The organism is Candidatus Spyradosoma sp. SGI.093 (assembly GCF_050314555.1).
Classification (GTDB): domain Bacteria; phylum Verrucomicrobiota; class Verrucomicrobiia; order Opitutales; family UBA953; genus Spyradosoma.
Genome location: NZ_JBNPNH010000001.1, coordinates 113,029 through 170,699 on the forward strand (window position 1 = coordinate 113,029; position 57,671 = coordinate 170,699).

The 57,671-nt window shown below is 65.1% G+C and carries 34 protein-coding genes, 2 tRNA genes and 1 pseudogene (2 of these 37 only partly in view); 18 read left to right on the forward strand and 19 right to left on the reverse strand.

Going from position 1 to position 57,671, the window contains the following annotated elements; genetic code table 11:
- The 4 genes from ACQREB_RS00500 to ACQREB_RS00515 all read left to right on the forward strand — a co-directional run.
- On the forward strand, positions 1 to 692 hold the end of the coding sequence (locus ACQREB_RS00500) for a sigma-54-dependent transcriptional regulator (protein ID WP_427763998.1). The gene continues 874 nt to the left of window position 1, outside the view; 692 of the gene's 1,566 nt are visible here — the last part of the coding sequence; its start codon lies beyond the left edge, outside the window; the stop codon is at positions 690 to 692.
- Positions 693 to 699: 7 nt separating this feature from the next.
- Entirely contained in the window at positions 700 to 1,620 is a 921-nt protein-coding gene (locus tag ACQREB_RS00505; protein WP_427764001.1) for a PstS family phosphate ABC transporter substrate-binding protein, read from the forward strand.
- Positions 1,621 to 1,664: 44 nt separating this feature from the next.
- A tRNA-Gly gene (locus ACQREB_RS00510) sits at positions 1,665 to 1,740 on the forward strand.
- A 74-nt stretch (positions 1,741 to 1,814) separates the two neighbouring features.
- Positions 1,815 to 2,672: an FAD:protein FMN transferase gene (locus ACQREB_RS00515; RefSeq protein WP_427764004.1), complete on the forward strand. Its 858-nt coding sequence runs from the start codon at positions 1,815 to 1,817 to the stop codon at positions 2,670 to 2,672.
- Between the two features lie 55 nt (positions 2,673 to 2,727).
- Here the strand turns inward: ACQREB_RS00515 and ACQREB_RS00520 are convergent, their stop codons facing one another.
- The 4 genes from ACQREB_RS00520 to argC form a co-directional block, all read right to left on the reverse strand.
- Positions 2,728 to 5,352 (reverse strand): ATP-dependent RNA helicase, encoded by a 2,625-nt coding sequence (locus ACQREB_RS00520; RefSeq protein WP_427764007.1) that lies wholly within the window; start codon positions 5,350 to 5,352, stop codon positions 2,728 to 2,730.
- A 16-nt stretch (positions 5,353 to 5,368) separates the two neighbouring features.
- Positions 5,369 to 5,746, reverse strand: coding sequence for a fluoride efflux transporter CrcB (gene crcB / locus ACQREB_RS00525; protein WP_427764010.1), 378 nt, complete (start codon positions 5,744 to 5,746; stop codon positions 5,369 to 5,371).
- A gap of 28 nt (positions 5,747 to 5,774) precedes the next feature.
- Positions 5,775 to 6,518: a 3-deoxy-manno-octulosonate cytidylyltransferase gene (gene kdsB / locus ACQREB_RS00530; protein ID WP_427764013.1), complete on the reverse strand. Its 744-nt coding sequence runs from the start codon at positions 6,516 to 6,518 to the stop codon at positions 5,775 to 5,777.
- Positions 6,519 to 6,621: 103 nt separating this feature from the next.
- Positions 6,622 to 7,665 (reverse strand): N-acetyl-gamma-glutamyl-phosphate reductase, encoded by a 1,044-nt coding sequence (gene argC, locus ACQREB_RS00535; RefSeq protein WP_427764016.1) that lies wholly within the window; start codon positions 7,663 to 7,665, stop codon positions 6,622 to 6,624.
- A gap of 1 nt (position 7,666) precedes the next feature.
- Between argC and ACQREB_RS00540 the strand changes: the two genes are divergently transcribed.
- Positions 7,667 to 8,200, forward strand: coding sequence for a hypothetical protein (locus ACQREB_RS00540; protein ID WP_427764019.1), 534 nt, complete (start codon positions 7,667 to 7,669; stop codon positions 8,198 to 8,200).
- A gap of 35 nt (positions 8,201 to 8,235) precedes the next feature.
- On the opposite strand, the gene ACQREB_RS00545 is transcribed toward ACQREB_RS00540, so the two are convergent.
- The 3 genes from ACQREB_RS00545 to ACQREB_RS00555 form a co-directional block, all read right to left on the reverse strand.
- Entirely contained in the window at positions 8,236 to 9,399 is a 1,164-nt protein-coding gene (locus ACQREB_RS00545; RefSeq protein ID WP_427764022.1) for a hypothetical protein, read from the reverse strand.
- Positions 9,400 to 9,849: 450 nt separating this feature from the next.
- Positions 9,850 to 10,632 (reverse strand): hypothetical protein, encoded by a 783-nt coding sequence (locus tag ACQREB_RS00550; RefSeq protein ID WP_427764025.1) that lies wholly within the window; start codon positions 10,630 to 10,632, stop codon positions 9,850 to 9,852.
- Between the two features lie 116 nt (positions 10,633 to 10,748).
- Positions 10,749 to 22,556 (reverse strand): hypothetical protein, encoded by an 11,808-nt coding sequence (locus tag ACQREB_RS00555; protein ID WP_427764028.1) that lies wholly within the window; start codon positions 22,554 to 22,556, stop codon positions 10,749 to 10,751.
- A gap of 284 nt (positions 22,557 to 22,840) precedes the next feature.
- Here ACQREB_RS00555 and ACQREB_RS00560 point away from each other — a divergent pair, with 284 nt between their 5' ends.
- Complete coding sequence (locus ACQREB_RS00560; protein WP_427764030.1) at positions 22,841 to 23,884, forward strand: tyrosine-type recombinase/integrase; 1,044 nt, start codon at positions 22,841 to 22,843, stop codon at positions 23,882 to 23,884.
- A gap of 105 nt (positions 23,885 to 23,989) precedes the next feature.
- Here the strand turns inward: ACQREB_RS00560 and ACQREB_RS00565 are convergent, their stop codons facing one another.
- The 4 genes from ACQREB_RS00565 to ACQREB_RS00580 form a co-directional block, all read right to left on the reverse strand.
- Positions 23,990 to 26,530 (reverse strand): DEAD/DEAH box helicase, encoded by a 2,541-nt coding sequence (locus tag ACQREB_RS00565; RefSeq protein ID WP_427764033.1) that lies wholly within the window; start codon positions 26,528 to 26,530, stop codon positions 23,990 to 23,992.
- Between the two features lie 5 nt (positions 26,531 to 26,535).
- A complete protein-coding gene (gene ligA, locus ACQREB_RS00570) occupies positions 26,536 to 28,710 on the reverse strand; it encodes an NAD-dependent DNA ligase LigA (protein WP_427764036.1) in 2,175 nt (724 codons plus the stop codon).
- A gap of 159 nt (positions 28,711 to 28,869) precedes the next feature.
- Positions 28,870 to 29,523, reverse strand: a complete 654-nt coding sequence (locus tag ACQREB_RS00575) for an MBL fold metallo-hydrolase (RefSeq protein ID WP_427764038.1) — start codon at positions 29,521 to 29,523, stop codon at positions 28,870 to 28,872.
- A 115-nt stretch (positions 29,524 to 29,638) separates the two neighbouring features.
- Positions 29,639 to 31,267 (reverse strand): MFS transporter, encoded by a 1,629-nt coding sequence (locus ACQREB_RS00580; RefSeq protein ID WP_427764040.1) that lies wholly within the window; start codon positions 31,265 to 31,267, stop codon positions 29,639 to 29,641.
- Positions 31,268 to 31,396: 129 nt separating this feature from the next.
- On the opposite strand from ACQREB_RS00580, the gene ACQREB_RS00585 reads away from it, so the two are divergent.
- From ACQREB_RS00585 to ACQREB_RS00620, 8 genes are all read left to right on the forward strand, one after another.
- Positions 31,397 to 31,473 (forward strand) — tRNA-Val (locus ACQREB_RS00585).
- A 112-nt stretch (positions 31,474 to 31,585) separates the two neighbouring features.
- Entirely contained in the window at positions 31,586 to 33,061 is a 1,476-nt protein-coding gene (locus ACQREB_RS00590) for a PP2C family protein-serine/threonine phosphatase (protein ID WP_427764043.1), read from the forward strand.
- Between the two features lie 40 nt (positions 33,062 to 33,101).
- A complete protein-coding gene (locus ACQREB_RS00595; protein WP_427764044.1) occupies positions 33,102 to 34,682 on the forward strand; it encodes an NAD(P)H-hydrate dehydratase in 1,581 nt (526 codons plus the stop codon).
- A gap of 122 nt (positions 34,683 to 34,804) precedes the next feature.
- Positions 34,805 to 36,049, forward strand: a complete 1,245-nt coding sequence (gene pgk / locus ACQREB_RS00600) for a phosphoglycerate kinase (RefSeq protein ID WP_427764046.1) — start codon at positions 34,805 to 34,807, stop codon at positions 36,047 to 36,049.
- Between the two features lie 36 nt (positions 36,050 to 36,085).
- The gene (gene tpiA / locus ACQREB_RS00605; RefSeq protein ID WP_427764049.1) at positions 36,086 to 36,853 is read left to right on the forward strand and encodes a triose-phosphate isomerase; all 768 of its coding nucleotides are present in this window, start codon (positions 36,086 to 36,088) and stop codon (positions 36,851 to 36,853) included.
- Between the two features lie 194 nt (positions 36,854 to 37,047).
- Entirely contained in the window at positions 37,048 to 38,148 is a 1,101-nt protein-coding gene (locus tag ACQREB_RS00610; protein WP_427764052.1) for a phosphotransferase enzyme family protein, read from the forward strand.
- 15 nt (positions 38,149 to 38,163) lie between these two features.
- Positions 38,164 to 39,039 carry a hypothetical protein gene (locus ACQREB_RS00615; protein ID WP_427764055.1) on the forward strand — a complete coding sequence of 292 codons (876 nt, stop codon included), beginning with the start codon at positions 38,164 to 38,166 and terminating at the stop codon, positions 39,037 to 39,039.
- Between the two features lie 115 nt (positions 39,040 to 39,154).
- Positions 39,155 to 39,814 carry an RNA polymerase sigma factor gene (locus ACQREB_RS00620; RefSeq protein ID WP_427764056.1) on the forward strand — a complete coding sequence of 220 codons (660 nt, stop codon included), beginning with the start codon at positions 39,155 to 39,157 and terminating at the stop codon, positions 39,812 to 39,814.
- Positions 39,815 to 39,862: 48 nt separating this feature from the next.
- On the opposite strand, the gene ACQREB_RS00625 is transcribed toward ACQREB_RS00620, so the two are convergent.
- Both ACQREB_RS00625 and recJ read right to left on the reverse strand, forming a co-directional pair.
- Positions 39,863 to 40,792, reverse strand: coding sequence for a DMT family transporter (locus ACQREB_RS00625; RefSeq protein ID WP_427764058.1), 930 nt, complete (start codon positions 40,790 to 40,792; stop codon positions 39,863 to 39,865).
- A gap of 16 nt (positions 40,793 to 40,808) precedes the next feature.
- Positions 40,809 to 42,533: a single-stranded-DNA-specific exonuclease RecJ gene (recJ, locus tag ACQREB_RS00630; protein ID WP_427764060.1), complete on the reverse strand. Its 1,725-nt coding sequence runs from the start codon at positions 42,531 to 42,533 to the stop codon at positions 40,809 to 40,811.
- Between the two features lie 202 nt (positions 42,534 to 42,735).
- Between recJ and ACQREB_RS00635 the strand changes: the two genes are divergently transcribed.
- Positions 42,736 to 43,410, forward strand: coding sequence for an ABC transporter ATP-binding protein (locus ACQREB_RS00635; RefSeq protein ID WP_427764706.1), 675 nt, complete (start codon positions 42,736 to 42,738; stop codon positions 43,408 to 43,410).
- Positions 43,407 to 44,678 (forward strand): ABC transporter permease, encoded by a 1,272-nt coding sequence (locus ACQREB_RS00640; RefSeq protein ID WP_427764063.1) that lies wholly within the window; start codon positions 43,407 to 43,409, stop codon positions 44,676 to 44,678. Before ACQREB_RS00635 ends, ACQREB_RS00640 begins: the two co-directional genes overlap by 4 nt.
- 98 nt (positions 44,679 to 44,776) lie before the next feature.
- On the opposite strand, the gene ACQREB_RS00645 is transcribed toward ACQREB_RS00640, so the two are convergent.
- The 6 genes and pseudogenes from ACQREB_RS00645 to ACQREB_RS00670 form a co-directional block, all read right to left on the reverse strand.
- Positions 44,777 to 45,871 carry a hypothetical protein gene (locus ACQREB_RS00645; RefSeq protein WP_427764066.1) on the reverse strand — a complete coding sequence of 365 codons (1,095 nt, stop codon included), beginning with the start codon at positions 45,869 to 45,871 and terminating at the stop codon, positions 44,777 to 44,779.
- Positions 45,872 to 46,380: 509 nt separating this feature from the next.
- Positions 46,381 to 48,552, reverse strand: a complete 2,172-nt coding sequence (gene scpA / locus ACQREB_RS00650; RefSeq protein ID WP_427764069.1) for a methylmalonyl-CoA mutase — start codon at positions 48,550 to 48,552, stop codon at positions 46,381 to 46,383.
- Between the two features lie 32 nt (positions 48,553 to 48,584).
- Positions 48,585 to 50,480 carry a methylmalonyl-CoA mutase family protein gene (locus ACQREB_RS00655; protein ID WP_427764071.1) on the reverse strand — a complete coding sequence of 632 codons (1,896 nt, stop codon included), beginning with the start codon at positions 50,478 to 50,480 and terminating at the stop codon, positions 48,585 to 48,587.
- Between the two features lie 93 nt (positions 50,481 to 50,573).
- Positions 50,574 to 50,978, reverse strand: a complete 405-nt coding sequence (gene mce / locus ACQREB_RS00660; protein WP_427764074.1) for a methylmalonyl-CoA epimerase — start codon at positions 50,976 to 50,978, stop codon at positions 50,574 to 50,576.
- Between the two features lie 95 nt (positions 50,979 to 51,073).
- Entirely contained in the window at positions 51,074 to 52,081 is a 1,008-nt protein-coding gene (gene meaB / locus ACQREB_RS00665; protein ID WP_427764076.1) for a methylmalonyl Co-A mutase-associated GTPase MeaB, read from the reverse strand.
- A 206-nt stretch (positions 52,082 to 52,287) separates the two neighbouring features.
- Positions 52,288 to 53,937 (reverse strand): annotated as a pseudogene (locus tag ACQREB_RS00670) (AMP-binding protein); the annotation flags it as partial.
- Positions 53,938 to 54,148: 211 nt separating this feature from the next.
- On the opposite strand from ACQREB_RS00670, the gene fabV reads away from it, so the two are divergent.
- Complete coding sequence (fabV, locus tag ACQREB_RS00675; protein WP_427764079.1) at positions 54,149 to 55,342, forward strand: enoyl-ACP reductase FabV; 1,194 nt, start codon at positions 54,149 to 54,151, stop codon at positions 55,340 to 55,342.
- A gap of 30 nt (positions 55,343 to 55,372) precedes the next feature.
- Positions 55,373 to 57,671 carry the 5' portion of an ATP cone domain-containing protein gene (locus ACQREB_RS00680; RefSeq protein ID WP_427764081.1) on the forward strand. Its footprint extends 98 nt past the window's final position, so the window shows 2,299 of its 2,397 coding nt (coding positions 1-2,299); it begins with the start codon at positions 55,373 to 55,375; its stop codon lies off the right edge, out of view.

Here is a 57,671-nt window from a genome sequence, read left to right on the forward strand (position 1 = left end):
CGGGAACGTTCCGCGAAGATCTTTACTACCGCCTCTCCGTCGTCGCGCTGATGCTCCCGCCGCTGCGGGAACGCCGGACGGACATCCCGATTCTCATCGACCACTACGTGACCTATTTCGCGCAGGAGAACGGGCTGCCGAAAGTGCGCATCTCGGCTTCGGCGATGGAGGCGCTCCAGGCCTACAGCTGGCCGGGCAACATCCGCGAGCTGCGCAATTTCTGCGAAAACCTCGTCGTCATGCACGAAGGCGTCGGCGAAGTCACGGAATACGACCTCGATCCGCGCTTCACGCTGAAGCTGCCGCTCGCGCCGCGCAGGCGCGAGGAGATCATGCCCGAGACCGTCGTTCCCGTCGCCGCGGACGCGGAGGCGGAGACGCCCGAAGGCGCGCCCCCGGAGGCGGACGAGCCCGAGGACGACCTGCCGCAGCGCTTCGCCGAGGCGCTCGAAGAAAAACGCAGGACCGTCGATTCGCTCAACAAGGCGCGCAAGAAGGCGCTTTCCAAAAAAGACAACGAAAAGCGGCTGCTGCGCCAGGCGCTGATTCAGGCGAACGGGAACCGCTCCGCCGCGGCGGATTTTCTGGGCATTTCCCGCCGCACGTTTCACCGCAAGCTCCTCGAAGATCCTTCGATCGGCGCCGGGCTCGAAGCCAAGCGCGGACGCCGCTCCCAGAACAACGCAATCTGAAGACGCCATGAAAAAACGTATCCGTCAGACGACTACGCTCGCTCTCGCGCTCGCGGGAACGCTCTTCGCGGGAGCACTCCGCGCCGAAACGCTCCGCTACGCCGGTTCCGATTTCCTCGCCGGAAAAACGGAGGCCGAACTCGCGGCGGAAGTGCGGAAGAACGCCCCGGGAACAGAGCTCCGCGGCGAGCTCATCGGCAGCATGACCGCGCTCGACGAGCTCCGCGCGGGCAAGATCGACTTCGCCCTGCTCCTGCTGAAGAATCCGGCCGAAATTCCCGAAATCAAATCCGGAAAATGGCGCGCGCGGACCGTCGCCTATCACGTTTCCTACATCGTCGCGCCGCAGTCCAATCCCGTCGAGGAGCTCTCGCTCTTTCAGCTCCGCGGCATCTTCGCGGACTTCGCGGAAAAGCCGCTCGCCTCCTGGAGCGAAGTGCCCGGAGCCGGCGCGTTCTCCGCGAAGATCGACCGCGTCGTCAGCACGCAGAACGACAATTTCGCGCTCGCGACGTTCCAGAGCCTCGTCTTCCCGCGCACGCGCTTCAACGCCGCGCTGCGCAAGACGAAGACCGACGAGGACGCCCTGCGCGCCGTCTCCAATTCCGGAGGCGCGATCGCGCTCGTCTCCGCGCCGCCGACGGGCCGCCCCGACCTGAAGACGCTCGCCGTCTCCCCCGCGGACGCCGCGGGAAAATCCGCCACGGCCTACCGTCCCATTCCGTCGAACATCTACAACCGGGACTATCCGCTCTCAATCCAGTTCTTCGTCGTCTATCCGGCGGAAAACGCCGAGAAAGTCGCTCCCGTGCTGGAAACGGCGTTCTCCGACGCCTTCGCCGAAAGCCTCGAAAAATCGAGCCTGATGCCCGTTCCAAAAAATATTCGAAAAATGTTCAAAAAAAATGTTGACGGAAACGAGAAATAAGTATTTCATCTGTGTTCATAATTTAAATCATTTGATTTGAATTTGCGGGCGTAGCTCAATTGGTAGAGTACCACCTTGCCAAGGTGGATGTTGGCAGTTCGAACCTGCTCGCCCGCTCCACTTTCAAAAAACCTCTTCCTCGCGAAGAGGTTTTTTCTTGCCCTCGTTTTCCGCCTCGCCGAAGCTTGCGCGCGATGTCCGAGATTTTCCGATTTTCCGGTGTCGCGATGGCGACACGCTGGCAGATACGCCTTTGCGGCGACGACGAGGCGGAAGCCGCGCGCGCGGCGGACGAAGCCTTCGCGCGCCTCGCCGAGCTCGAAAATCTCCTCAGCCGCTTCGTCGCCTCGAGCGACGTCTCCCGCGTCAACGCGCTGCGCCGCGGCGAAAAATGCCGCCTCCGCGCGGAGACGCGCGACTGCCTCGCCGTCGCGCAGCGGATCGCGCGCGAAACCGGACGCGCCTTCGACCCGACCGCGGGAACGCTCGTCGATTTCTGGAAAAGCCGCGCGCGGGAACGCGCCGCCTGCGCGGGCGGATTCTGCGAGGAAATGCCCGCCTGGCGCGAGGCCTTCGAGAACTTCCGCTTCGGCACGCTCGCGCTGCGCGAGGACGGCGAGATCGAATGCGTCGAACCGGGCGCGAAGCTCGATCTCGGCGGCGTCGGCAAGGGATTCGCGCTCGACGCGCTCGCGGAGACGCTTCGGCTGTGGGGTTTCTCCCGCGCCCTGCTCGCCGCGGGCGGCTCGACGATTCTCGCGCTCGACGCGCCCGAAGGCGCCGAGGGCTGGAAGATCGGCCTGGGCGACGCGCGCGCGGGAGAGACGCTCGCGCTCGCGAACGCCGCGCTTTCAAGCTCGGGAACGCAGTTTCAGCCCGCGCATCTCGTCGATCCGCGCACGGGGCTGCTCGCCGCGCCGCGCCGCGGGAACGTCCGCGTCGTCGCGCCGACCGCGGCGGAAGCGGACGCGCTTTCCACCGCGTTCTGCGTGATGAGCGACGCCGAGCGCGCCGCCTTCCTCGCCGCTCATCCCGAAATCGCCTCGAAGTGACTCCGAAACGTAGTCGGAATCCGCATACGATTTTTTCGCGGAGAACGTTTTCCCCTCAGCGCCATTCGTGCTTCGGGTAGCGGCCCTTCAGTTCCTTTTTTACGTGCTCGTAGGAGGTTTTCCAGAACGCGTCGAGATCCGTCGTGCGCTGGAACGTGCGCCGCGCGGGCGACTGCACTTCAACGACGAGCGGCACGCGCCCGCCGCAGATCCGCAGCGCCTTGCCGGGGCAGTCGTAAAGCTCCTGCACCGTCGCGCCGACGACCGCCTCGCAGTCCTCCGTATAGACGATCTTCGCGGGATGGCGCCGGCGCGGAATCGTCACCGAGTCCGGCAGCAGCGCGTTCATCGCCGCCTCCTGTTCCCGCGAAAGCCAGCCGCTCAGCGTCCTGCGCACGGGCTTTTCGCGGATGTCGCGGTAGGACGTCGCGCCGAGGCAGATCTCCTCGACGAGCATGCGCCGCCCTTCGTCGTCGATCGGCGCGATGCCGAGCTCCGGACAATGCTTCGCGGCGAAATTCACTTTGCGGATCCACGCCTCGACCTGCGAATCCCATTTTTCGAGTTCGAGCCGCCCGGCGAGCACTTCCTCCGCGAGCAGGCGCGAGGCGGCGTCGCTCGGCGCGTCGGGCAGTTCCCGCGAGCTCAGCACGAGCCCGCGGAACACGCGTTCCCGCCGCGTGACGACGCGCCGCTGTCCGGCGTCGTAGCGCACGTCGTCGCGCTCCTCGAAATCGTCGGGAAAATATTCTTCGAGCCACGCGGGCTCGACCGCCGTCGCCATGGAAAGAAAAACCGTCACTTCGCCGCGCGTCTGGATTTCCTCGACTTCGGCGGCGACGAAGAGTTCCGCGCGCCGCGCCGCGCTCCCGCGACGCAGTTCGCCCGCACGCCCGTGCACGAGGCGGCAGCGCAGCGTTCCCGCGTCCGTGCGCCGCGCGAGCTGCGAGACGAAGCCGAGCAGCAGGCAGCGCCGCACCGCCTCGTGCACGTCGGCGGGAGCGGCGGCGGCGGGCGGCGTCTTTTCCGCGCCGCGTTCCCGCGCGAAGACGCCTTCGGCGATCTTCACGAACTGCGCGGCGAGCCTGTCCGCCTGGCGCGCCGCCGCCGCGTGAATGCCCCAGCGCCGGCAGAATTCGAAATCGAAATCCTTTTTCCGCGCCATGCCGATCAGCGTCAGCCGCGGGAAAAAATCGGAATCGCTCTCGCCGAGCAGTTCCTCGCGCTCCTCGTCGCGGCGGCGTTCGGCGAGGTCGAGCATGACGTCGCGCCCCTGCGCCATGGCGGCGACGAACGCGATCTGCGTCAGACAGCCGAGCGGGCGGGCGGCGAGCATCATGCGCGCGTAGCGCGGGTGCAGCGGAAAGCGCGCCATCGCCGCGCCGAGCGGCGTGAGCGTTCCCGCGGCGTCGAGCGCGCCGAGGTCGCGCAGCAGTTCGAGCGATTTTTCCAGCGCGCGCGCGTCCGGTTTCTCGAACCACGGGAACGTAACCAAATCTTCGATACCGCCCGCCTTGAGCTGCAGAATCGTCTCCGAGAGCTCGACGCGGCGGATTTCGGGAACGTCGCGCGGGGCGCGGTTTTCCTGCTCGCCGCGCGTCCACAGGCGCACGCAGCGCCCGGGCGCCGTGCGGCCCGCGCGGCCCGCGCGCTGATCGGCGGAGCTGCGCGAGATGTTTTCGATCAGCAGCATGTCAATCCCGCGGTGCGGATCGTAGCGCGCGACGCGCGCCAGCCCCGAATCGATCACGACGCGCACGCCGGGAATCGTCAGCGAAGTCTCGGCGACGTTCGTCGAGACGACGACCTTGCGCGTTCCCGCGGGCGCGGGAGCGACGGCGCGGTCCTGCGCCTCGGCGGAAAGCTCGCCGTAGAGCGGGAGCACGGCACACTCGCGCCCTTCCGGCGTCGCCGCGATCGCCGCGATCGTCTTCGTGATTTCGTAAGCGCCGGGCATGAAGACGAGAAAATCGCCCTCGGGCTCCTCGCGGTACGCCTTGCGGAACGCGGCGGCGGCGTGGTCCCACACCGCGCGGCGCGGCGCGAATCCGTCGCGCCTCAGCGTTCCCGCGGACACGGCGGGCGCGGCGGAATATTCGATTTCGATCGGGAAAAGCCGCCCGCCCGCCGTCAGCGTCTCGCAGGGCGCGAGCCACTGCGCGAGCGCGTCCGTGTCGAGCGTCGCCGACATGACGACGACGAGCAGGTCCGGCCGCGTCGTGCGCTGCAGCCGCGCGGCGAGCGCGAGCGTGACGTCGGAATAAAGATGTCGTTCGTGAAATTCGTCGAAGACGATCGCGCCGATCTTTTCCGCCTCGGCGCCGTTCCCGCCGAGCAGCTGACGCATCAGCAGCCCTTCGGTCACGAACTTGATGCGCGTATCCGCGGATTCGATACGGTCGAAGCGGATCTGGTAGCCGACTTCGCCGCCGAGCGCCTGCCCGCGTTCCCGCGCGATGCGCGCCGCGAGCATGCGCGTCGGCAGGCGCCGCGGCTGCAGCACGACGATCTGCTTTCCCGCGGGCACGTGCCCGTCGTCGAGCAGCATCTGCGGAATCTGCGTCGATTTTCCCGAGCCCGTCGGCGCCTGCAGCACGATGCGGCGGGAACGCGCGCACGCCTCCCGCAGGCGTTCCCGCAGTTCGAAGATCGGCAGCGCCGGTCGTGCTTCGTTCGCCATTTTCTTCCCCGAAAAATCAGACCGCGCGCGCGAGCCAGTGCCCGCCCCAGGCGGCGGCGAGCCCGCACGCGAGACTCAGCCCGGCGTAGAGCGCCGCGAGCAGAAACGCGCGCCCCTGCAGCAAGTGCAGATTTTCGTTCGCGAAGGTCGAAAACGTCGTGAAGCCGCCGCAGAAGCCGACCGTCAGAAAAAGCCGCAGAGCCGGATCGGCGACGCCGCCGCGCTCGAAGACGCCGCTCAGCGCGCCGATGAGAAAGCAGCCCGCGACGTTCGCGACGAACGTGCCCAGCGGGAACGCCGCCGCCGGCAGCCACGCGTGGACCGCGCGCGCGGTCGCGTAGCGGGCGACGCCGCCGAGAAAGCTGCCCAGCCCGACGAAGATCCAGAGCTTCATTTTTCGGAGAAACGGCGTTTCCGCCGGATCAGCGGAAAAGCCTGCGCGCGTTTTCGAGGTCTTCCGCCGTGTCGATGGAAACCGGGTGGTAATCCGTCTCGACGGTCTGGAAGCTCATGCCGCGGTCGATGAAGCGGAGCTGTTCGAGCGACTCGATCGTCTCGAGCGCGGTGACGGGCATCGTCGGATGCGCCTCGAGCGTCGCGCGCGCGTAGCCGTACACGCCGATGTGCGACCACCAGACGTTGCCGCTTTCCAGCCACTTTTCCGCGGGAACGCCGCGCAGGTGCGGCACCGGCGAGCGCGAGAAATAGATCGCGCGGCCGTCGCTCCCGCGCACGACCTTGACGACGTTCGGATTCGTCAGCTTCGCGGGATCGGTGATCCTGGCGACCGCCGTCACGAGCTCGCAGCGCGTTTCCGCCCAGCGCTCGACGAGCGCGTCGAGCAGCGCGACGTCGATGAAGGGCTCGTCGCCCTGCACGTTCAGGAAAAACTCGCCGGGAAGCGTCTTCAGCACGGACGCCAGACGCTCCGTGCCCGAGCGGCATTCCGGCGACGTCATGACGACCTCCGCGCCGAACGCCGTCGCCGTTTCCGCGACGCGCTCGGTGTCCGCGAGCAGGACGATTTTGCCCGCATGCTTCATGCGGCGGACTTTTTCCCAGACGTGCTGGACGACGGGCTTGCCGCCGAGATCGAGCAGAACTTTGCCCGGAAGGCGCGTCGAGCCGAGACGCGCGGGAATGGCTATGGTTGCGTTGAGATTCATGATCGGAAAAATTTCAGGAACGGAGGACTTCCGTAGTTGAAAAGCAATTACCTTTTTTCTCCCCCGTCTTTCTTTAAGCTTTAAGCCCCTCTTTAAGCTTTCATCACACCAGCCCCGCCGTTTCGGGAAAGCCGAGCGCGAGGTTCATCAGCTGGACCGCCTGGCCCGACGCGCCCTTGACGACGTTGTCGATGCACGACGTGATGACGAAATTGCCCGTGCGCGGGTCGAACACGGCGGAGATGTCCGCGCGGTTCGTTCCCGCGACGTGCGCCGTGTCGGGGAATTTCCCGCTCTTGAGAATCGCGACGAAGGGCTTGCCCGCGTAGGCCGCCTCCCAGCACGCGTAGAGCTGTTCGAGCGTCGCGCCGCGCGCGGGAACGACGATCGTCGTCGAAATGCCGCGCTTCATCGGCGCCAGGTGCGGCGAAAACTGCACGACGACGGGCGCGCCCGCCGCGAGCGAAAGCTGTTCCTCGATTTCGGAAAGGTGGCGGTGCTTCGGCAGCCCGTACGCCTTCGCGGACTCGTCGCGCTCGCAGTAGGCGTAGGCGAGATCGGATTTTTTGCCCGCGCCGGAAACGCCCGAGTAGGAGTCGATGACGCACGTTCCCGCGGCGGGCTTGAGCAGACCGGCGCGCAGGAGCGGCACGAGCGGAATCTGAATGCTCGTCGGGTAGCAGCCCGGGCAGGCGACGAGCGCGGCGCTTTTCCACGCGTCGTCGCGCGCGAGCTCGGGCACGACGTAGGGCGACTTCTTCAGCAGCTCGACGTCCGGATGCGGCTTGCCGTAGTATTCCTCGTAGATCGCGGGATCGTTCAGGCGGAAATCCGCCGAAAGGTCGAACACGCGCTTTCCGGCGGCGACGAGCGGGCGCGCGTATTCGGCGGCGACGCCGTGCGGGAGCGCGAGAAACCACACGTCGATCGGCTCGGCGCAGATCGCCTGCGGGTCGGCCTGAATGAACGCGAGCCCGGCGGGAATGAGCTCGCGGAACTGCGGCATGACCTCCGCCAGCGGCGTTCCCGCGAGCGAGCGCGAGCACACGCACGCGAGCTCGGCGTTCGGGTGGCGCGACAGCAGGCGCACGAGTTCCTCTCCGGCGTAACCGGAAGCTCCGACGATTCCGACTTTGATCTTCGACATAGTGCGCACGATTCTGCTCCTCGCCCCCGCGAAGAGCAACACCGGAAAACGATCGGCGGCGAAAACGCAAAGGAGTGTACGCGTCCCCGCTTGCCCTCCGAATCAGAAAACGCAAAGAACGCGAAGAAAACCGCAAAGTCAAAAGGGGGGAAGCGACATTCTTGTCGCTTCCCCGAAATCCTCTTTGCACAAATTTTTTGCCGCAGATTTTTTTTTGAAACCGCAAAGTCAAAGAAAGTTAAAGAAGGGAGAGGCGACATTCTTGTCGCTTCATCGAAATCCTTCTGCACAAACTTCCCTTTTATTTTACTGGAAGTCTCAGAAGTCTATAGAAGGTTTTTTAGGGGGAGGCGACATGGCTCCACGCTTCGCTTACCTGTCGCTTCATCGAAATCCTCTTTGCACAAATTTTTTGCCGCAGATGACACAGATTTCCGCAGATTTTTTAATCCACGAATTACACGAATTACACGAAAAGGAGGGCAAGCGTCTCGCTTGCCCTCCAAAATCTCCCAAAAAACAAACTTCCCTTTAAGCTTTAAGCCTTAACCTTTAAGCTTTTATTTCATCTCACTTCGCCGTCAGCAGCGTTTTCGGCGGATTCAGATAAACCTTGTCGGCGTTTTCGATGCACTTTGCCGCCGCCTTTTCAAGCTGCGACAAATACTTCTCCGCCTGTTTCACCACCTCGTTCACCGCCCGACCGCGGGGGGATTTTTTATCTAGGGCATTCAACTCGCTTTCCATCCCCGTTTTGAACAGGTTACAGGAGGCTTTAACGGCCTCAAAATACCGTTTATAGGCAAAGTTTAACACCCGTTCCGGTGCGGTGGCTTGCCGCGCCTGCTCCAGCGATACCACATTCACCCCCAAAAATTTAGGGGTCGGATCGCCGTAACAATTGAGACTACTGCCATTCATTCCTGCCTCCGGTGCAAACGCACGCGGATTGTAAAGCGGAGTCCCCAGAATGTTTTGCAGGCAATAGGTTTCTTCATCGCCCCCTGCAAAATACTCTTTCATCTCATTGGCCGAACGCGCAATATCCTTTTTACGCGTTTCATACATCTTTTGGGGCTGCACCAAACTTAAGGGCCACATATGCATGCCGATATACTCCCCTCGTTTCACCCGCTTCATGTCTAGGCGCGGGATGGGCGACGCCCCCAAATAGTGGATATTCCGGTTCACCACCTCGGTGAACGCTTTGACATACGCCAAATCATCCCCCTTTAACGACCGCAATGTGGCGTTAGAGGGCGCCACATACGGGCGCTTTGTTTTGGGGTTCACGGCCGGCGTCTCCATCGGTTCATCAACGAATTTAAAGACTTTAAGCCTCATGGTACTGACGGAAAGCCCTCCCCGATTACCAAAATTAATCGCTAAAAGTTCAGATACAAAAAAACTCCCCCCCCCCTGTTTACCAACAACAAATGTGTTGACATCGCTGCCACTAAACATTTTATAGCCATCTTTATTATTCTCAATCAGATTCTTGAATACTTGCGGCAGGGCTTGGAACTCTGGCTCCTTTTGTATTCGTTTCCACATGGTTTCGGCATCTTCCGGCGACAGGGGATTATAATTTTTACGCATCCCCTCTTTCCAATTCACTGTTTCCCAGTCCACCTCGGCGGTTCGGTTAATTGAGGTCGTTTCCGCATGTACTTCCGCCAAAAAATGAACGAACGGAAAGGCGAACAAAACAAAGATTAGAAGAGATTTTTTCATGGAGTTTTTTTCGTTTTTGGAATTTCGAAAATCGGGCCGGCGGGAACACCGCGTTCCCGCGACAAAAACGCCCCGTTTTCGAGTTCGCGTAATTTTGCAAAAAAAAACGCGCGTCAAGCGCGAACGCGACGACGGGCGTTTCGCGCCCGAAAACGCCTCCGAATCCGCGCCCCCGCGGCGACTTATTCGCAGACGGTGCGTTTTGGTGGCGAAGACGTCCACGTCTCCGTCGTGGAGCGCGTTTTCGCCGCGCGGCGAAAATGCGTCCACTGAAAATCGCCCGCCGCACGCCCGAAGGCAGGAATGCCTTCGCCCCCAAGGCGGCGTTCCCGCGGAGCTCCGTTTCCCTGCTCCTCCGGTCCTCTGTGTTAAAGGGATTTCAAAAGCGGCAGGTACGCAAACGGACAGGCGTCCGTTATCCGTTTTCAGTCATCAACTATCCGTTGCTTGTCACTTCGCCTTGACGAAGAGCTCGGACTCGACGATTTCCATCAGATAGTCGCGGGCCAGCGTGAAGCCGTAACGGCGCGTCATCGCGGCGTTGTTTTCGACGAGCTTCTTTTCCGCGGCGGAGATCTCCGCTTCGCGGGCGGAACGCGCTTCGCCGGAGAGCTTTTCGAGTCCGGCGCGCGCCTCGACGATCGCCGCCCGCTGGCGCTGCACGAGCGCCACGTTCCCGCGGAACTCGTCGTTCATGCCGACGCCGTCGATCGTCGCGATTAGGCGGAACTTGCCGCCGTCGCGCTCGACGAGCTCGCCTTCCGCGAGATTCGACTCTTTCCGAGCGGCGGCGAATTCCGCGTCGCTCAGCTTCACGAAGACGCGGGTCTTCACGATGCGCTGCAGATAGTCGCGCACCAGGGAGTAGCCGTAAGTCTTGACCATGACGGCGTTGTCCGCGTTCAGCTTCTTCAGCAGCTCTTCCGAGCGGGCCGCGTTGCCGGCGTTCTTCGCGTCGAGCACCGCCTTGCGCTGCGCCCGCATCACGTTCACGTTGCGGAGAAACTCTTCGTTCGCGCGCGCGGACGAAAGCGTGCAGACGCGCACCCAGCGGGCGCCGTCCCGTTCAATGAAATCAGGTGATTTTGTCGTTTCGGACATATTCGTCTTTTCGTTTTGCGTTTCGTTTTTCCGTTCGTCGCCGCCGAGGTCGCCGGCGTTCTCGCCGCATCCGGAAAGAAAGGCGGAAAACGCGAGCACCGAAACGGCGAAAAGAATTCGGGAATGTTTCATTTTTTTGGAAAGAGTGTTTTCGGACGCGACGGACGTCTCTCGCCCGTCGCTTTTTCCGGAGAAAACGAACGGACGGCGATCGCTCGCCGTCCGTCGTTCGGCAGGCGCGCCGGCCGTCACCAACCGATGCGCACGCCGAGGTTCGCGTTCATGTTCGTTTCGTCGCTGCGGATTCTCGAGGAGATGCCGCCGATGACGGAGACGCGTTCGGTGATCGGAGCCGCCAGCGTGACGCCGAGGTCGAGCATGCACGCGCTCGAATCGTCGTAGTCCGTCCGGAAGCTCGCGCCCGAGCCCGTGAAGCGCGCGCGGAGCTCGTCGCTGCGGTCGCCGAATTCGCCCATCAGCACCGCGTGCACGCCGAGAGTCGGCATGAGGTCGATGTCCGAATTCAGAATCGGCAGGCGGAATTCCGCGCGGGCGCCGACGCCGGCAAGGAAGGTCCACGCCTCGCTGTCCTCGTAGCTCAGAGACGCGTTGCCCGCGCCGCTTTCCGTCCAGCCGTCGATCGAGTTGAACGCCGCCGAAACGGTCGCCAACGGGTGCAGCGAAACGTACTTGTTCAGCGCGTGCCCGTAGGAGAGCTCGTAGTTCCCCGCAAGCGAGAAGCCGTCCGTCGAGCCCGTCACGCGGTCGCCGACGGCGCCGACGCTCATCGAGCGGTCCGCGTCGTAGTTGTGCTGCGCGAACGTCAGGCTCGCCTTGTGCGTGAGCTTGCCCGCGCGGCCGCGCAGGTAGAAGTCGAGGAAGTAGGCGGAATCGTCCGTCGTGTTTCCGGCGCTCTTCAGCTTCGAGTCTTCGTAGCCGACCGCGGCGCCGAGGAGGAACTTCGGCGAAGCCGCGTATTCGAAGCCGACCATGCCGCCGCTCATCGTGCGTTTCCAGCCCTTGCGGTCCGACGTCGCGTCCACGTCGTTGCTCGATCCCACGTACTGCGCCCAGGCGCCGAACTTCTGCTCGAAGTCGCCGATGATCGAGCTCTGCCCGATCGCGTTGTTCAGGCTCTGCACGTGGTTCCACGTTCCCGTGATTTGCGCCGGCATCATCGAGACGAGGTGCGTCGCGCCCATCGCGTCCAGCGCGCGCGCCGTTTCCGCCGCCGAGCCGGAAGCGTTTAGCGCGTCTAGGTAATCGCCGAGACGTCCGTCCGCGGTCACCGGAAGCGCGCCCGCCACCGAGCGCTGATTCGCGCTGAAGGCGTCTCCGCCGAGACCCGAGGCCGCGCCGCGGTAGTTCAGCGAAACCGAGAGCCGCGTGCCGTCGCCCGCGAGCGCGAGGTTCACGAACTCGAAGCCCTCGCCCGCGACCGAGCCGTAGCCCGACGCGACCGCGCCGTCGATCAGATCCAGCGTCAGTCCTTCCGCGCCGAGCTCGCGCTCGTTCACGAGGTTCGAACGGACGATCGCCGTGAAGCCGCTCAGATCCGTCGTCGCGTCCGTGACTTTGAGCACGTCGATCGAATCCGCCGCGTACAGGTCGTGGACGACGGCCGTCGTTTCCGCCGAGCGGGTCCGAGCCGAAACGAGCTTGCCGACCGTGAAGGTCGCTTCGCCGCCGCGGTCGCCGATTTCGAGCGTCGTGCCGGCGCCCATCGCGAGCGTTCCCGCGACCTTCGCGCCCGCGCCGCCCGTGAACGTGCCCGAAGCGAAGTTCACGTCGCCGCCGAAGGTCTTGCCCGCCGTCAGCGCGGCGTCGCCTTCCGCGACGTTCAGCGTGCCCGTGAAGCCCGCCGCGTCGCCCAGCGCCAGCGCGCCGGAGCCCGTCTTGTTCACCGTGCCGTTCCCGCCGTCGAGCGAGAGCGCGAACCTGTTCTCGGAAGCGAGATTCGCCGCGCCGGAAACCGACAGGCCGGAAACCGCGTCCGTATCGACCGCGAGATTCAGCGTTCCCGCGACCGAAGTCGCGTCCGCGGAGACCTGCGAGCTCTTCGCCGTCAGCGTGCCTTCGACGAGCAGCGTTCCCGCCGAGAGCGCGCCGCTCGTCTCCGTCGCGCCGCCGAGCGTCAGCGTGTCCGTCGCCGAGACGGAAGCCGAACCCGTGAGCCCGCCGTTCAGAGAAACGTTCTTGCCGGAAATCGCGCCGTTCGCGTTTTCGACCGTCTGAGCGACGGAGATTTCGTTCTCGCCGCCGACGATCGAGCCGCCGTCGAGCGTAAGCTTCGTGAAGCTCTGATCCGCCGTCGCCTCGACCGTGCCCGCGACCTTCAGATTCGTCGTCGAGCCGCCGAGCTTCGCCGTCGCGTCGACCGCGACCTCAAGCTCGGAAATCGAACCCGCGTTCTGCGTCAGCGTCGCGCCGTTCGTTAGCGTGACCGAAGCCGCCGCGCCGTCGTTCTGCGTAAACGTCGCGTCGTTCACCGAAACGTCCGCGAGCGTGCCCGTCGAAACGAGTTCGGACCCGCTCTTGACCGCCGTCGAGCCGTTCACCGCGCCGGAAACAGTCACTTCGGAATTCACGGCGTCGATCGAAGCGACCGTGCCGCGGATCGTGACGGTCGAACGCGTCGCGTCGACCGCGCCGGCGTCGCCCGCCGTTTGCGTGAACGTCGCGCCGTTCTCCAGCGTGACCGAAGCCGCCGTGCCGCCGTTCTGTGCGAACGTCGAAGCGTTCACGGAAACGTCCGCGAGCGTGCCGCCCGTCTGCGTCAGTTCGGAATTCTCCTTGACCGCCGTCGCGCCGGTCACCGTGCCGGAAGTCGAGAGAACCGAGCCGTTCTCCAGCTTCAGCGCGCCGGTCACCGTTCCCGAGAGAGTCGAGTTTGTGCCCGCAGCGACGTCGTTCAGCGTCAGATTGCCGTTGACCGTGCCCGCGATCGCCGCGGAGCCGCCCTTGACCGTCACACCGGACTCGACCGTCGCGCCCGCCGCGAGCTCGTAATCCTTGACGAGAATGCTCGTGGCCGTGAGCGTGCTGCCCGCTTCCTGGACGATCTTCGCGTCGGAGAGCGAAATCGTCTCGGCGCTGTTTTCGCCCGCGATCGTCACCGTGCCTTCGCCGGCGACGAGGTCGCCGTTGATCGTCGCGTTCTTGAGCCCCAGTTCATTGCCTTCGCCCGAGAGCGTGACGTTGCCGTTGACCGTGGAGTCATCGATGGAAATCTTCGCGCCGTCCGCATCGGCGTCGAAGCCGAAATCGCCCGAAACCGTCGAATCCCTGACGATGAGTTCGCCGTCGCCGAAAACCGTCGCGGCGCCGAGAGCGACGTCCGCCGCGCCGTCGATCGTCAGCGAACCGGAGACGTTCGTCTCGTCCGCCGAAACTTCGCCGGAGAGTGTCGCGTCGCCTTCGACCGCGAGCGTTCCCGCGTCGACAGAACCGTTCTCGATCGTCGTTTCGTTCCTGAGCGTCAGCGTGCCGGAAGCCGTGAGATCGACCTGGTCGCCCGCCGCTTCGGAGACGCCGTTCAGCGTGACGTCCGCGCCCGAAATCGAGCCGGAAGCGTCCGCGACCGCGTTCTCGATCTCGACGTCGCCCGGCGCGACGAGCGCGCCGCCCGAGAGCGTGAGATCCGTGATCGTCGCGGACTCGGCATTCGCCGTCGCGCCGGAGAGCGTCAGATCGGAAGCCGCGAGTTCGCCCAACGAAACGGTTTCGGAGCCGTCGAGCGTCAGCGAGCCGGAGACGTTCGTCACGCCCGCCGAAACTTCGCCGGAGAGCGTCGCGTCGCCTTCGACCGCGAGCGTTCCCGCGGAGACCGCACCGGAAACCGCAGCCGTGCCGCCGAGCGTCAGCGTGCCGGAAGCCGTGAGATCAACCTGGCCGCCCGCCGCTTCGGAGACGCCGTTCAGCGCGACGTCCGCGCCCGAAATCGAGCCGGAAGCGTCCGCGACCGCGTTCTCGATCTCGACGTCGCCCGTCGCGACGAGCGCGCCGTCGTCGAGCGTGAGATCCGTGATCGTCGCGGACTCGGCTTTCGCCGTCGCGCCGGAGAGCGTCAGATCGGAAGCCGTGAGTTCGCCCAGCGAAACTTCCGCGCTGTCGGAAACGGTCAGCGAGCCTTCGACGTTCGTCGCGAGCGCGTCGAAACTGAGATCGCCGCCCGAGAGCGTCGCTTCCGTGCCCGAGGCGATCTTGAGTTGACCGATATCGCCGGCGTTGACGTCGCCCGAAAGCGTGCCCTGCAGCGCGAGCGTGTCCGCGTCGATTTCGACGCCGTCGCCGGAAAGTCCGTCCTTGAGCGTCAGCGTGTCCGCGGAAATCTTGCCCTTCGCGTCGGCGACCGCGTTCGTCACCGAAACGTCGCCCGTCGAAGAAAGCGCGCCGCCGTTGAGGTTCAGCGTGTCGACGTCGACGGTCTCATCGGAATTGAGCGCTCCGCCGGCGTCGAGCGTCAGCGTTCCCGCGTCGATCGCGACTCCGGAGACGCCGAGCGTCGCGTCGGAGGTCACGTTCGCGTTCGCGAGCGTGAGCGTCGGTTCGTCGCCCGCGCCGTCGTCGGCCTCGATCGCCGAGTTCGACGAAACGGAGAGACGGGAAACTTCCACGTTCGCCGCGGCGACGGCGACGTTGCCGCCGTTCAGGACGAGCGCGCTTTCGTCGTCGGTCGTCGCGACGTCGCCCTTGAGTTCGAGGGAGCCGCCGTTGTTGATCGAGACGACCGCGCCGTCCGCGAGCTCGAGACCGCCGTCCGCGACCGAGAGCTGACCGGAGTTGTCGACCCAAAGATCCACGCCCTTGAGCGTCGCGCCGTCCGCCTTGAAGTCCGCGTCGTTCAGGCTGACGCGGTCGAAGCCGGAGATCGTCGCGTCCGTCGCCGTGAGCGAGGAATTGCCGCTCAGCGCGACGCTGAAGCCCGAAGCGCCCGCCAGCTCGATGTCGGAAATCGTCGCCCGGGAATTGTTCGTGAGCTTAAGCCCCTCGCTCACTTCGAGCGTGACGCGCTCGTCGAGATTTTCCTCGTTGGCGGCGACGCCCGTGACCGTCAGCGTCGAATTGTTGAAGCTCGCGTTGCCGAGATCGCCGAGCGTGCGGTCGGCGGTGCTCGCGTCGCGCTCGATGTCCTCGATCGTCAGATCCGCGTTCGTGAGACTCGTCGCGCGGCGCACGTCCACGTGCGAGTAGGTGTACTCGGGAACTGCGTCGTCGTAGTATTCGGCGATCCGAATCGTGAGGCTCTGTCTGCCCTGCGCCGGAAGGGAGAGATTTTCCGTGCCGACGCCCGAGAGCTCGTAGCTGCCTGCGGCTTTCTGCTCGAACACCACGTTGCCGCTCGAAGCGATGATTTCGCCGCGCGTCTCTTCCGTCACGACGATGTTGCCCGCCTTCAGTTCGAACTGCGAGTACGCGTCGATCCAAATGTTGCCGGCGCCGTCGTGGTCCGTGACGAGGATTTTGCCCAAAGCGTTGTCGGCGACGAGCTTGCCGCCGTCCGTGAGCTGAATCGTGCCTTCGTCGCCCGCGGCGATCGCGTCCTTCATCTTGAGCGTGCCGACCTTGACCGTCGCCGCGTCGTTCGCGCTCATGCCGAAGCCGTCCACCTTGACCGCGCCCTGCGCGGACTCGGTGAGGTCGAGCGCGGCGATTTCCGCGAACGCGCCGGAAGCGAGCGAGAGCGTCGCGCCCGTTTCAAGCTTCAGCGTGCCGTTCCCGACGTCGAGCACGCCGTAGTCCGAAAGCGCGACGGAGCCCGTTCCCGCGACCGTCATGTCGCCCGCGGCGGCGAAAGTCGCCTTGTCGGCGGACGTGCCGGAGACGTTCAGCGCGCCGTTGAGAGCGATCGCGGCGGCGCCCGCGTTCTGCGTCAGCGTCGCGCCGTTGAGCACGTTGACGACCGCGCCCGCGCCGTTCTCGAGATTCATGAAGGTCGAAGCTTCGGCGTCGCCGGAAAGGTCGTCCCCCTTGAGCGTCAGCGTGCCGCGGTCGTTCAATTCGATGTTCGTGACGGCGATCTTGCCGTGGACCGAGGCGGTCTTGTCGTCGGCGACGTCGAGCGTCGTCGTCGTGATCGAGGAGGCTTCGCCGAGCGAAACGTCCGCAGCGACCTGCACCTTGTCGGCGTCGGTCGCGCCCGCGACCGTGGAGACCGTCACCTTGCCGGAAGCATCGAACGCGTTCGTCGTGAAGGAGATCGTCTTGTCGGCTTCGAGCGTGCGGATCGTGAGGTTTTCGACGGTCGTTCCCGCGCCGCCCGCGATCGCGAGGGAGCCGGCGGTCTGCGTCAGTTCCGCGTTCGAGGCGGAAAGCTCGCTGTTGATCGTCGTGTCGCCTTCGGAAACGGTCAGCTTCGCGTTCGCGGTCTGCGTTCCCGTGAGGGAGAGCGTCGCGCCCGTCGCCGCGTCCGTCCAGGTCTTCGCGGTCGCGGAAGCGGCGTCCGTCAGCGCGAACGCGCCGTTGTTCTCGACGCCGTCTTTAAATTCGGATTGACCGCCGGCAACGGAGAAGCTCTTGCCTGCCGAGACCGTCAGTTTCCCGTCAAGCGTGAGCGTTCCCGCGTTCGTCACGGTCAAATTGTTCTGCGCCGGCGACCACGCCTGCACGAGGCGGAGCGAATCGAGCTCGTTGATTTCGATTTCGGAGGCGACGCCCGCGAGCGCTTCGTCCGGATTCGTGATCTTGACCTGCGTGGAGACTTCCGTTTCGCCCTCGCCCGCCGTCGTGCCGACGACGAGCTTTTCCGCCGTCAGCTTCGCGTCGAAGACGAATTCGGCGCCGTCCGTCGCGCCCGAGAGCGTGATCGCGCCGTCGGTCGCGGTCGCCGTGATTTCAAGCGTGTTCGCGATGCCGGGTCCGGAGAGCTGCTCCGTGAGATTGATTTCGACGTTCGCGCCTTCGATCGTGCCGACCGCGGCGCCGGGCGTCCCAAATGCATTGTCGGTGATCGGCGCGTCGACGAAGACGTCGCCCGTCGCCCTGACCGTTCCCGCAGTCGCGAACCAGCCGAGCTTCAGCGAGTCTTCGATCGTCAGGTCGCCGTCGTTCTCGAAAACGCCGCCGGAGTGAACGGAGACGTTCTTGAGCGCCGCCTTCGCGTCGTCGGCTCCGGTGAAGTCTTCGGCGGTCTTGAGCACGGCGCCGACCGCGGAGACGTTTTCAAGGAAGTTGACGTCCGCCTCCGTCGCGTCCGCCGTGAAGTTTGTGCCGAAATTCGACGCGAAAATCGTCTTCGCGTTAATCTCGGAGCCTTCACCGAAAGCGGACTCGCCGGAGAAGTTGACCTGCCCGTCCGCACCGACGATCTCGCCTTCCGCGTCGCGGGAGACGCCCGCGTTGAGCGTCAGCGCGCCCGTCGAGCCCGTTCCCGCCATGAAGCTGACGTCGTTCGCCTCGATCGTGCCGGAAGCGCCGGCGGCGAGCGCGTTCGTGAACGTGGCGTCGCCGTTGACCGTGAGCGTGCCGTCCGAAAGCGCGGCGTTCGCGAAGGTGACATCCGCGTCGTCCGTGAGCGTCAGCGCGCCGTCCGTGAGCTTCAGCGTTCCCGCGAGCGCGTCGCCGGCGACGGACGCCGCTTCGAGCGCGGAGCCGTCGATTTCGAGCACGGAAGCGTCGCCGACGACCGCGAGTTCGCCGATCGCGACGTTCGTGCCCTGCGTGAGCTTCAGCGTGCCGTTGCGCGTTTCCGCGCCGACGGTTTCGCCGACGGAAACGTCGAGATGCGTCCAGTCGAGCTGCGCGCCGTCTTCGCCCGCGGTCTCCGTGATTTCGAGCGTGCTGTGCGAAGCCGTGTCCGCGTAGGCGTCCGCGACGGCGAGCGAATCGACGTTCGAGAGATCGAGTTTGGAAAGCGTGACCGTGACGTCCGTGCCGTCGTTCGCGAGATCCGTCACGCGGAGTTCGTCCGCCGTGATCGCGATGTTCTGCCCGAGCGCGTTGCTCGCGGTGACGACGACGTCGTGCTTCGTCGTGCCGTCGGAAGCCGTGAGCGCGCCGCCGGTGCCGTTCAGCGCGGCGACGTGCATGTCTCCGGCCGTCGCGACGAGTTCGCCGCCTTCGTTCAGCGTGACGTTCACGCCGCCGGTCGCGACCGAGCCGACGGTCCCCGCCGTCAGCGTGGAATGAATCGGAGCGTCGTTCGCGCCCGTGCCGTTGCCGGCCACGACGATCGTGCCCGTCACGCCCGGAAGGGCGTTCGCGACCGAAGTCGCCGTGGCGTAGGTGACGTAAACGTCTTCGCCGAGCGGATTGACGCCGCCGACGACGAGCGTGCCGCCGTCCGCGAGCTCGACCGCCGTCAGTTTGTGCGGTACGACCGCGGGCGTTCCCGCGAGCTCGTTGTTGTTGCCGCGCAGATCGAAAGTCGCGCCCGCGCCGACGGAAACCTTGGTGAGACGGTTCCGCGTGTTGACGAAGCCGTTGACGATCTGAACGTTCGCGCCGTCTTCGACGACGATTTCCTGAGCGTCGAGTCCGAGCCCCGCCTGAACGTCGACGTCGGCGGACGCGTCGTTCTTGAAGACGATGTTCTTCGCCGCGTCCACCTTGGCGACGGCGAGCCCGTTGATGCCCGAAACCTTGGAGAGAAGGACGTCGCCGGCCGTCGCCGATTCGGTCTTCAGCGTGATTTCGGAATTGCCGAGCTTGAGCTCCGCGCCAGAAAGGTCGATGGCGCCGTTCGTCGCCGTGACCTCGGAATTGTTCGCGATTTCGAGCGAGCCGACCGCCGTGACCGCGCGCGTCGCCGCGAGCGTCGCGCCCTGGTCGAAGCTCGTCTCGCCCTTGAGCAGGATGTCCTGCCCCGCCGTAAGCGTCGCGTTCTCGCCGAACGTCGTCGCGTCGGCGTCCGCGTCGTCGCCGAGCGCGATGTCGCCCGCGGTCGCCGTGAGCGTCGCGCGGTCGCCCGCGCTCGTGTTGCCCTTGACCGTGACGTTCTGCGCGGCGGTGATCGCGAGATCGTCGCCCGTCGTCAGATCGCCTTCGACGGTCGCGCTCGTGCCCGCATTGATCGTGAGATCGCCGACGGTCTCGCCGTCCGCGTTCTCGGTCGTGAGATCGCCCGCGGCCGTGACCGCCTGAGAAGCCGTGAGCGTCGCGCCCGTGTCGAACGTCGCGTCGTTATTGAAAGTGATGTTGCCGTTCGTCGTATCCGTTCCCGCGGTCAGCGTCGCGTCCGCGCCGAAGGTCGCGTCGCCCGTGAGCGTGATGTCGCCGCCTGTCGCCGCCGTTCCCGCCGTGATCGCGGCGGAGTCGCCGACGTTCGTGGCGCCCGTGACGGAAACGTTCTTCGCCGCGGAAACCATAAGATCGTCGCCCGCCGTCAGATCGCCGCTGACGGTGACGCTCTCCTCGCTCGAAACGAGCTCGACGTTCGAGCCGGCTTCGACGTCGGCCGTCGCGTTCGAAACGGCCTCGTTGCTCGTCGTGACGGTGAGATTCTTTTGGACTTCAAGCTTGGAGTAATCGCCCATCGAAAGCGTTCCCGCGAGCACAAGGTCACTGCCCGTGTGCGACCACGCGGTTTTGTCGTCGGCCGTTCCCGCAGCGAGCGAAACGGAAGTCAAGCGGTTGTATTTCCCGCCGTTGTCGCCATTGCTGCTCGTCGCGGTCGTGAGAGCGGCGCCCTCGCCCAGCTCGACGACGTTCAGATAACCTTCGTCGAGAATTCGCCTCGTCGTCGATCCGATCGTCGCTTCGGCGCCGGCCGCAAGCGCGAGTTTTTTCGTGACGACCTTGGAATCGCCGTTCTGGTTGATGACAGAACCCGTTCCCGTGAACGTCACGGAATCCGAAGGCGTTCCCCAGCCGTTGGTCGTGTTGTTCGTCAGCCAAACTTTATTCGCCGCGCTGTCGGAAATGGAGACGAGGAGAATGTTCTTGGCGCCGATGACGCCCTGATCGGAAACGACGCCGACCTTCGCCGTGCCGCCCGCCGCCTTGATGACGCCGTTGCCCATCGAAACGTCGCCGAGCTCGATCGCGTAAACCGGGTCGGAGGTTTCCGTCGCCGCAATGTCCGCGCCCGTGGACTCGATCGTGCCGGCGTTCATCGTCGTCTGCCCGAGCGACTTCAGCTGGCCGCGCGTGGTGATGAGCGACTGAGCGTCGCCGAGAGTGATTTTGCCGGGCGTCGCATCGGATCCGACGACCTGCGTGCCGGAAAGCTTCAGCGTGTCCGTCGAATCGACCTTGATCGCGTTGACTTTCAGCAGGATATCGTCGGCGGAAAGATCGAGAATCGTATTGATGCCGGACGCCGTTCCACCGACAATGAGTCCGTTTGTTCCGGGTTCCGTCCCGGTGGCGGTGACGACCGAACCGGCGCCGAGCGTAAGCGTCTGATTGCCTTTGATGTGAATCTTGTTCGTATTTTCATCGCCGAGCACAAGCGCTCCGGTAGTCGTACCGGTTCCGCGGGGATCGATTTCCACCGTGCCGGCGTTGCTCGCGGCGATTTTACCGTACGCGCCGTCGACGATCTTCTGAATCGTCACGTTCGTCCCGATGAGCGTGCCGCCCGTGAGCGTGAGACCGGTCGTTCCGGAAACGCCCGAGACGTTTCCCGCAATGAGCGTGTTCGCGCCGACGTCGAGGTTCCTGACGTTCGCCGCGCCGCTCGTCTCGACCGTGATCGGCGCTTCCGCCGTGCCCGCGAGCGTGAGGCCTCCGTCGTTATTCGTGGCGGTGAATTTCAGCGCGCCCGCGCTCGCGGACTTGTTGAGAACGATTGTGCCGGCGTTGGCGATCTCGGTGATTTCGCCGGAGGATCCTTCCGCGATGCCGTAAATGTTCGTGGAGCCGTTCGTCGCGGAGAGGTCGAGCGTGCCGCCGCGCATCGTCAGCGTGCCTTCTTCGCCGAGCGTGAAGGCGGTCGCCTTGACCGAAGCGGCGCCGGAGCCGATCGTGAGGTTCTTCGCGTCGACCGTTCCCGCCGTGGAGACGGCGACGCCGTCCGCGACTTCGAGCGTTCCCGCGCGCGCCTGCAGATCAAGCTCGCCGGCGAAAGTCTTGGCGGCGGTGAATTTCGCGATCGCGTCTTCGCCGGAAACGTCCACGAGCCCCGAGGATCCCGCGTCGAGGGAATCGAGGTTCTGCGTGATGCCGTCGCCCGTGAGTTCGAGCGTGCCGCCGTTGAGCACGGTCGTCGCGCCCGCCTCCGCGACGAGGCGTTCCGCCTTGAGCGTTTCGCTCTTGGCGGCTTCGCCGGCGTCGCCGATGGTCAGAGTCGTGCCGGCCGCGAGCGAGACGTCGCCCGAGCCGAGATCGAGAGAAGACCCTTCCTTGAGCGTGACGGAGCCGCCCGTCCGGGTAGAAAGGTTGAGATCCGCCGCCGTGAGCGAGACGTCTTCGTTCACCGTGAGGGCGCCGGAGGCGTTGATGGAGCCCGCGGCGTCGGTCGCCGTCGCCGAAGAGCCCTGAACGTGGTCGAGCGCGAAATCGCTGACGTTGACGACGCCGCCCTGCATCGAGAGGACGGTCACGCCGCCCGCGTTCGCGAGCGTGACGTTCCCGCCCGTCTTGGCGACGAGAGTCTGCACGTTCGCCTCGCCTTCAAAATTGAGTTCGCCGGAAGCCTCGATGCGGGAAAGCGCCGCGTCGCCCGTGATCGTGAGCTGCGCGTTCTCGTTGACGGCGATTTTGCCGTAATTGTTGGACGACTGCACGGACGCGAAGACGACGCCGCGCGCGGCGACGGTGACGGAGGCGACGGAGTCCGGAGCCTGGAACTGAAGCTTGCCGAAATCGAGCGGCGCGCCCGAAGATTCGATCGTGAGCTCGGTGCGGGCGGAAAGCGTCGTCGTGTCCGCGACGGACGCGGCGGCGGTTCCGCCGAACGAAATCTGTCCGGAGCCGAAGGCGAGATTGTCCGCGGAGTAGTCGCCTTCGGTCACGGAGGCGTCGATCGAGACGGTCGTCGCGGCGTACGCGGGAGCGGCGGCGAAAGTCGCAAGCCCTGCGGCGACGAGGAAGGCGGGCGCGGAAGCCGCTTTCTTGGCGCCGAGGAAGCGCGCGATGAATCGGAAGAAGCGAGATTTGTTTCGATGCATGTTCATAAATTTTCAGGGGATTATTTTTTGAGTGGCGGAAGCATAGCGATTTGGGAAATCGCAAAGCGTCCGCTCCCGTTCCCGCGGAAACCTTTTCCCGGAAACGCCGAGCCTCGTCCCCGTCGCCTCTCTCTCCAAAAATCTTTCTTTAACTCCAATCAGTCGATTGGTCAAAAATCTTTGCGCTTTTAAAATCGCCGTTAAAAGCGTCGCCGGAGGAAAATATGCTTGCTTTGCGATTTCCCAAATCGCAGGGCGTCGTCCGGCGCGCCTCCGCATAAAATTTCATCATGAAGATCAGACTTTCACAAAACGAGATGCGGGAATACGTGGCGGCGCGCGGGCTGCTGGCGAAGACGGGCTTCGGGCTCGTGGAGGCGGCGGCGCTGGCGAACGCCGTCGCGGAGCGGCTCGGCGCGACGACGGGAACGGGATTGCTCGAAACGCTGCTCGGAAGAGTTCCGGTTCTTCGGGAGGAGGCGGAGAAACCGTCCGGAACGTTCGGCGAGATTTTCGAACGCTATCTCGAGGCGCGCCGCAATCTGCGCCCGCGGACGCGAAGCGACTACCGGGAGCGCTGCCGGCGGCTGCTCGCGCGCGTTCCCGCGCTGAAGGACGCGCCCCTGCCGCGGATTTCGACCGAAGACTGCCTCGCGGCGCTGAACGCGGCGTTCCCGCGCGAGCGCCAGGCGGTGAAGGGGCGCGCGCTGATGTCGGCGGTCTTCGGTTTCGCGGAACGCCTCGGTCTCGTCCCGCGCAATCCGGTCGCGGCGATCGGAGTGCCGGAGGTCGCGGAAAAGGAAATCGTTCCGCTGACGCTCCGCGAAGGCGAAGAGCTGGTGCGCGCGGCGCGGGAGCTCGCGGGCGCGCGCGCCGCGCTCGCCGTCGGGCTGATGCTTTACGGCGGCATCAGGCCGACGGAGGTCTCGCGGCTCAGGCGCGCGGACGTCGATCTGCGCGAAGGCGTGATCTGCATCGCGCCGACGCGCAGCAAGACGGGCGGCGCACGGCACGTCTCCGTGTTCCCGCCGCTGATGCGCCTGCTGCGCGAGCCCGGCGCGCTGCCGCTGGAAGAGGACGCTCTGCTCGTTCCCGCGGACTGGACGCGCAAATGGCTGCGCATCCGACGCGCGTGCGGCTGGGGGAGCGACGCGGCGCGCCCGTGGAGGCAGGACGTGCTGCGGCACACGTTCGCGAGCTATCACCTGAAGCTTTTCCGCGACATCGCGAAGCTGCAGCTGGAGATGGGGCACACCTCGCCGAAGCTGCTCTTCGCGCGCTACGTGAATCTGCGCGGCGTCGCGCGCGCCGACGCGAAAGCGTTCTTCCGGTGACGCGGAGATTTTTTTGAATCCGCGGAGCGCGCGAACCTCCAAGCCCTAAACTCCTCCAACCCTTAACCTCTTAACCTTTAACCCTTAACCTTTAAGCTTTCTCCTTCAGATGCCGAGGAGCTGCTTCATGTCGGCGAGGGAGATCTTCGCGGATTCGGCGTCGCTCGCCTCGAAGACGGACTGCAGCAGGGCGCGCTTTTCGTCCTGGAGCTCGAGCACGCGTTCCTCCACGGAATCGGCGACGACGAGCTTCACGGACGTCACCGCGCGCGTCTGCCCGATGCGGTGCGCGCGGTCGGTCGCCTGCGCCTCCGCCGCGGGGTTCCACCACGGATCGAAATGCACGACCATGTCCGCGCCCGTGAGATTGAGCCCGACGCCGCCCGCCTTCAGCGAGATCAGGCAGACGGGAACGCTCTCGTCGGCGTTGAACTTTTCGCAGATTTCGGCACGGTTCTTCGTCGCGCCGTCGATGTAGGCGAAGGGGATTCCGTCCGCCCGGAGCACGTCCTTCAGGAACGCGAGCACGGAGACGAACTGCGAGAAGACGAGCACGCGGTGTCCGCCCGCGACCGCCTCGTCGAGCAGTTCGCGGAAGGCGCGCAGCTTCGCGGATTCGCTCTCGGGGAAATCCGGGTCGAGCAGGCGCGGCTCCGTGCAGATCTGGCGCAGGCGCAGCAGCTGCGAGAACGCGGCGAAGCGGATGCGGTTGTCGGCGGCTCCGGACATTTCGAGCTCGAAGATTTCGCGGCGGGAACGGTCCTGCCAGTCCGCGTAGAGCTTCGCCTGGGCGTCGCCGAAGCGGCACCAGACCTTCTGCTCGATGCGCGGCGGGAGCTCCGGCGCGACGAGGGATTTCGTGCGGCGCAGAATGTAGGGCGCGGCGAGCGTGCGGACGATTTCGCGGTCGCGTTCCCGCCGGTCCGCCGCCGTCATCGAGACGCCGGGCGCGTCCGGCGCAGGCATGAATCCGGGCAGGATGAAGTCGAAGAGCGTGCGCAGGTCCTCGATGGAATTCTCCACGGGCGTTCCCGTGAGGACGAAGCGCGTTCCCGCGGGAATGTCGCGCAGCGCGCGCGAGTTGCGCGAGCGGCGGTTCTTGACCTGCTGCGCCTCGTCGGCGACGATCGCGCGCCACGTTCCCGAGGCGAGAAAATCCGCGTTGTCGATGCGCAGCGTCGCGTAGGACGTGATGACGACGCCGCGCGGGAACGCCGTCAGCTCCTCGCGGGAACGCTTCTGCCCGTGGTGGACGAGCGTCGCCAGATGCGGCGCGAAGCGCGCCAGCTCCCGCCGCCAGTTTTCGACGAGCCCCGCGGGCGCGACGACGAGCACGCGCAGATCCGCCGAGGGATCCGTCGCGAACACGGCGGAAAGGAACGCGATCGCCTCGACGGTCTTGCCCAGGCCCATTTCGTCGGCGAGGATTCCGCCGAGCCGATTTTTGTAAAGATGCCACAGCCACGCGGCGCCGATCTGCTGGTAGATGCGCAGCCGTCCGTCGAGCTCCGCGGGAACGGGCGCCTTGCGCAGACGGCTCAGGTCGCGGAGCGCGCCGGAGCGCCTGCGCCAGGTTTCGGGCGGCTCGAAATTCACGCCGAGCTCCTCGAAGACAGCCTCCGCCGAAGCCAGTTCCGCGCGCGAGACGCGGCGGCGGAACGCGGGCGAGCCGGCGTAGCGCGAGCCGGAGCGGTCGAGACGTTCGCGCACCGCGGCGAGCTTTTCGGAGACTTCCCGCGGAATGAGCACGATGCGCCCCGCCTTCGTCTTCACGTACGGGCAGGAACGCGTCAGCGCGGCGTTCACCTCCGCCTCGGGAACGCCGTAAGTCTCGATGCCGACGGCGATTTCGAATTTGTCGCCCTGCTCGAACGCGTCGGTCTTGAGCCTGGCGACGCGCAGGCTCTGCACGAATTCGTTGAACATCGGCGACATGCGCGGCGCGAAGCGTTCGCGGAAGCGTTCCCACTCGCGCGCGAGAAAGCACAGCACCGCGTGCTCGCCGCGCAGGAACCAGCGCGCGGAACGCACGTCTAGGTCGAAGCCGTTGTATTTGAGCTTGTCGTAGATCGCCTCGTAGTTTTCGGACTCGCGCGACGGCAGCACGACGGAGATCCACTGCGCGTTCCCGTCCGTCTGCGGACGGCGCACGAGCGGCTGCTGCTCCGCGCGGAGCGCCCCGCGCGCGGCGGGACGTTCGGATTTCTTCGGGCGCGCCGGGCCGCCGCGTTCCCGCGCCGCGAAAAGCGCGTCCGCGGACGGCGCGGGCTTCGGCGCGGAAGGCGGCGCGTTCTCGCGCAGCGTCCGCAGCACGGCGGCTTTGCGCGCCTCTTCCGCCGCCTTGAGCATCGCCGAAAAATACGAGAAATAAACCGCGATCGCGTGGCGGCAGACGCGCCCCGAGCGCCCGACGTCGCAGCTGCACTGAGACTTCACGAACGTGCGGGAACGCAGATCGAGATTCACCAGAAAGCGCCGCGCGCCGTCCGCGACCTTGCCGCGCATGACGGGCGCGGCCCACATCACGTCGAGCACGGAGCCGACGAGCGCCTTGCCCTCGCGCAGCGTCTGCGCGGGAACGCTCTCCGCCCATTCTTCGTCGGGAATCTGCGGCGGCAGCGCGCCGGAATCTTTTTTCTTCTCCACGGCTCTCAGAAAAGTTCAAGCTGGCGCGGCTCGGCGGCGGCGTCCGCCGCGGGCGCGGATTCGTCCTCGGGCGCGGCATCCGTCTCTTCCGCCGCCGCGCCGACGCGCGCGAGCAGTTCCGCCTCGTCGATGACGGGAACGCCGAGCGCGCGCGCCTTGTCGAGCTTCGAGCCCGCCTCTTCGCCCGCGAGCACGAAATCCGTCTTCGAGCTGACGCTTCCGGAAACCTTTCCGCCGTGGCGTTCGATGAGCGCCTTGGCTTCGTCGCGCTTCAGCGTCGGCAGCGTGCCCGTGAGCACGAAGACCTTTCCCGCGAAAATCTGCGGGGCGGCGTCGCTCTCGCCTTCCGTCCCGGCGCCGAGACCGAGCGCGACGAAGCGTTCCGCGAGCTCGCGGTTGCGCGGCTTTTCGAAAAAGGCGAGCACGTTCGCGACGAGCACGGAGCTCTTGTTCTTTTCGTCGTCCGCCCGCTTCAGCAGCGCGTCGCGGAGCTCCGCCTCGGAGGCGTCCGCAAGCGCGGCGAGCGAGCGGAACTTCTTCGCGAGCAGCTTCGCGTTCTCTTCGCCGATGCCGGGAATGCCCAGCCCGTTGACGAGCCGCGCGAGCCCGCGCGAACGCGACGCCTCGATGCCGTCGAGCAGATTGCGCGCGGATTTTTCCTTGAACTTGTCGAGTCCGACGAGATCGCTTTCCCGAAGCGCGTAGAGGTCGGCGGGAACGCTCACGAGCCCGCGCGCGACGAGCTGCGCGGCGACCGCCTCGCCGAGATTGGGAATGTCCATGCAGGATTTTCCCGAGAAATAAAGCAGGCGGCGGACGCGCACTTCCGGCGTGTCCTTTTCGCGCAGATACCAGGCGGCGACGCGCTCCGTGCCTTTTTCGGGGCGTTTCGGATCGACGAGGCGCTCCGGGCGCTCGGCGTCGAGCCCGGCGGCCTTCACCGCTTCGGCGAAGGAGAATCTCCGCGCGTCCGCGGGGCGTTTTTCGGGCACGAAGCGCACGACCTGCGGAATGATTTCGCCCGCCTTTTCGACGATGACGCGGTCGCCGACGCGCAGATCCTTCGCGGCGATCTCGTCCTCGTTGTGGAGCGTGGCGCGGGAGACCGTCGTTCCCGCGACCTCGACGGGATCGAGCTCGGCGACGGGCGTGATCTTGCCCGTGCGGCCAACCTGCAGCGTGACGGCGCGCAGGGTCGTCTCCGCCTGCTCCGGCGCGTATTTGAAGGCGATCGCCCAGCGCGGCGCGTTCGCCTTTTCGCCGAGCTCGCGCTGCACGTCGATGCGGTTGATCTTCACGACGGCGCCGTCGGTCGGGAAATCGAATTTTCCGCGCAGTTCGCCGAGCTCGCGGATCGCCGCGAAGGCGGCTTCGCCGTCGCGCGCGCGGCCGAAGAATTCCGTCACGGGAAAGCCCCACGAGACGAGCGCGTCGCGCAGGTCGGCGAGCGTCGCGAACGCGCTCGGCGGCTCGCAGAAGCCGACGCCGTAAACGTAGGTGTCGAGGCGGCGGGCGCGCGTCTCCTGCGGGTTCTGCGACTTCATCGTTCCCGCGGTGAGGTTGCGCGGGTTCGCGAAGGGCTCGAGTCCGAGCTTCTCGCGCTCGGCGTTGATGCGGCGGAACTCCGCGTTGCGCATGAAGATTTCGCCGCGGATTTCGATGACGTCGGGCACGGGAACGCCGCCGGGCGCGGTCTTCAGTTCGGCGGGAACGCCGGCGATGTTCGCGGCGTGGCGCGAGACGTCGTCGCCCTCCTCGCCGTTGCCGCGTGTCGTCGCGCGCACGAATTTTCCCTTTTCGTAAGTGTAGGAGACGGAGATGCCGTCGATCTTGGGCTCGACGACGAAGTCGAGCTTTTCGGCGGGAACGTCCCTGGCGACGCGGCGGCAGAACTCGGCGAAATCGCCTTCGCTGTACGTGTTGTCGAGCGACTGCATCGGCGTGCGGTGGCGGTATTTCTCGAAGGCGCCCGTGCGGTCGTCGCCGACCTTGTTCGTGGGCGAATCCGCGCTCGCGTACTGCGGGAACGCGGCTTCGAGACGCTTCAGCTCCGCCTTGAGCCGGTCGTATTCGTAGTCCGAAATCGTCGGCGTGGTGTGGCGGTAATAGCGCTCGTCGTGTTCCGAAATTTCCTTGCGGAGCGCGTCGATGCGCAGTTTTTCTTCGGGGACGTCTGGCATGGTCGTTGAAAAAGCGTTGAGCGCGCCGCCGCAGAACGCCCAGAGGCAGAACGCGGCGCGCGCGGTTTTGAAAAAGGGAGCTCCGACGGCGACGTTCCCGCCGCGTCCCGAGAGGGAGGCGGGATTTCGTTTCGGCGCTCGGGAGCGGGAACGCATGGACTACAGCCGCACGTAGGGATTCGTTTCGATCTCGTCGCCGACGCTCGTTTCCGGGCCGTGGCCGGGGAAGACGCGCACGTCGCGCGGGAGCGTGAAGAGCTTTTCGCGGATGTTCTTTTCGAGCACGGCGAAGCTGCCGCCGGGCAAGTCCGTGCGCCCGACGCTGCCGGCGAAAAGCGCGTCGCCGGTGAACACGCATTTTTCCGCGGCGCAGTAGAACGCGAGGCTGCCGGGGCAATGCCCGGGAACGGCGAGCGCGCGCCATTCCGCGCCGAGCAGCGTGAACGTCTCGCCGTCCGCCGTCGGGCGCGAAAGCGCGAACGCGGGAAAGTCCGCCGCCGTCAGCCCCGGAATCGCGCTCTGGTACCACGGCGCGAATTTTTCGGGATTTTCGTGAAAGGCGCGTCCGTCCTCGTGCGCGAAGACGGGCGCGTCCGCGCGCGTTCCCGCGAGCAGCGCGGCGACGCCGCCGTTGTGGTCCCAATGCCCGTGCGTGATGAGAATCGCGTCGAGCGCGAGACCTTCGCGCCGGATGATCGGGAGGAGTTCGGCGTCCGAGCCGGGCGGAACGTCGACGACGACGCAGCGGCCGTTCTCGGAAATCAGATAAGCGTTGGTCGCGAAAGGACCGGCGGGAATGGTGCGGATGTTCATTTTGGAAAGCTTAAAGCTTAAAGGTTAAGGGTTGAAGGAGGTTAAAAGGTTATGAGGTTAAAGGTTAAGGGAAGAAAAATTCCTCTAAGTTCTCACCCTTAACCTTTAAGCTTTTTCACGCGTTCATGTCCTTCCACTTTTTCGCCATGTGCGAGAAGACGATGAGCGCGATCGCGGAGAGCACGCCGATCGCGGCGAAAGGCAGCCAGACGTTAAGATTCGGCGAATACGTCTCCCAAAGAAGGCGCGTCGCCGCCTGCGCGTCGAGCCCGGTTTCCGCCTGCAGCGCGCTCATCGCGCCGTTGCGCGTGATTTCGAGCTTCGCCTCGAGCGCGCTCACGTCGTCGAAGAACGGACGCCATTCGACGCCGCGTTTCTCCGCGAGCCAGCGCAGCGCGAGCGTCGCCTTTTCGCCGACGTTCCCGTAGATGAAGCCCGCCATCTTCGCGCCCGCGAAGATGCCCACGCCCACGGGAATGTTGATGTAGGCGAGATAGACGCCCTTCTTGTCCGGCGGCGCGATTTCGGAAAGATACTGCGACTTCTTCGGGCCCGTGCACATTTCGCCGAGCGAGAAGAACACGACGCCGAGAATGAAGAACCACGCGTTCTGCGTGTAGCCCGCGACGACGACGCCGACCGTCGCCATGAACATGCCGATGACCATCGCCGAGAGCGTGCGCATCTTGCGCGTGAGCCACGACACGCCGACCACGCCGAGGATGATGAACCACGCGTTGCACGAGATGAGCACCGCCTGCGGCACGCGCAGCGCGCCGTCGTGCTCCTCGACGAGGAACTGCGAAATCCCTTCCGGCAGCGCGCCGAGCGTCGCGGCGACGTTCGCGCTCGAAACCCAGTCTTCGAGGAAGTTCGGCTGCAGGTCCCAGAGCTGGAACATCATCAGCCAGAAGCCCGACATGATGAGAATCCACGTCAGCAGGCGCGGCTGGAAAATGTCGCGCACGGCGTTCACGAGCACGCGCAGCGGCGAAAGCGTCTTCGAGGCGCCCGAGGGCGTGTCGCGGAAGAAGAGCAGCGGCACGAAGTTCAGCAGAATCATGCCCGCGGAAACGCAGAACACGAGCCGCCAGCGCTCGGGGGAATTGGCGGCGCCGAGCGCGTCCGCCATGAAGTTGCCCGAAAGAAACGCCACGGGAATGTAGTGCCCGATGAGCGCGCCGATGTTCACGACCCAGTAGAAGACGCCCCAGCCGAGCGAGGATTTTTCGCGCGGGAGCGTGTGCGAAAGCGCGCCCTGGATGCCCGGCTTGAACAGCGCCGAGCCCGTCGCGAACACCGTGATGCCCGTGAGGAAGCCGAGGTAGTCGCCGTTCACGCCGTCGATCCCGAGCGTTCCCGCGAACGCGTCGAGCGCGGCGACGTCGCGCAGAAACGCCATCAGCAGGTAGCCGACGGACATCATCGCGACGGAAATCGTCATCATCTTCTTGTAGCCGTAGCGGTCAGCGAACCCGCCCGTGACGATGGGCAGGAAGCACTGCACGACCGCCCACCACGCGTAGAGCGTGCCCTTCGCGGCGGCGTCGAGATGGAGCCCGCCGGCGTTGTCCGCCTGCATGATGTAGATGGGCGCGACGACGCGCACGCTGTTGTACGCGAGCCGCTCCATCATCTCGATGAAGTTCAGCTCGAAAAACGGCGTGAGCCACGAGGCGGATTTCTTCGTTTCTGCGGCGGGAACGGCGTCCGTTCCCGTCTCGGAATTCGTCGGATTGCTCATAACTGTCTTCTGTAAAATGTGGCGCCGAGCATAACAAATTCGCCTCCGCCCGCGCAACCGCGAAGGCGAGTCCGGAAAAAGCGCTTGCGTTTTCACGGAAAAAAGCCCATTCTCGCATCTCATTCTTTCGGTCGCGTAGCTCAGTTGGTTAGAGCACAGCATTCACATTGCTGGGGTCACAGGTTCGAGTCCTGCCGCGACCACCATTTTTTCCGAAGCCCGCGAAGACGCGGGCTTTTTCGCGTCCGCCCGCGTTCCCGCGGCGAAATTGGCGTTGAGCCGCGGCGGGAATCCGTACATACTGAGCGCACGAAAATCATGAGCGAATTCGTCACAATCGCCCTGCTCGTCGGGGTCTCCGCTTTCGCGCTCCGGTCCTGGCTCGTGCTTCGTCACTCCAAAAGCGAGTACTATCGGCTGGACTTCAGTCTTCAGCACGAACGCTACAGCAACCGCCTCACCGTCGACTTCATGCACGCGGTGAAGCGTTCTCTGGAGACGGGCGAGGCGCAGGAAGTCACGAAGGACACCGTCTTCAGGAGCATTCTCTTCACGGCGATCCGCGGCACGCGCGCGATGAGCGCCTGCATCTTCCGGCTGAACGAGGACGACGCGTTCGAGCCGATCGCGCGCGCGGGGCTGTTCCCGCTGCTCGGCGGCTATCCCGCGCGCTTCCGCGGCGCGTCGCGGGTCGGTCTGATCCGCGCGCATTTCGAAAAGACGATCTACGCGAAAGACGCGCCGTGCTTCGCCGAAGCGCTCCGCAGCGGGACCGCCACGCTCGTGCGCGCGTTCCCGCTCGCGCCCGGCAATTTCGTTCCCGACGATCCGCCCGCCGTGCCGCGCGACGTCATCGTCGCGCCGGTCTTCCTCTCGGGAAAGCTCATCGGCGTCATCGCCGTCGCCAATCCGCGCCACCGCGGCCGGTTCACGCCGTCGGAAATCAAGCTCGCCGACCTGCTCGCGCAGCAGGCGGGCATGGCGCTGCAGATGCGCACGCTTCTCGCCGTGCGCGCGGAAAAACAGCGGCTCGACTTCGAGCTCGGCATCGCCGCGAGCATTCAGAAGATGCTCCTCCCGCGCTACATTCCCCAGGCGCATTCCATCGACATCGCGACGACCTACCGCCCCGCGCAGACCGTCGGCGGCGACCTCTACGACGTCTTCGACCTCGGCGGCGGGCGCATCGCCGCGATCGTCGCGGACGTCTCCGGGCACGGCGTCTCCGCCGCGCTGCTCATGGCGATCTGCCGCACGAATTTTCACCGGATCGCGCCGACCTCCATCAGCGCCGCGGACCTGCTCCGCCGGCTCGACCGCGTGATGGCGCACTCGTTCTCGCGCGGCAAATTCCTGACCGCCGTCTGCGCGTTTCTGGACACACAGCGCAACACGCTTTCGCTCGCGCGCGCCGGGCACGAACGCCCGCTCCTGCTCTCCAACAACGATCCCGCCACGGGAACGCCGCTGCGCGAGCCCAAGCTCGAATTTCTCGACAGCGGCGGCCTCGCCGTCGGGCTGACGAAGCCGGAGATCTTCGACGCCGCCATTGCGGAGATCTCGCGCCCGTATTTCCGCAACGACGCGCTGATTCTCTACACCGACGGGCTGACGGAGGAGCGCGGCGCGGACGGCGAGGAATTCGGATCCGAGCGCCTCGCGCGCGTCGTCCGCAGGATGCACGGCGAAAACGCGCGGCGCATCAACGACGCCATCATCGCCGAGCTCTCCGCCTTCTCCGGAAAGACCGAATTTTCCGACGACCTCACGCTCGTCGCCATCCGCGCGACCTGAGCCGCTCGCGCCGAAAAAAACACGTTCCCGCCGCACGAAAATGCTCTCCGAATTCCGCCTCCCCGTCATGTCCTGCGCCCGCGCGAAAGCCTGGGAAAAACACTTCTTCGCGCCGGAAAACGCGGGTGCCGAAACGCCGCCGCAGGAACGCGACTTCATGCGCCGCGCGGGAACGCGCATCGGAGACTTCATCCTCTCGCGCCTGCGGGAACGCCCGCCCGCGCACCTGCTCGTCCTCTCCGGAAAAGGCCACAACGGCGGCGACGCGCTCATCGCCGCGCGGCGCGTGCTGAGTGCGTTCCCGCGCGGAAGCGTGCCCGCGAAGATCGTCTTCTTCGCGAAAGACTGGGACGCGCTCGCGCCGCTCACGATGGACGCCTACGAGGATTTTCTGCGCGACTGCGGCAAGGCGCCCGCGCTTTTTCTCCCGGAGGAATCTCCCGACGCGCTCGACGCCTTTCTGCCGCGTTCCCGCGGCGGCGTCGTGATCGACGGCGTTTACGGGCACGGCTTCCGTCCGCCGCTGCGCGAGCACGTCCGCGAGGCGTTCACGCGCCTCAACGCCCTCGGCGGCGGCGACCTGCGCGTCTCCGTCGATCTGCCCTCGGGCGTGAGCGATTCGCCCGTTTCCGTCTGCGCCTTCGCGGCGGACTTCACCTGCGCGACGGGCATCCTCAAGACGCCGCTGCTCGATCCCGCGAACTCGCGCTGCGTCGGCCGCGTCGTGCCGCTCGCGATCGGCTTTCCCGTCGAGGAAAAACGTATCTGCGCGGCGGATACGCGCCTCGCGCTCGAGCGTGTTCCCGCGCGGCGTCCCGCGTTCTGCGACAAGCGCACGTTCGGTCACGTTCTGATCGTCGGCGGCTCGCGCGCGATGCCGGGCGCGCTGATGCTCAACGCGCTCGCGGCTCTGCGCGCGGGCGCGGGGCTCGTCAGCGTGCTCTGCCCGCGGAGCGTCCACGCCGCCTTCGCCGCGCGCGCGCCGGGCGCAATGTGGATTCCCTGCGAAGAGACGCCGGAAGGCGCGCTCGAGCTCCGCGACGCGCTCGCGAAATTCCGTAAATTTTCCGCCAGGGCGGGCGCCGTGCTCTGCGGTTCCGGCATGGGAGACTCGCCCGACGCTCAGGCGCTCGCGCAGAGCGTCGCCGCGGAAACGCCGGAAGCCGCCGCGCTCGTGCTCGACGCGGACGCGCTGCGCCCGGGCACGCTCTCGGCGCTGCGGCGAAGCGACCCGAACGTTCTCCTGCCGCACCACGGCGAATTTCTCCGGCTCGGCGGCGACCCGAAAAACCCCGAGACGTTCCTGAGCCGCAGGCCGCGGGTTTCCGCGTTCGCGCTCAAAGGACCGTTCACGGAAATCCTGGACGCGGAAACGCGCCTGATCACGTCCGCGGGAACGCCCGCGCTCGCGCGCGGCGGGAGCGGCGACGTGCTCGCGGGAATGACGGCGGCGCTCTTCGCCGAACGCGCCTCGCGCCGCGACGCGCCGACGCCCGCGGAACTGCTCGCGCAGGCGGTCTGCTGGCACGGCGCCGCGGCTCAGCATTGGGAGCTCGCGCAGGGCACGCGCACGGCGGACGTCTCCGCCCTGCCCGAGTTCTTCGGCGATGCCCTGCCCTGACCGCCTCCGCGCCGCGAAAAACCGAGGGTCCGGGCGGCAAATTTCAATTTGCCAAAGCGTTCCCGCGCGGATTTAATGAGAGAACATTTTGTTGAAACCACTCTTTGAACAATCACAAAACTATGGCAGCTAAAACAATTCGAGACATCGATGTTAACGGCAAACGCGTGTTCATCCGCGTTGACTTCAACGTTCCGCAGGACAAGGCGACGGGCGCGATCACGAACCCGCAGCGCATCGTCGCGGCGCTCCCGACGATCCAGTACGCGCTCGACCACGGCGCGGCGGTCGTTCTCGCCTCGCACCTCGGCCGCCCGAACGGTCAGGTCACCCCGAAATTTTCGCTCAAGCCCGTCGCGGAAGAGCTCTCCAGGCAGATCGGCAAGCCGGTGAAGTTCGTCGAGGACTGCGTCGGTCCCGTCGCCGAAGAGGCGAAAGCGGCGCTGAAGCCGGGCGAAATCCTGCTCCTTGAAAATCTGCGCTTTCACATCGAGGAAGAAGGCAAGGCTAAGGACGCCGACGGCAACAAGATCAAGGCCGATCCCGCGAAGGTCGCCGAATTCCGCGCGAGCCTTTCCAAGAACGTGGACGTGTACGTGAACGACGCGTTCGGCACGGCGCACCGCGCGCACTCCTCGATGGTCGGCGTCGATCTTCCCGCGAAGGTCGCCGGCTTCCTCATGGAAAAGGAACTCAAGGCGTTCGCGGCGGTGCTCGAAAACCCGGCGCGCCCGCTCCTCGCGATTCTCGGCGGCGCCAAGATCGCCGACAAGATTCCGCTGATCAAGAACCTCATCGACAAGGCGAACGAGATCATCATCGGCGGCGGCATGGCGTTCACGTTCAAGAAGGTCATGCAGAACATGGAAATCGGCGCCTCGCTCTTCGACGAAGAAGGCGCAAAGCTCGTTCCCGAGCTCATCGCCAAGGCGCAGGAAAAGGGCGTGAAGATCACGCTCCCGGTCGATTACGTGTGCGCGGACAAGTTCGCGGCGGACGCGGCGACGCAGGCGGCGACGGACGAAACCGGCATTCCCGCCGGCTGGATGGGCCTCGACGTCGGCCCGAAGACGAACGAAATCTTCACGAAGTCCATTCTCGCCTCCAAGACCATCGTCTGGAACGGCCCCGCGGGCGTGTTCGAGTTCGACGCCTTCGCGTCGGGAACGAAGGCGATGGCGGACGCGATCGCCAAGGCGACGGAAGCCGGCGCGACCACGGTCGTCGGCGGCGGCGACACGGCGACGGCGGCGAAGAAATTCGGCGTCGCGAAGACAGTCTCGCACTGCTCCACGGGCGGCGGAGCTTCGCTCGAGCTCCTCGAAGGCAAGATTCTTCCCGGCGTGGACGCGCTGGACAAGGCGTAAAAATCGACAACCTCAAATTTCAATCACCAAAAAATCATGTCACGCAAAATCCTCATCGCAGGTAACTGGAAAATGAACAAGACGGCGACGGAAGCCGTCGAACTCGCCAAGCCGATCATCGCAGCGGTCAGCAACCGCAACGAAATCGACGTGCTGATGTGCCCGACGTTCACGTCGATCCCGGCCGTCAGCGCCCTCATCGGCAACTCCACCGTCAAGCTCGGCGCGCAGAACGTCAGCGACAAGGCCTCGGGCGCCTACACGGGCGAAATCTCCGCGGCGATGCTCCGCGACCTGCACGTCTCGCACGTCATTCTCGGCCACAGCGAACGCCGCAGCTACTACGGCGAAACGGACGCGTTCATCAACAAGAAGGTCATCACCTGCCTCGAAAGCAATCTGATCCCGATCCTCTGCGTCGGCGAAACGCTCGAAGAACGCGAAGCCGGCAAGGTCGAAGACGTCATCAAGACGCAGCTCGTCGGCGGCCTCGCGAACGTTCCCGCGGACAAGGCGGAAAACATCGTCATCGCCTATGAACCCGTCTGGGCGATCGGCACCGGCAAGACCGCGACTCCCGACCAGGCGCAGGAAGTGCACGCGTTCATCCGCAAGACGCTCACCGAAATCCTCGGCACCGTCTCCGACAAGATCCGCATCCTCTACGGCGGTTCGATGAAGCCGGCGAACGCCGACGAACTCCTCGCCAAGCCGGACATCGACGGCGGCCTCATCGGCGGCGCGGCGCTCGTCGCGAAGGACTTCCTCGCCCTCGTCGAAAGCGGCGTCAAGGCGCAGGCGTAAAAGAAAGCTTAGAGTTCAAGGCTTAAAGCTTGAAGAAGAGCGTTCCCGCGAAACGAATCGCGGGAACGCTTTTTTGTCGTTCCCGCGCGCGAAATTTCTCCATTTTCAAATTGTCCGCGGAGGCGTTTTCGTGTAGAAAAGAATCGAAGGCGCCTTCGCGCCGATTCTCAAAAAACAGAATCCATCACTTAGAAATGAACGCATCCCTGATCGCAAAACAGTTCGCCGTCTCCGGGCGGCTCGTTTCCGTCGAGCCCTTCGGTTCCGGCAACATCAACGACACCTACCGCGTCATCTTCCGCACGACGTTTTCGGAAGAGCGCTTCATCCTGCAGCGCATCCGCCGCGCGGTTTTCCCCAAGCCGGAAAACATCATGCACAACATGCGCGTCGTGACGGACGTGTGCCACAAGAAGCTCGAAGAGATCAACGAAACCTCCGACCGCATCTGGCAGCTGCCGAAGATCATCCGCACGCGCGACGGCAAAGACTTCTACGTGGACGGGAACGGCGAAGTCTGGCGCGCGATCTCCAACATCGCCTCCGCGGTCTCCTACGAGAAAGTGCAGAGCCCCGACCACGCGTTCGAGGCGGGAACGGTGCTCGGCTGCTTCCAGAATCTCATTTCCGACATTCCCTGCGAAAATCTCGAATACGTCATCGAAAGCTTCCACATCACGCCGACGTATCTCGACGCGATGGACGCCGCGCTGAAGACGCCCGAGGCGCAGGACCTGCTCGCGCATTCCCGCGAAGCGCGCAACTGTCTCGCGATCATCGAAGAGCGCCGCGATTTCTGCTCCGTCTTCGAAAAGGCGAAAAAGAACGGAATCCTGAAGCTGCGCCCGACGCACGGCGACCCGAAGGTCGCGAACATCCTCATCGACGAGACGACCGGCAAAGGCACCTGCATCGTGGACCTGGACACGATCCAGCCCGGGCTCGTCCACGCCGACATCGGCGACGCCGTCCGCTCCTCCTGCAATCCCGCGGGCGAAGACGCGATGGATCTCCACACGGTCTTCTTCGACACGGATCTTTTCTCCGCGTTCTACCGCGGCTACATGCGCCACGCCAAAAAATTCTTCACGCAGGCGGACCACGATCATCTTTTCGACGCCGTACGCATCCTGCCGCTCGAGCTCGGTCTGCGCTTCTTCGCGGACTATCTCGCCGGCGACGTCTACTTCAAGACGCGCTACAAGGAACACAACCTCAAGCGCGCGCTCGTGCAGCTGCGTCTCATGGAAAGCATCGAATCCCGCGAGTCGCAGATCCGCAAGATCATCGGCTGAGAAAGCCCGACGGCGATGCCGCTCCCCGCGACGGAAAACCTCCCCGATTCACCCGCGAGCCACGTGCTGGCGGGTGTTTTCGCGCTCGCGTTCCTGGCGATTCTCTTCTCCTGCTCGCTGCGCGGCTACCGCCGGGGACCGATCCGCAGCCTCGCGCCGCTGATCGCGTTCGCGCTCGCGGGAACGCTCGCCTGGCTCTTCGGCGCGGACCTGGGCTTCGCCCTGCTCGGCAACGTCGGCATTCCTTGGATACTGCGCGGCGTCGCGGGAATCGCGCTCACGGCGACGCTCGTCTGGCTCCCCGTCTTCAGTCTGCTGTGGTGGCGCGGGCGCTCGCAGATTTCGGAACAGACCGGCGAGCCGGAATATCCCGTCTTCGGCGCGGTCGTCGGCTGCTGGATCGGATTTTTCTGGACGGGCGCGTGCGTGTTCGTCCTCGCCGCGGCGGGAACGCTCGGCGAAGCGCTGAACGGCGGCGCGAAGGAAGCCGTCGGCGTCCGCGGGAACGTCTGCCGCGCCGCGATCCGCGCGCGCGCCTCGGTCGCGCTGATTCCAGGGCTGCGCTTCGTCGAAAACTGGAACCCGCTCCCGGAAAGCTTCGTGCGCAAAATCGACAAGCTCGTCGCCGTGCTTTCCGATCCCGCGGCGGCGCGCAAATTCATCTACGCCGACGAAGTCCAGTCGGTGCTCACGCTCCCCGCCGTCTACCCGATCGTGAACTCGCCGAAAATGCAGCGCATGATGGCCGCCCGCGACGTGGACGGCATCCTCTCCGATCCGGACGTGAACCGGATGCTCGACGACCCGGACCTGCGCCGCGCCGTCGCGGAAATCGACTTCGAAGCCCTGCTCGACTCCATCCTCGCCGCGAAGGCGACCCGCCCGGACTGATTTTCCCCGGCCCGGTCCCGCTTCACGAAAAGCGCGCTTCCGCGGGAGCGCGGCGGGGGAAAATCCGCTTTTCATCGGGGAACTGAAAGAGTAGGCTTTGAGCATTGACGCTCAAATGACGCCTTCACGAAAAAACGCCGAAGCGGAACGCTCCTTTTCCGGCCCGCACCGAAACGACGCCGGAAACGGACGGCGCGCGACGGCGCCGCTGCTGAGCTTCCCGAAACGCGGACGGAGCGAATCCGCCGAGCCCCCTTCCGAGCGGCTTTTCCGCTCCGCCTACGCGGAACTTTTCCCGCGCGTCGTCCGCTGGCTCGTCTCGCGCGGCGCGGACCGCGATTCCGCGAGCGACCTCGCGCAGGACGTCTTCGTCCGCGCCTGGGAACGCCGCGGGAATTTCGCCGACCGCGCCGCTCTTTCCGGCTTCGTCTTCGCCTGCGCGAAAAATCTCCGCATCGACCGCGCGCGGCGTTCCCGCCTTCTCGAATTTTCCGGCGCGGAAGCCGGCGAGGACTCGGCGCTCGCCGACTCCCCGCACGCCTCGCTCGGCGCGCCCGACCTCGCCTATCTCCGCGCGCGCCTCGCCGCGGCGCTCGACTCGCTTCCCGAGGGTCAGCGCGAATGCTTCACGCTCTCCCGCCTCGCGGAGTGCTCCGCCGAAGAGATTTCCCGCGCGCTCGGCATTTCGGAAAATCTCGTCTATGCCCGGATTCTGCTCGCGCGCAAAAAACTCGCCGCCGCTCTCGGAGACCTGCGCGGCCTCACGGAGGCGTGAGCCTCGAAGCGCGTAGGGACGCGCGCCCGTCGGACGCGGGCGCTTCCGTCACGCCTCGTCGGGGAAGACGTCGCGGCGGGCTCTGCTGCGCGTCACCATGTGGACGCCGAGGAAGATGACGAGCGCGGCGAGCAGTTTGCCCCAGGAAAATTCGTCCTGCGCGAGCGCGATCGCCAGCGCGCACGCGACGACAGGCTGCACGTAGTTGTACATGCTCGCGGTGGTCGGGCGGATGCGCCGGACCGCCATCGGTATGAGCATGTAGGCGAGGAACGTCGCGCCGAAAAGCACGTAGGCGAGCGCGGCGAAGACCTGCGCGTCGGGCGGCCGCGGGAACGCGCCGTGCGGGCGAAGCACCGCGGGAACGGTCAGCGGCGCGACTTCGAGCACGGCGAAGAGGAACATCCACTTCATCATCGTCACCGCCTGATATTTGACGGAAAGCGGTTTGGAGAAGACGAAGTATATCGCGTAGATGAGCATGCTGCCGACGATGCAGAGGTCGCCCGCGAGGCTCGACGCGGCGTTCCCGCCGCCCTGCGCGGCGCCCGACTGCAGCACGAGCCAGACGGCGCCCGCCGCGCCCGCAAGCACGCCGGCGCATTTCAGCCGCGTGATCGGTTCGCGCAGGAAGACCGCCGCGAGCAGCATGACGACGATCGGCGTTCCCGTGGTGATGACGGACGCGTCCACGGGCGAAGTCATGCTCAGCCCGAAGACGAAGAGCGTCTGATTGCCCGCCACGCCGCAGGTCGAGCACAGCAGGAGCACGGCGATTTCCTTGAGCGAAAGTTTTTCGCGCGGGAGAAAAAGCGAGAGCGCCCAGAACAGCGCGCACGCGGCGACCATGCGCGCGAGCGTCTGAAATTCCGGCGTCACGCGTCCGGCGAGCAGCCATTTGGAGACGGCGTAGTTGACGCCGAAGATGAAGTTCGCCGCGAAGATGAGCAGGTGCCCGTGAATGCGTTCGCGAGTCATTGCGGAGGCGGAAGAATCACGGCCGCGCGGGGCGCCAGTCGATGAGTTCCGCCTGCTGGTATCTGCGTCCGTTGTAGTTGTTCCACGAAAGCTTCAGCGCGAGATCGACGCGCGTTCCCGCGGGCGGAATGCGGTCCGCCTTGTGCCAGGCGACGACGCCGAGCCGCGCCAGCGTCGGCAGCACGATCTGAAAGCGGAAATTGGATTCGCCGAAGCAGACCGTTCCCGCGGGCATTTCGACGCCGCGCAGCCCGAAGATCGGTTCGGGATTGCCCTCGCCGAAGGGCGAAAGGCGCGCGATCTGGTCGAAGAGTTCCGGCGTGAGGTCGGCGACGTCAAGCCATTCCGCGATTTCGAGCACGATTTCGGGAAATTCGCCGTAATTTTTTTCCTGATACTCGCCGACGGCGCGGTCGAAGACTTCGCGGAACGCGGCGACCTTGGCGACGTCCACCGTGATGCCGACCGCCATCGGGTGCCCGCCCCAGGCTTCGAGCATGGCGTCGCCGTAGGGCTTGAGCACTTCGATGAGATTCACGCCGTCCACGCTTCTGCCGGAGCCCTTGGCGGAATCGCCTTCGATGCCGAGCACGATGCAGGGCCGGTTGAAGCGGCGCGCGAGCTTGCCCGCGACAATGCCGACGACGCCCGGGTGCCAGTCGCCGCACGCGAGCAGCGCGTTGCGGTCCGTTCCCGCGGCCTCGACCTGCGCGAGCGCCTCCTCGAAAATGACGCGCTCGATTTCCTGCCGGTCGCGGTTCATCTCGTTGAGCTGGGCGGCGAAGGCGGCGCAGCGCTTCGGATTGCGGCAAAGGAACATTTCGACGGGCAGCGCGGCGTCGGCGAGGCGGCCGCTCGCGTTGATGCGCGGCCCGATGCGGTGCGAGACGTCCACGGGCAGAATGTCCGCCGTGTCCGCGATGTTGCTGGCGGAAATCAGCGCCTTGAGGCCTTCGCGCTTCGTGTTGCGCATCTGCTTCAGGCCGAACCACGTCATCGTGCGGTTTTCGCCCTGAAGCGGCGAAATGTCCGTGATCGTGCCCATCGCGACGAGGTCGAGATACTCGCGCAGGATGATGTTGAAGGCGCGCTCGTCGTTGCGGGAACGCAGCAGCTTGAGAAAGCCGTGAATGACCTTGAAGATGAGCCCCGCCGTGCACAGCGCGGAAAATTCCGGCGCCGCGGAAAAGGACGAATTGGGATTGACGAGCACGGCGCGCGGCGGCTCCGGCGTCTTGCTGCGGTGGTGATCGACGATGACGACGTCGCAGCCCAGCTCGGCGAGGCGCTCGACCTCCTCCGTCGCGTTCGTGCCGCAGTCCAGCGCAAAGAAAAGATCCGGCTTCCCCTCGGCGAGCGCGCGGTTCACGATTTCCGGGCTCATGCCGTAGCCCTCCTCCTTCCGCCGCGGAATGAAGTAATGAGGGCGCAGACCGAACTCGCGCAGAATGCTCACGAGCAGCGTCGTCGAAGTGACGCCGTCCACGTCGTAATCGCCGCAGATCGCGATTTTTTCGCCGCGGTCGATGGCGCGGACGATGCGGTGGGCGGCCTTTTCGAGATTGGGGACGCGGAACGGATCCGTGATGTGCGAAAGCTTGGGCGAGAGAAATTTTTCCGCGTCGGGAATACGCCCGTAGCCGGACTTCACGAGCACGGCGGCGACCGCCGGGAGCAGCCCAAGCTCCTCCTGGATGTCGTGAAGCGCGGATGCGTCCGCCTCTGTGTGAACCCATTTCATCGCGGCGCGGGGAAAAATTGAAGGGGCATTAGAACACAATCGCCGCGTTCCCGCCACCCGAAATTTCACCGCCCGCGTTCCCCCGCGAAAAGTTTTCCCGCGCTTCGGGAAACTTTTTTCTCGGCGCGGCGTTTTCATCGGAATAGTTTTTCGAAAAAATTCACCGATGGCGACACCCGCACAAGACAACGACGACGTTCCCGTGATCGAATTGGTCGACGCGCGGAAGACTTACCGCATGGGCGACGAAGACGTCCACGCGCTCGACGGCGTGAGCGTGAAGATCCGCCGCGGCGAGTTCATCGCGATTCTCGGGCCGTCGGGCTCGGGCAAATCGACGATGATGAACATGCTCGGCTTCATGGACACGCTGACGAGCGGCAAAATGTATTTCGAAGGCAAGGACGTCACGCGCGTCGGCGCCTCGCGCCGCGCCTGGTACCGCGCGAACCGCATCGGCTTCATCTTTCAGGCGTTCAACCTGCTCCCGCGGCTGAGCGTTCTCGAAAACGTGATGCTGCCGCTGACATATTCCAAGGTGCCGCGCCGCGAGGCGGAACGGCGCGCGCGCGAGGCGCTCTCCCGCGTGGCGCTCGACCACCGCGTCGCCCACCTGCCCTCTCAGCTTTCCGGCGGCGAACGCCAGCGCGTCGCGACGGCGCGCGCGCTCGTGAACAATCCCGGCGTCGTGCTCGCGGACGAGCCGACGGGCAACCTCGACAGCAAGAACGTCGCGCGCACGCTGAACCTGCTCCGCTCGCTGCGCGACGACGGGCTGCCGGTCGTCATGGTCACGCACGACCTGGAGGTCGCGAAGGCGACGAGCCGCGTCGTCTCGATGCGCGACGGCAAAATTCTGGAGGACTACCTGCAATGAACTTCTACGGCGCGTTCGTGAACGGGCTGCGCGAAATCCTCGCGCACAAGATGCGTTCCCTGCTCTCGATGTCGGGCATCATTCTGGGCGTCGCCGCGCTCGTGGCGATGGTCTCGGTCGTGCAGGGCATGGTCGGCCAGTTCAAGGGCTTCATCGAAATGCAGGGCGGCATCGAGAAAATCACGATTTCGACGGAATCGCTCCCGAAGGAACAGGAGCACCTGCAGGATTCCGCGCCCGGCCTGCGCATGACGGACGTGGACGCGATCCGCAAGCTCGTGCCGAGCGTGTCGCACATTTCGCCGGAAATATCCATCAAGTGGACGCGCGTCTCGCGCAACGGCAAGGAGTTCAACGCGCGCGTCACGGGAACGATGTCCGACTGGCTCGTCATCAACAAGCGCTCCGTGGCGCAGGGACGCTTTCTCGCGGACGCGGACGAGCTTTCCCGCGCGAAGGTCTGCGTGCTCGGCTCCCTCGTCGTCGAAGAAATCTTCGAGGCGAACGAAGACCCGATCGGCAAGCCGGTGAAGATCGGCGGCGAATGGTTCACGGTCGTCGGCGTGCTCGACACCTATTCCGTCGGCGGCGGGAACGGCGACAAAAAGGCGAACCGCGGTCCCGGCCGCTGGATGAACGGCGGGTGCTACATTCCGATTCACACCGCGATGACGAACTACACGTCCACGGACAAGCTCTCGTCGCTCTACGTGCGCGTCAGCTCCGTCGATCAGCTCGACGAGACCGTCTCGCGGCTCGACCGCGTGCTGCTGCAGTCGCACGACGGGTTTCAGGATTTTTCGATCTCGACGAACGAGGAAATGCTCGACGAATTCAGAAAGACCGAACGCTCGTTCATGATTTCGCTCGGCGGCGTCGCGTTCATTTCGCTCTTCATCGGCGGCATCGGCATCATGAACGTCATGCTCGCGGCGATCAACGAACGCATCCGCGAAATCGGCGTGCGCAAGGCGGTCGGAGCGCGCGCGAGCGACATTTTCCTGCAGTTTCTCGTCGAGACGGCGCTGGTGAGCGGGCTCGGCGGCGCGCTCGGGCTGGGGCTTTCCCTGGCGCTCGTTCAGGGCATCAGCATGGTGATGTCGGGAACGGGCTCGCCGATGAGCCGCGGCATGACGGGCATGGCGGTGGAGCCGGGCGTGATGCTCGCGGGCTTCGTCTTTTCGGTCGGTATCGGCGTCGTCTCGGGCATCTTCCCCGCCCTGCGCGCCTCGCGCCTCGACCCGATCGAAGCCCTCCGCTACGAGTGAGTTCGGGAGCTGAAGAGTTGAGAAGCTGAAAAGTTTAGGAGTTGAGAAGTAATTACCTTTTAAACTCCTCAACTCCTCAACTTTTAAACTCTTCCAAGTCAGCGGTAGTGAAACGAAATCGTCGTCGTCTGCTCTTCGCCGAACATTTCGGTCATCTCCGCGCCCCAAGGCTCGTAGGGCGCGCGGGATTCCACGGCGTCGCGGCAGGCGTAGGCGGCGAGCTCGGGCGCGCTCGAATGCACCACTTCCGAGCCCTTCAGCGTGCCGTCCGCGCAGAGCGTGAAGCGCACGACGACCGTGCCGCGCGCGCGCACCGAAGAACGCTCGCAGGCGAGATACCACGCCGCCTGGATCGCTTCGAGCATGCGCTGCGTGTAGTCGCCGAACTCGCTGAACTTCGCGTCGAGCGACACCGCGCCGATTTCGTTCGTGGCGGTGTTGGACTTCATCGTGAGCAGGCGCAGCCCGGCGGGCGGCGCGACGCGCGGGCGCGCTCCCGGATCGGGAACGTCCGCGTCCGCGGCGGGAGCGGCTCGGCGGGCGGGCGGCGCGACGGGCGTTTCGCCCCGGGCGAGCGTTCCCGCGTCGCTCTCGCGCGCATCGACGCCCGCTTCCCCGCGCGGCGCGTCGGGTTCGGCGGAATCGTTCTCGGCGGGAACGTCCCGTGAGGCGTCGTCCTCGCTCCGCGTCGCGGCGACCGGCTCGGCGGGCGCGGCGGAGGCGCGCGTCGTGCGCAGCTCTTCGGGAAGCAGCTCGCGCGGCAGCACGTTTTCGGCGACGGCGACGGAATCCTCGAGCTCGCCGTCGTTTTCGGGGCGGCGGGAACGCGTCGTCGGGTCGGGATTTTCCTGCGCGGCGCGCTGGTCGGCGGCGGCGCGGTTCGGCGTCTCCGCGGGCGACGTCCTTTCGGGCGCGTTCGGGTTGACGGGCACGAAGCGCAGCTCCTTCTTCTTCCGGAATTCCTCGGGCAGGAGGGCCTCGGGGAGATCCACCTTCGCCGCCTCGACGAGCTCGACCGGGCGCGCGGGAACGCGTTCCGGCGCAAGCAGTTCGAGCTCCGGCGCGAGGCGGACGCAGAGCAGATGCGCGACAACCGCGAGCAGCGCGGCGGCGACGAGACGCTTCCGCGGAGCGCGGCGGTAGGCCGCCTCGAAAAGCTCGCGCCAAAGCGCCGTGTCCGCGGAAACGTTCATTGCCGAAGAAAGTTAAATCTTAACTCGAAAAGGGGAAAGCGGAAAATGGCGCGTCCGCGGGAACGCGGAACCGCGAACGGAAATTGACCACGGAAGCTCACGGGAAGCCCCGAAGCGGCGGGCTCCCGGAATCCGCACCGCGCACGAAGTTCTCCCGCAAAGGCGCCAAGACGCGAAGATTTTCGACCGCGAAGTCAAAGGAAGTTAAAGAAAGTTTTTAACCGCGAATTGACGCGAATTTCGACCGGCGTTCCCGTGAAAACCGAGTCATTTCTCCAAAAATCTTTGCGTCTTGGCGTCTTTGCAGGGGAAATTTGTGCGGGAGGATTTCGAGGAAGCGACAAGTAAGCGAAGCGTGGAGCCATGTCGCCTCTCCGCTAAATTTCCGTGTTTTCCGTGGTTAAAACTTTTCGCTTGCCTCGGTATTCGAAACCGCGAGGGAGATGAAAAAAGCGGCGTTCCCGTCGGGAAAGGGACGGGAACGCCGCGCGCGGAAAGGAAGCGAAAAATCAGCCGATGAATTCGAGCATCTTTTTCGCGGCTTCGGGAATGACCGTTCCCGGACCGAAGATCGCCTTGCAGCCGGCGGCGTAGAGGAAATCGTAGTCCTGGGGCGGAATGACGCCGCCGCAGAAGACCTTGATGTCCTCGCGCCCGAGCTTCTTCAGCTCTTCGATGAGCTGCGGCACGAGCGTCTTGTGCCCCGCCGCGAGCGAGGAGACGCCGATGCAGTGCACGTCGTTTTCCGCCGCCTGCTTCGCCGTTTCCGCGGGCGTCTGGAAAAGCGGCCCGATGTCCACGTCGAAGCCGAGGTCGGCGTACGCCGTGGCGACGACCTTCGCGCCGCGGTCGTGGCCGTCCTGGCCCATCTTGGCGATCATGACGCGCGGACGGCGTCCGTTTTCTTCGGCGAATTTGTCCGTGGCGGCGCGGACTTCGGCGACGATGCCGCTTCCGCCGTCGTGGGCGAATTCGGATTGGTAAACTCCGGAAATGGAACGAATCACGGCTTTGTGTCTCCCGTAAACTTTTTCGAGGGCGTAGGAAATTTCGCCGAGCGTGGCGCGCAGGCGCGCGGCGGAGACGGCGAGTTCGAGCAGGTTGCCTTCCTTGGTCTCGGCGCACCTGGTGAGGGCGTCGAGCGCGGTCTGGACGGCGGCTTCGTCGCGCGTGGCGCGAATTTCCTTCAGGCGGGCGATCTGCTCTTCGCGCACGGCGGTGTTGTCCACCTCGAGCGTTTCGAGCGCGTCTTCCTTGGCGAGCTTGTAGCGGTTGACGCCGACGATGGTCTCCTTGCCGGAGTCGATCTGCGCCTGGCGACGCGCGGCCGCCTCTTCGATGCGCATCTTCGGCAGGCCGGTCTCGATCGCCTTCGCCATGCCGCCGAGCTCCTCGACTTCCTGAATGAGCGCCCACGCCTTTTCCATGATGGCTTCGGTGAGGCTTTCGACGTAGTAGGAGCCGCCCCAGGGATCGACCGTGCGGCAGATGCCCGTCTCGCTCTGCAGGAAGAGCTGCGTGTTGCGGGCGATGCGCGCGGAGAAGTCCGTCGGGAGCGCGATCGCCTCGTCGAGCGAGTTCGTGTGGAGCGACTGCGTGTGGCCGAACGCCGCCGCCATCGCCTCGACGCAGGTGCGCGCAACGTTATTGAACGGATCCTGTTCGGTGAGCGACCAGCCGGAAGTCTGCGAGTGCGTGCGCAGCGCGAGCGACTTCGCGTTCTGCGGACCGAACTGCTTCACGATCTTCGCCCAGAGCACGCGCGCGGCGCGCATTTTGGCGATTTCCATGAACATGTTCTTGCCCTGCGCCCAGAAGAAGGAGAGGCGCGGCGCGAACGCGTCCACGGAGAGTCCCGCCTTGACGCCCGTGCGGATGTAGTCGAGCCCGTCCGCGAGCGTGTACGCCATTTCGATGTCGGCGGTCGCGCCCGCTTCCTGCATGTGGTAGCCGGAAATCGAGATCGAGTTGAACTTCGGCATGTACTTCGACGTGTACTCGAAGATGTCGGCGATGATCTTCATCGACGGCGTCGGCGGGTAGATGTAGGTGTTGCGCACCATGAACTCCTTGAGAATGTCGTTCTGAATCGTTCCCGAGAGGAGCTCGGGCTTCACGCCCTGCTCTTCCGCGGCGACGATGTAGAACGCCATGACGGGAAGGACCGCGCCGTTCATCGTCATGGAGACGGAAATCTTGTCGAGCGGAATGCCGTCGAAGAGCGTCTTCATGTCGAGCACGGAATCGACCGCGACGCCCGCCTTGCCGACGTCGCCGACGACGCGCGGGTGGTCGGAGTCGTAGCCTCGGTGCGTCGCCAGGTCGAACGCGACGGAGAGACCCTTCTGCCCGGCGGCGAGATTGCGGCGGTAGAACGCGTTGGATTCCTTCGCGGTGGAGAAGCCCGCGTACTGGCGCACCGTCCACGGGCGCGTGACGTACATCGTCGGGTACGGCCCGCGGAGATTCGGCGCGATGCCGGCGGTGAAGCCGACCTGCTTGCACGCCGCCGCGTCGTCGCTCGTCTGCGCGGGAGCGACTTCGATCTGCTCCATCGTGCGCCAGAGCAGCTCCTTCAGCGGCTTGCCGGTCGCCTTTTCAAGGCTCGCCTGCCATTCCGCCTTCGAACCCGCGGCGGGAACGCTCTTGAAGGGAACTTCGGAAAAATTCGGAATACTCATTGTCTTTCAAAACCTTTCTTTGTCTGCATGGATTAAAGCGCGACGCCGACCCGTTTCAGCAGCGCCTCGTTGACGGCGCGGCAGTTCGCCTTGACGTGGATGAACTCGTCCACGCCCGCCGCCTTGAAGGCTTCGACGAAGTCCGCCGGGTAGCCCGCGAGAACGACGACCGTCTCCGGCTTCGCAGCCTTGATCGCGCGCGTCAGCTCGGGAACGATTTCCGGGTAAGTGTCGTCCGTCGAGCAGATGACGACGATTTCCGCGCCCGAGGCGAGCGCCGCCTCCGCCGCCGCGGGAACGTCCTTGAAGCCCGCGTTGGAGAGGATTTCGAAGCCGCCGACGTCGAAGAATCCCGTCGAGAAGTCCGCGCGCGCCTTGTGCTGGCGGACGGGTCCCATGTTCGCGAGGAAGACCTTCGGGCGCTTCGGCGCCGCCCAGACGGCCTCGCGCATCTTTTCGAAGGGTTCCGCGGCGCGCGTGCGCGGCAGTTTCGGCGCGGAGACGACGGCGGGAACGTCCGCCGCGCAGGCGCAGCCGGATTTTTCGCCGTTCTTCGCGCAGCAGCAGGCGCGTTTTTCGAGCGGTTTTTCGAGCGGATTCGCGTAAAGATTCACGCCGACGAGCGTCATGCGGCGCTGGTCGAGCAGCTTGCGCTTTTCGGCGTCGACCGCCGCGACCGCCGCCTGGGGCGTTCCCGCGAGCACCGCGGCGGCCATGCCGCCCGCCTTTTCGACGTCCTGGAAGAGCGCGTACGCCTTTTCGGCGAGCTGCGCCGTGAGCGATTCCACGTAGGGCGAGCCGCCCGCGGGATCGAGCACCTTGTCGAAGCAGCATTCCTCGCGCAGGATGATGTGGAGATTCTGCGCGATGCGGCGCGAGAAGTCGTCGGGCTTGCGCACGGCGGCGTCGAACGGCGCAATCGAGAGCGAATCGACGCCCGCGAGCACGGCGGCGGTCGCCTCCGTCGTCGAGCGCAGCATGTTCACGTGCACGTCGAGAGAGGACTTGTTCCAGCGCGCCGTCACGGCGTGGACGCACGCCTTGGCGGATTCGTCGTTCCCGCCGCAGGCGCGGACGATCTGCGCCCAGAGCGTCCGCAGCGCGCGAACCTTCGCGAGGGACATGAAGAAGTCTCCGCCCATCGCGAGCGTGAAGCGGATCTTCGAGGCGGCGACGTCGATCGCGAAGCCCGCCTTTTCGAGCGCGCGCAGGTATTCGACCGCCGTCGCGAGCGCGTAGCCGAGCTCCTGAACGGCGTTCGCGCCGGCGTCCGCCCAGATCGCGGCGTCCACGCCGACCGTGCGGAACGCGGGCTGGGAGCGCTTCGTCACGTCCGCCATTTCCGCGTAAAGTTCGTCGAGCGTCTTCGGGAGCGTTCCCGCGCGCAGCAGCGCACCGAGCGGATCGACGGAAATCGCGCCCGCGACGGCGCGGTCGTTCCCGCCGAGCTCCTTGATCGCCTTGCCGACCACGTCATAGACTTTCTTCGGTTCGACGCCGCCGTCGATGAAGAGCGCGAGCTTCGAGAAATCCGCCCCCGCGAGCGCGGTCTTGACCGCCTCGACGGAAAGCTCCTTGAGCCCGCCGTGCGAGCCCGCGGCGCGGAATTTCAGGGAAACGGCGCCCTGCCCGCGCTCGAGCGCGGCGCGCAGACGCGCGTTGAACTTGTCCGCGCAGCCGGCGGCGGTCTCCTGCGCGACCGTCCAGGCGCGCGGCTCGGCGTGAACGCCGCGCGTGTAGGGGAAAAATCCCGGGAACGCCGCGTCGGGCGCGACGCCGTCGTAGATGGGCTCGACGACGATGCCCTCAGGCGTCTTGGTAAAGAGTTTCTTCTCGAACGGCGCGCCCTTGAGCGACTCGACCGCGACGGCCTTCCAGGCCTCGTAGGTCGGCTTTTCGAATTCTTCAAGCGTAAGTTTCTGCTTCATTGCTTTCTGGTTCGTGGGTTCATCGGAAATGCGCGAGAGCGCGGGAACGCGCGCGGAACGAGGCCGCGGAGGCGTTCCCGCGGTTCCGGCGCGTCAGTGCTGACAAAATTCGGTGAGGACGCCGAACGTGGATTTCGGGTGGAGGAAGCCGACCTTCGTGTCGTGGGCTCCGGGAACGGGCGTTTCGTTGATCAGCGCGCAGCCGGCGGCCTTCGCCTGCGCGAGCTGCGCCGCGGCGTCGTTCGTGCAGAACGCGACGTGGTGGATGAGCCCGCGCCCGCCGTTCTTTTCGATCGCCTTGGCGATCGGGCTGTCCGGCGTGGTCGGTTCGAGGAGTTCGATGTGCACGCCGGCGACGTCGAACATGGCGACGCGCACCTTCTGCGAGGGCACTTCTTCGATGTGGGGCTCGCCCAGCCCGAGCGCGTCGCGGTAGTACGGGACGGTGGCTTCGAGGCTCGTGACGGCGATGCCGATATGGTCGATCTGGGTAATCATGGTTTTGAGATCTTTCGTTTGTTTGCGTTGACTGAAAAGGGGAAAAGGAAGTCGAAAAGGTCGAGGATTTGAAAAGGTTCAGGAGTAATTACCTTTTAAACTCCTCCGCTCCTCCACTCCTCGACTTTTTCGTTGAGATTGAGGAGGCGCACCGCGGCGGCGGTCGGCGAGAGCGTTCCCGCGAGCACGGCGTCGCGCGTCTCGTTCCACGCGGCGGCGACGGCGGGCTTCCGCGTGAAGCGCCGCCAGAGCTCCTGCTCCATCAGCCAGCGCATCCAGTCCAGCGCCTGTTCGCGGCGACGCTCTTCGAGCAGCCCGTTGAGCCGCGCCTTCGCAGTGAATTCGCAGATGAGGCTCCAGACTTCGTCGATGCCCGTGCCTTCGAGGCTCGAGCACGCCAGGGCGCGCGGGCGCCACTTCGGCGAGACCGGCGTGATGAAATGCAGCACCTGCTCGAGCTCGGCGCGCGTCGCGAGCGCGCGGGAACGGTTGTCGCCGTCCGCCTTCGTCACGAGCAGCGAGTCCGCGAGCTCCATGATGCCTTTTTTGATGCCCTGCAGCTCGTCGCCCGCGCCCGCGATCGTGATGACGAGAAAGAAGTCCACCATCGAGCGCACGGTCGTTTCGCTCTGCCCGACGCCGACTGTCTCGACGAGCACGACGTCGAAGCCCGCCGCCTCGCACAGCAGAATGCTCTCGCGCGTCTTCCGCGCCACGCCGCCGAGCGCGCAGCCCGAAGGCGACGGACGCACGAAAGCGTTTTCGCGCCGCGAGAGCTCTTCCATGCGCGTCTTGTCGCCGAGAATGCTCCCGCGGGAAATGCTGCTGCTCGGGTCGATCGCGAGCACCGCGACGCGCTTGCCGAGGTCGCACAGGCGGCAGCCGAACGCCTCGATGAACGTGCTTTTGCCGCCGCCGGGAACGCCCGTGACGCCCACGCGGACGGACTTTCCCGCGTGCGGGAGCAGCCCCTGCACGACGGCGTCGGCGAGTTCGCGGTGCTTCGGCGCGTCGCTTTCGACGAGCGTGATCGCGCGCGCGAGCGTGACGCGGTCGCCGCTCAGCACGCCCTCGACGTAATCTTTCGCGCTCGGCATCGCCATGGTCGCTCCGTTCTCCGTCTTCGTTCCCGCGCGCGCCCTCAGACGGCGTGACCGGGCTTGTTCTCGTCCTTGCGCTTCGCCTTCGGAAGCATGTCCGAAATCTTGTCCACGCGGTCGCGGATCTCCTCGAAAGGAATCTTTTCCACGAATTCCTTGGCGCTGTCCTTCAGCGAGTCGGGAACGATCTTGGAGACGAATTCCTGCACTTTTTCGCGAAGCTCGACGCGGCGGATCTTGCCGGAAATCGTCTTCGGGAGCTCTTCGACGAACTCGATGACGCGCGGATATTTGTACGGCGCCGTCTCCTTCTTGACGTGCTCCTGAATGCTGCGCTTGAGCTGCTCGAACTCGTCCTTCTTGTCGCGCCACGCCTGTGCGAGGACGATGGTCGCCTTCACGACCTGCCCGCGGATCGCGTCGGGAACGCCCGTGATCGCGCATTCCAGCACGGCGGGGTGCGACATGACGGCGGACTCGACCTCGAACGGTCCGATGCGGTAGCCGGAGCTCTTGATGACGTCGTCGTTGCGCCCGACGAACCAGAAATATCCGTCCGCGTCGCGCGTCGCCACGTCGCCCGTGTGATAGACGTCGTCGCTGTACACGTTCGCCGTCAGCTCGGGATCGCGGTAGTAGCCCTTGAAGAGCCCGAGCGGCTTTTTGCCGTTCGGCGTGCGGATGACGATTTCGCCCTGCACGCCGGCGGGAACGCTCTTGCCCTCGGCGTCCACGAGATCGACGCAGTAGGCGGGATTCGGCTTGCCCATGGAGCCGGGCTTGGGCGTCATCCACGGCGTCGTCAGAATCGAGCACGTCGTTTCCGTCTGCCCGAAGCCTTCGCGCAGGCGGATGCCGGTGATATTGTAAAATTCCTCATAGACGGACGGATTGAGCGCCTCGCCCGCGATCGTGCACCACTTCAGGCTGGAGATGTCGATGCCGCTCATGTCCTCGTGCAGCATGAAGCGGAAGACCGTCGGCGGCGCGCAGAACGAGGTGATGTGGTATTTGGAAATCATCCGCAGCATGTCGCGCGGCGTGAATTTTTCGTGGTCGTACACGAAGACGCACGCGCCCGCGATCCATTGCCCGTAAAGCTTGCCCCAGACCGCCTTGCCCCAGCCCGTGTCCGCGACGGTGAGGTGCAGGCTGTCTTCCGTCAGATTGTGCCAGAACGAGCCCGTGACGATGTGCCCGAGCGGATACGTGAAGTCGTGGGCGACCATCTTCGGATTGCCCGTCGTTCCCGACGTGAAGTAGAGCAGCGAAATGTCGTCGTTCTCGCTGACGCGGACGCCGTCGAACTCGGGCGCGGCCTCGCAGCCCTTCTTGAAGTCCTCGAAGCCCGCGGGAACAATCGGTCCCGTGGAGACGACGTGCTTCAGCGTCGCGCAGTCCGGCAGCGCGGAGGCGACGCGGTCGAGCACGAGCTTGTCGCCGACGCAGACGATCGCCTTGATGCTCGCCGCGTTGCAGCGGTAAACGATGTCCTTCTTCATCAGCAGGTGCGTCGCGGGAATGCAGACGGCGCCGAGTTTGTGAAGCGCGAGAATGGAAAACCAGAATTCGTAGCGGCGCTTCAGAATGAGCATCACCATGTCGCCCTTGCCGATGCCGAGCGAACGGAAATACGCCGCCGCGCGGTCGCTCCCGCGCTTCATGTCCGCGAAGGTGAAGTCGATGTGCTCTCCCTTGTCGTTCACCCAGCACATGGCGCGCTTTTCCGGGTTCGTGCGCGCCCATTCGTCGACCACGTCGTAGGCGAAATTGAAGTTCTCGGGAACGATGACTTCAAAGTTTCGGCAAAAATCCTCCTGAGAGGAAAATGCGGTCTGTTTCAGGAATTTTTCAAGCATTGTATTTCTCTTTTCTGAGGAAGCGCCGCGGGAACGCTAAATTTTCCCCACGACAGCCCGTCATTGAATCACTCGCCCCCGCCCCGCGCAAGCGCAATCGCCGCTCCGCGCGCTTTCCGAAAAAACTTTCGCGGAGGGAGGCGGCGCGCCCGCGGGAACGCTCGTTTTGGGTTGCGCGGGAACGCCGTTTTTTCTCAAAATCGCGGACACTATGACAAAACAAGTCGTCTCTCCCCGCGTTCGCGGATTCGTTTGCATCACGGCTCATCCGGAAGGCTGCGCCGCCCACATCCGCGAGCAGATCGCTTACGTCAAAAGCCGTCCCGCGATGAAGAACGGACCGAAGAATGTCCTCGTCATCGGCGCCTCCACGGGCTACGGCCTCGCCTCGCGCATTTCCGCCGCGTTCGGCGCGGGCGCGAACACGTTCGGCGTGTATTTCGAACGCCCGAGCGCGAACGGCAAGCCCGCTTCCGCCGGCTGGTACAACACCGCCGCCTTCGAAGCCGAAGCGAAGAAGGCCGGGCTCTACGCCGCCTCGATGAACGGCGACGCGTTCTCCGCCGAAATGAAGGCGCAGGTCGTCGAGCGCCTCAAGAAGGAAATGCCGCAGATCGACCTCGTCGTCTATTCGCTCGCGGCTCCGCGCCGCACCGATCCCGCGACGGGCGAAGTCTACAAATCCGTGCTCAAGACGGTCGGCGAGCCCTTCGTCTCGAAGAACCTCGACACGGACAAGAAGCTCGTCAACGAAGTGACGATCGATCCCGCGAACGACGAAGAGATCAAGGCGACCGTCAAGGTCATGGGCGGCGAAGACTGGAAGCTCTGGATCGAAGCGCTCGAAGCCGCGGGCCTGCTCGCGGACGGCTGCCAGTCCGTGGCGTATTCCTACATCGGGCCCTCGCTGACGTGGCCGATCTACAAGGACGGCTCCATCGGCCAGGCGAAGAAGGACCTCTACGCGAAGGCGAAGGAAATCGACGCGATTCTCAAGCTCAGGCGCGGCCGCGCGTTCGTTTCCGTGAACAAGGCGGTCGTCACGCAGGCGTCCTCGGCGATTCCCGTCGTGCCGCTCTACATTTCCATTCTGTTCAAGGTGATGAAGGCGAAGGGGCTGCACGAAGACTGCATCGAGCAGATTCAGCGCCTCTTCGAAACGCAGATGTACAACGACAACTGCCTCGCCTACGACGAACAGGGCCTCGTCCACATCGACGACTGGGAAATGCGCGACGACGTGCAGAAGGAAGTCTTCGAAATCTGGCCGAAGGTCTCGACGGAAAACCTGCTCGAGCTCACCGATTTCGTCGGCTACCAGGAAGGCTTCCTGAAGCTCTTCGGCTTCGGGCTTCCGGGCGTCGATTACTCGGCGGAAGTCGAGGTCGAAGTCCCGATCGCGTAAAAGAATTCTGCTGTAAATCGGAGACTTCACATGCGCAATCTTTCCGCTGACCGGGGAACGTTCCCGCAGGTGGTCAAGCGCGACGGACGCAAGGTCGAGTGGGACCGTTCCCGCATCGTCCGCGCCGTCCGCGCCGCCCTCGCGAGCGTCTTCTCTCCCGCCAACTGGCACGATCTTCAGAATTTCGGACTCTCCCCCGAGCACGTCCAGGTGGCTGACGACGTCGCCCAATTCGTCGAAAACCGCACGTTCGGCTCGCTCGAAGCGGGCAAGGAACCGTCCGTCGAGGACATTCAGAACACGGTGGAGCAGACGCTGATGGGCTTCGGCGAATTCAAGGCCGCCAAAGCCTACATTCTCTACCGCGCCGAGCGCACGAAGGCGCGCCTGCTCGCGCAGGCCTCCGTGCCGCGTCCGAACGGGCTTCAGGACTACATCGCCGTCGCGAAATACTCGCGCTACCGCAAGGATCTCGGCCGCCGCGAAGTGTGGCCCGAACCGGTCGAGCGCGTGCGCAACATGCATCTGCGCCGCTTCGCGTGGGTGGACCGCCAGCCCGCCCTCTTCGGTGCGGAAACGCCCGCCTTCGCCGACCAGATCAAGTCCGCGTTCAAGGCCGTGGCGGACCGCCGCGTCCTCCCGTCGATGCGCTCGATGCAGTTCGGCGGCATTCCGATCGAAAAGGAGGAGGCGCGCATGTTCAACTGCGCGTTCACCTTCGTCAACCGCATCGAGGCGTTCCGCGAAACGCTGTGGCTGCTGCTCTGCGGCACGGGAACGGGCTTCTCCGTCCAGAAGCGCCACATCGAACAGCTGCCGCCCTTCCCCGAACGCGGCGAAGAGGAGACGCTTCCCGTCATTCACTTCGAGATCGAAGACACCATCAAGGGCTGGGCGGACGCGCTCGACGCGCTCGTCCGCTCCTACCTGACGGGACACCTCGTCGAGTTCAACTATTCGAAGATCCGCTCCAAGGGCACGCCGCTGAAGACTTCCGGCGGCAAGGCGCCGGGCCACGTGCCGCTGCGCCGCGCGCTCGAAAACATCCGGCGCATCCTCGGCGGCGTCTCCGGACGCAGCATGCGCCCGATCGAAGCCTACGACATTCTCATGTTCGCCGCGCGCGCCGTGCTCTCCGGCGGCATCCGCCGCTCGGCGACGATCTGCCTGTTCTCGCCCGACGACGAGGAAATGATGACGGCGAAGACCGGCAACTGGTTCAACGAAAACCAGCAGCGCTCCGCCTCGAACAATTCCGCCGTCATCAACCGCAACACGACGCCGAAGGACGTCTTCCTGCGCCTTTTCGAAAAGCAGAAGGAATACGGCGAACCCGGCTTCTACTTCGTCGAGAACGAGGACTACGGCGCGAATCCCTGCGTCGAAATCGGGCTCGCGCCGTTCGCGGACATCCGCGACCAGGCGGACGTCGACCGCCTCCGCGAGCTCGGCTACGAAGGCGAGCTCAAGATCGGCGACCGCGTGTTCGGCTGGCAGATGTGCAACCTCACCACGATCAACGCGGCGGCGTGCGCCACGGCGGAAGACTTCTACGAATCCTGCCGCAACGCGGCGTTCATCGGCACCCTGCAGGCGTCCTACACGAAGATGCCCTACCTCGGTCCCGTCACGCAGTTCATCAACGAGCGCGAATCCCTGCTCGGCGTCTCCATCACGGGCATTCTCGACAATCCGAAGATCATGCTCGATCCGGAAACGCTGCGCCGCGGCGCGCAGGTCGTCAAGGACGAGAACGAGCGCGTCGCGAACATCATCGGCATCGCGCCCGCCGCGCGCGCGACCTGCGTCAAGCCCGAAGGCACCGCCTCGCTACTCCTCGGCACCGCTTCCGGCATCCACCCGCACCACGCGAAACGCTACTTCCGCCGCGTGCAGGCGAACCGCCAGGAACCGGTGTACAAGTTCTTCCACGACATCAACCCGCAGATGACCGAGCCGAGCGTTTACGCGCCCGCCACGGACGACGTCATCACGTTCCCGATTCAGGCGCGCCCGGGCGCCATCGTCCGCGACGACGTCAAGGCGATCGAGTTCCTCGGCTACGTCAAGCTCGTCCAGCAGAACTGGGTCTGCGAAGGCCGCCGCCACGAAAAATACAATCCGGGGCTCTTCCACAACGTCTCCAACACCGTCGTCGTGCGCGAGAACGAGTGGGATTCCGTCTCCGAATTCATCTGGGACAACCGGAAATTCTTCACCGGCGTCTCGCTGATTCAGTACCTCGGCGACAAGGTCTATCCGCAGGCGCCGAACGAAGCCGTCGCCGACGAAGCCGACCTGATGCGCTGGGAAGCCCTCGCGTATCATC

Coding starts and splice junctions, on each gene's coding strand:
- argC (WP_427764016.1), bottom strand. CDS start 7,665: ATGTCGAAGATCAAAGTCGGAATCGTCGGAGCTTCCGGTTACGCCGGA.
- ACQREB_RS00595 (WP_427764044.1), top strand. CDS start 33,102: ATGCTCTCCGAATTCCGCCTCCCCGTCATGTCCTGCGCCCGCGCGAAA.
- ACQREB_RS00520 (WP_427764007.1), bottom strand. CDS start 5,352: ATGGCGAACGAAGCACGACCGGCGCTGCCGATCTTCGAACTGCGGGAA.
- pgk (WP_427764046.1), top strand. CDS start 34,805: ATGGCAGCTAAAACAATTCGAGACATCGATGTTAACGGCAAACGCGTG.
- ACQREB_RS00545 (WP_427764022.1), bottom strand. CDS start 9,399: ATGAAAAAATCTCTTCTAATCTTTGTTTTGTTCGCCTTTCCGTTCGTT.
- ACQREB_RS00655 (WP_427764071.1), bottom strand. CDS start 50,480: ATGAAGCAGAAACTTACGCTTGAAGAATTCGAAAAGCCGACCTACGAG.
- fabV (WP_427764079.1), top strand. CDS start 54,149: ATGACAAAACAAGTCGTCTCTCCCCGCGTTCGCGGATTCGTTTGCATC.
- ACQREB_RS00515 (WP_427764004.1), top strand. CDS start 1,815: ATGTCCGAGATTTTCCGATTTTCCGGTGTCGCGATGGCGACACGCTGG.
- ligA (WP_427764036.1), bottom strand. CDS start 28,710: ATGCCAGACGTCCCCGAAGAAAAACTGCGCATCGACGCGCTCCGCAAG.
- ACQREB_RS00555 (WP_427764028.1), bottom strand. CDS start 22,556: ATGAACATGCATCGAAACAAATCTCGCTTCTTCCGATTCATCGCGCGC.
- ACQREB_RS00620 (WP_427764056.1), top strand. CDS start 39,155: ATGACGCCTTCACGAAAAAACGCCGAAGCGGAACGCTCCTTTTCCGGC.
- ACQREB_RS00640 (WP_427764063.1), top strand. CDS start 43,407: ATGAACTTCTACGGCGCGTTCGTGAACGGGCTGCGCGAAATCCTCGCG.
- ACQREB_RS00610 (WP_427764052.1), top strand. CDS start 37,048: ATGAACGCATCCCTGATCGCAAAACAGTTCGCCGTCTCCGGGCGGCTC.
- kdsB (WP_427764013.1), bottom strand. CDS start 6,518: ATGAATCTCAACGCAACCATAGCCATTCCCGCGCGTCTCGGCTCGACG.
- ACQREB_RS00615 (WP_427764055.1), top strand. CDS start 38,164: ATGCCGCTCCCCGCGACGGAAAACCTCCCCGATTCACCCGCGAGCCAC.
- ACQREB_RS00625 (WP_427764058.1), bottom strand. CDS start 40,792: ATGACTCGCGAACGCATTCACGGGCACCTGCTCATCTTCGCGGCGAAC.
- mce (WP_427764074.1), bottom strand. CDS start 50,978: ATGATTACCCAGATCGACCATATCGGCATCGCCGTCACGAGCCTCGAA.
- ACQREB_RS00575 (WP_427764038.1), bottom strand. CDS start 29,523: ATGAACATCCGCACCATTCCCGCCGGTCCTTTCGCGACCAACGCTTAT.
- ACQREB_RS00560 (WP_427764030.1), top strand. CDS start 22,841: ATGAAGATCAGACTTTCACAAAACGAGATGCGGGAATACGTGGCGGCG.
- ACQREB_RS00580 (WP_427764040.1), bottom strand. CDS start 31,267: ATGAGCAATCCGACGAATTCCGAGACGGGAACGGACGCCGTTCCCGCC.
- ACQREB_RS00590 (WP_427764043.1), top strand. CDS start 31,586: ATGAGCGAATTCGTCACAATCGCCCTGCTCGTCGGGGTCTCCGCTTTC.
- meaB (WP_427764076.1), bottom strand. CDS start 52,081: ATGGCGATGCCGAGCGCGAAAGATTACGTCGAGGGCGTGCTGAGCGGC.
- scpA (WP_427764069.1), bottom strand. CDS start 48,552: ATGAGTATTCCGAATTTTTCCGAAGTTCCCTTCAAGAGCGTTCCCGCC.
- ACQREB_RS00645 (WP_427764066.1), bottom strand. CDS start 45,871: ATGAACGTTTCCGCGGACACGGCGCTTTGGCGCGAGCTTTTCGAGGCG.
- ACQREB_RS00550 (WP_427764025.1), bottom strand. CDS start 10,632: ATGAAACATTCCCGAATTCTTTTCGCCGTTTCGGTGCTCGCGTTTTCC.
- recJ (WP_427764060.1), bottom strand. CDS start 42,533: ATGAAATGGGTTCACACAGAGGCGGACGCATCCGCGCTTCACGACATC.
- tpiA (WP_427764049.1), top strand. CDS start 36,086: ATGTCACGCAAAATCCTCATCGCAGGTAACTGGAAAATGAACAAGACG.
- crcB (WP_427764010.1), bottom strand. CDS start 5,746: ATGAAGCTCTGGATCTTCGTCGGGCTGGGCAGCTTTCTCGGCGGCGTC.
- ACQREB_RS00505 (WP_427764001.1), top strand. CDS start 700: ATGAAAAAACGTATCCGTCAGACGACTACGCTCGCTCTCGCGCTCGCG.